54 protein-coding genes (1 of these 54 cut by a window edge) are annotated in these 56,289 nt (G+C 72.5%); 18 read left to right on the plus strand and 36 right to left on the minus strand.

The features are described from left to right. The first annotated feature begins 443 nt into the window (after nt 1–443). The 6 genes from AC27LF_RS16435 to AC27LF_RS16460 are packed head-to-tail and all read left to right on the plus strand — an operon-like array spanning nt 444 to nt 6,534. Nucleotides 444–1,559: an ADP-ribosylglycohydrolase family protein gene (locus AC27LF_RS16435; RefSeq protein WP_479657643.1), complete on the plus strand. Its 1,116-nt coding sequence runs from the start codon at nt 444–446 to the stop codon at nt 1,557–1,559. Between the two features lie 8 nt (nt 1,560–1,567). Then, a complete protein-coding gene (locus tag AC27LF_RS16440; RefSeq protein ID WP_479657644.1) occupies nt 1,568–2,743 on the plus strand; it encodes an ADP-ribosylglycohydrolase family protein in 1,176 nt (391 codons plus the stop codon). Further along, a complete protein-coding gene (locus AC27LF_RS16445; RefSeq protein ID WP_479657645.1) occupies nt 2,731–4,407 on the plus strand; it encodes an ADP-ribosylglycohydrolase family protein in 1,677 nt (558 codons plus the stop codon). Before AC27LF_RS16440 ends, AC27LF_RS16445 begins: the two co-directional genes overlap by 13 nt. Next, on the plus strand, nt 4,404–4,532 hold the full coding sequence (locus AC27LF_RS16450) for a hypothetical protein (RefSeq protein ID WP_479657646.1): 129 nt from the start codon (nt 4,404–4,406) through the stop codon (nt 4,530–4,532). The genes AC27LF_RS16445 and AC27LF_RS16450 overlap by 4 nt, the downstream gene beginning before the upstream one ends. Further along, nucleotides 4,529–5,722, plus strand: coding sequence for a CaiB/BaiF CoA transferase family protein (locus AC27LF_RS16455; protein ID WP_479657647.1), 1,194 nt, complete (start codon nt 4,529–4,531; stop codon nt 5,720–5,722). Before AC27LF_RS16450 ends, AC27LF_RS16455 begins: the two co-directional genes overlap by 4 nt. After that, nucleotides 5,719–6,534 (plus strand): HpcH/HpaI aldolase/citrate lyase family protein, encoded by an 816-nt coding sequence (locus tag AC27LF_RS16460; protein ID WP_479657648.1) that lies wholly within the window; start codon nt 5,719–5,721, stop codon nt 6,532–6,534. The genes AC27LF_RS16455 and AC27LF_RS16460 overlap by 4 nt, the downstream gene beginning before the upstream one ends. A 56-nt stretch (nt 6,535–6,590) precedes the next feature. Here the strand turns inward: AC27LF_RS16460 and lgt are convergent, their stop codons facing one another. The 11 genes from lgt to hisI all read right to left on the minus strand — a co-directional run bounded on the left by lgt (nt 6,591) and on the right by hisI (nt 15,879). Beyond that, nucleotides 6,591–7,628: a prolipoprotein diacylglyceryl transferase gene (lgt, locus tag AC27LF_RS16465; RefSeq protein ID WP_479657649.1), complete on the minus strand. Its 1,038-nt coding sequence runs from the start codon at nt 7,626–7,628 to the stop codon at nt 6,591–6,593. Nucleotides 7,629–7,710: 82 nt separating this feature from the next. Next, nucleotides 7,711–8,487 carry a DsbA family protein gene (locus tag AC27LF_RS16470; RefSeq protein WP_479657650.1) on the minus strand — a complete coding sequence of 259 codons (777 nt, stop codon included), beginning with the start codon at nt 8,485–8,487 and terminating at the stop codon, nt 7,711–7,713. Nucleotides 8,488–8,777: 290 nt separating this feature from the next. Beyond that, on the minus strand, nt 8,778–9,596 hold the full coding sequence (trpA, locus tag AC27LF_RS16475) for a tryptophan synthase subunit alpha (RefSeq protein ID WP_479657651.1): 819 nt from the start codon (nt 9,594–9,596) through the stop codon (nt 8,778–8,780). After that, nucleotides 9,593–10,885 (minus strand): tryptophan synthase subunit beta, encoded by a 1,293-nt coding sequence (trpB, locus tag AC27LF_RS16480; protein WP_479657652.1) that lies wholly within the window; start codon nt 10,883–10,885, stop codon nt 9,593–9,595. The genes trpA and trpB overlap by 4 nt, the downstream gene beginning before the upstream one ends. A 59-nt stretch (nt 10,886–10,944) precedes the next feature. After that, nucleotides 10,945–11,166, minus strand: a complete 222-nt coding sequence (gene trpM, locus AC27LF_RS16485; RefSeq protein WP_479657653.1) for a tryptophan biosynthesis modulator TrpM — start codon at nt 11,164–11,166, stop codon at nt 10,945–10,947. Nucleotides 11,167–11,188: 22 nt separating this feature from the next. Then, nucleotides 11,189–11,998: an indole-3-glycerol phosphate synthase TrpC gene (gene trpC, locus AC27LF_RS16490; protein ID WP_404026340.1), complete on the minus strand. Its 810-nt coding sequence runs from the start codon at nt 11,996–11,998 to the stop codon at nt 11,189–11,191. A 132-nt stretch (nt 11,999–12,130) separates the two neighbouring features. Beyond that, nucleotides 12,131–12,580, minus strand: coding sequence for a DUF2752 domain-containing protein (locus tag AC27LF_RS16495; RefSeq protein ID WP_479657654.1), 450 nt, complete (start codon nt 12,578–12,580; stop codon nt 12,131–12,133). Between the two features lie 101 nt (nt 12,581–12,681). Next, nucleotides 12,682–12,939, minus strand: a complete 258-nt coding sequence (locus AC27LF_RS16500) for an HGxxPAAW family protein (protein WP_479657718.1) — start codon at nt 12,937–12,939, stop codon at nt 12,682–12,684. A 300-nt stretch (nt 12,940–13,239) separates the two neighbouring features. Next, nucleotides 13,240–13,872, minus strand: a complete 633-nt coding sequence (locus tag AC27LF_RS16505) for a TIGR02234 family membrane protein (protein WP_479657655.1) — start codon at nt 13,870–13,872, stop codon at nt 13,240–13,242. A gap of 40 nt (nt 13,873–13,912) precedes the next feature. Next, on the minus strand, nt 13,913–15,430 hold the full coding sequence (locus tag AC27LF_RS16510; protein ID WP_479657656.1) for an anthranilate synthase component I: 1,518 nt from the start codon (nt 15,428–15,430) through the stop codon (nt 13,913–13,915). 11 nt (nt 15,431–15,441) lie between these two features. Next, nucleotides 15,442–15,879 (minus strand): phosphoribosyl-AMP cyclohydrolase, encoded by a 438-nt coding sequence (gene hisI / locus AC27LF_RS16515; protein ID WP_479657657.1) that lies wholly within the window; start codon nt 15,877–15,879, stop codon nt 15,442–15,444. Nucleotides 15,880–15,989: 110 nt separating this feature from the next. Here hisI and AC27LF_RS16520 point away from each other — a divergent pair, with 110 nt between their 5' ends. Further along, nucleotides 15,990–16,625, plus strand: coding sequence for a TIGR03085 family metal-binding protein (locus AC27LF_RS16520; protein WP_479657658.1), 636 nt, complete (start codon nt 15,990–15,992; stop codon nt 16,623–16,625). Nucleotides 16,626–17,082: 457 nt separating this feature from the next. On the opposite strand, the gene AC27LF_RS16525 is transcribed toward AC27LF_RS16520, so the two are convergent. The 10 genes from AC27LF_RS16525 to hisD all read right to left on the minus strand — a co-directional run bounded on the left by AC27LF_RS16525 (nt 17,083) and on the right by hisD (nt 24,687). Continuing rightward, nucleotides 17,083–18,627 (minus strand): MFS transporter, encoded by a 1,545-nt coding sequence (locus AC27LF_RS16525; RefSeq protein WP_479657659.1) that lies wholly within the window; start codon nt 18,625–18,627, stop codon nt 17,083–17,085. Between the two features lie 68 nt (nt 18,628–18,695). Beyond that, nucleotides 18,696–18,932 carry a hypothetical protein gene (locus AC27LF_RS16530; RefSeq protein ID WP_479663589.1) on the minus strand — a complete coding sequence of 79 codons (237 nt, stop codon included), beginning with the start codon at nt 18,930–18,932 and terminating at the stop codon, nt 18,696–18,698. 16 nt (nt 18,933–18,948) lie between these two features. Next, nucleotides 18,949–19,704 (minus strand): imidazole glycerol phosphate synthase subunit HisF, encoded by a 756-nt coding sequence (gene hisF / locus AC27LF_RS16535; protein ID WP_479657660.1) that lies wholly within the window; start codon nt 19,702–19,704, stop codon nt 18,949–18,951. Next, on the minus strand, nt 19,701–20,132 hold the full coding sequence (locus AC27LF_RS16540) for a RidA family protein (protein ID WP_479657661.1): 432 nt from the start codon (nt 20,130–20,132) through the stop codon (nt 19,701–19,703). The genes hisF and AC27LF_RS16540 overlap by 4 nt, the downstream gene beginning before the upstream one ends. Then, on the minus strand, nt 20,129–20,854 hold the full coding sequence (priA, locus tag AC27LF_RS16545) for a bifunctional 1-(5-phosphoribosyl)-5-((5-phosphoribosylamino)methylideneamino)imidazole-4-carboxamide isomerase/phosphoribosylanthranilate isomerase PriA (RefSeq protein WP_479657662.1): 726 nt from the start codon (nt 20,852–20,854) through the stop codon (nt 20,129–20,131). Before priA ends, AC27LF_RS16540 begins: the two co-directional genes overlap by 4 nt. Next, nucleotides 20,851–21,492 carry an imidazole glycerol phosphate synthase subunit HisH gene (gene hisH / locus AC27LF_RS16550; RefSeq protein ID WP_479657663.1) on the minus strand — a complete coding sequence of 214 codons (642 nt, stop codon included), beginning with the start codon at nt 21,490–21,492 and terminating at the stop codon, nt 20,851–20,853. Before hisH ends, priA begins: the two co-directional genes overlap by 4 nt. Next, nucleotides 21,489–21,653 carry a hypothetical protein gene (locus tag AC27LF_RS16555; RefSeq protein ID WP_351735472.1) on the minus strand — a complete coding sequence of 55 codons (165 nt, stop codon included), beginning with the start codon at nt 21,651–21,653 and terminating at the stop codon, nt 21,489–21,491. Before AC27LF_RS16555 ends, hisH begins: the two co-directional genes overlap by 4 nt. 3 nt (nt 21,654–21,656) lie before the next feature. Next, the gene (hisB, locus tag AC27LF_RS16560; protein WP_479657664.1) at nt 21,657–22,259 is read right to left on the minus strand and encodes an imidazoleglycerol-phosphate dehydratase HisB; all 603 of its coding nucleotides are present in this window, start codon (nt 22,257–22,259) and stop codon (nt 21,657–21,659) included. Then, complete coding sequence (locus tag AC27LF_RS16565; protein WP_479657665.1) at nt 22,256–23,365, minus strand: histidinol-phosphate transaminase; 1,110 nt, start codon at nt 23,363–23,365, stop codon at nt 22,256–22,258. The genes hisB and AC27LF_RS16565 overlap by 4 nt, the downstream gene beginning before the upstream one ends. Continuing rightward, on the minus strand, nt 23,362–24,687 hold the full coding sequence (gene hisD, locus AC27LF_RS16570; protein ID WP_479657666.1) for a histidinol dehydrogenase: 1,326 nt from the start codon (nt 24,685–24,687) through the stop codon (nt 23,362–23,364). Before hisD ends, AC27LF_RS16565 begins: the two co-directional genes overlap by 4 nt. 227 nt (nt 24,688–24,914) lie before the next feature. Between hisD and AC27LF_RS16575 the strand changes: the two genes are divergently transcribed. The 4 genes from AC27LF_RS16575 (at nt 24,915) to ybaK (ending at nt 29,218) form a co-directional block, all read left to right on the plus strand. Beyond that, nucleotides 24,915–26,489 carry an oxidoreductase gene (locus AC27LF_RS16575; protein WP_479657667.1) on the plus strand — a complete coding sequence of 525 codons (1,575 nt, stop codon included), beginning with the start codon at nt 24,915–24,917 and terminating at the stop codon, nt 26,487–26,489. A 391-nt stretch (nt 26,490–26,880) separates the two neighbouring features. After that, the gene (locus AC27LF_RS16580; protein ID WP_479657668.1) at nt 26,881–27,903 is read left to right on the plus strand and encodes a hypothetical protein; all 1,023 of its coding nucleotides are present in this window, start codon (nt 26,881–26,883) and stop codon (nt 27,901–27,903) included. Between the two features lie 45 nt (nt 27,904–27,948). Further along, complete coding sequence (locus AC27LF_RS16585; RefSeq protein ID WP_479657669.1) at nt 27,949–28,689, plus strand: LON peptidase substrate-binding domain-containing protein; 741 nt, start codon at nt 27,949–27,951, stop codon at nt 28,687–28,689. A 13-nt stretch (nt 28,690–28,702) separates the two neighbouring features. Then, nucleotides 28,703–29,218: a Cys-tRNA(Pro) deacylase gene (gene ybaK, locus AC27LF_RS16590; RefSeq protein ID WP_479657670.1), complete on the plus strand. Its 516-nt coding sequence runs from the start codon at nt 28,703–28,705 to the stop codon at nt 29,216–29,218. Between the two features lie 221 nt (nt 29,219–29,439). Here ybaK and AC27LF_RS16595 read toward each other — a convergent pair whose 3' ends face one another. The 4 genes from AC27LF_RS16595 to AC27LF_RS16610 all read right to left on the minus strand — a co-directional run bounded on the left by AC27LF_RS16595 (nt 29,440) and on the right by AC27LF_RS16610 (nt 33,388). Further along, nucleotides 29,440–30,108: an AAA family ATPase gene (locus AC27LF_RS16595; RefSeq protein ID WP_479657671.1), complete on the minus strand. Its 669-nt coding sequence runs from the start codon at nt 30,106–30,108 to the stop codon at nt 29,440–29,442. A gap of 34 nt (nt 30,109–30,142) precedes the next feature. Further along, on the minus strand, nt 30,143–30,949 hold the full coding sequence (locus AC27LF_RS16600) for an ABC transporter permease (protein WP_479657719.1): 807 nt from the start codon (nt 30,947–30,949) through the stop codon (nt 30,143–30,145). Between the two features lie 139 nt (nt 30,950–31,088). Next, nucleotides 31,089–32,063 carry an ABC transporter ATP-binding protein gene (locus AC27LF_RS16605; protein WP_479657720.1) on the minus strand — a complete coding sequence of 325 codons (975 nt, stop codon included), beginning with the start codon at nt 32,061–32,063 and terminating at the stop codon, nt 31,089–31,091. Nucleotides 32,064–32,119: 56 nt separating this feature from the next. Continuing rightward, the gene (locus tag AC27LF_RS16610) at nt 32,120–33,388 is read right to left on the minus strand and encodes an NYN domain-containing protein (RefSeq protein ID WP_479657672.1); all 1,269 of its coding nucleotides are present in this window, start codon (nt 33,386–33,388) and stop codon (nt 32,120–32,122) included. Nucleotides 33,389–33,612: 224 nt separating this feature from the next. Here AC27LF_RS16610 and AC27LF_RS16615 point away from each other — a divergent pair, with 224 nt between their 5' ends. After that, a complete protein-coding gene (locus AC27LF_RS16615; RefSeq protein ID WP_479657673.1) occupies nt 33,613–33,792 on the plus strand; it encodes a hypothetical protein in 180 nt (59 codons plus the stop codon). Between the two features lie 138 nt (nt 33,793–33,930). Here the strand turns inward: AC27LF_RS16615 and dnaE are convergent, their stop codons facing one another. After that, complete coding sequence (dnaE, locus tag AC27LF_RS16620; RefSeq protein ID WP_479657674.1) at nt 33,931–37,470, minus strand: DNA polymerase III subunit alpha; 3,540 nt, start codon at nt 37,468–37,470, stop codon at nt 33,931–33,933. A 225-nt stretch (nt 37,471–37,695) separates the two neighbouring features. On the opposite strand from dnaE, the gene AC27LF_RS16625 reads away from it, so the two are divergent. The 4 genes from AC27LF_RS16625 (at nt 37,696) to AC27LF_RS16640 (ending at nt 42,538) form a co-directional block, all read left to right on the plus strand. After that, the gene (locus AC27LF_RS16625) at nt 37,696–39,045 is read left to right on the plus strand and encodes a DUF2252 domain-containing protein (protein ID WP_479657675.1); all 1,350 of its coding nucleotides are present in this window, start codon (nt 37,696–37,698) and stop codon (nt 39,043–39,045) included. Nucleotides 39,046–39,111: 66 nt separating this feature from the next. Then, entirely contained in the window at nt 39,112–39,825 is a 714-nt protein-coding gene (locus tag AC27LF_RS16630; RefSeq protein ID WP_479657676.1) for a hypothetical protein, read from the plus strand. A 108-nt stretch (nt 39,826–39,933) separates the two neighbouring features. Further along, nucleotides 39,934–40,776, plus strand: a complete 843-nt coding sequence (locus tag AC27LF_RS16635) for a thioredoxin domain-containing protein (protein WP_479657677.1) — start codon at nt 39,934–39,936, stop codon at nt 40,774–40,776. A 91-nt stretch (nt 40,777–40,867) separates the two neighbouring features. Then, nucleotides 40,868–42,538, plus strand: coding sequence for an alkaline phosphatase D family protein (locus AC27LF_RS16640; RefSeq protein ID WP_479657678.1), 1,671 nt, complete (start codon nt 40,868–40,870; stop codon nt 42,536–42,538). A 48-nt stretch (nt 42,539–42,586) separates the two neighbouring features. On the opposite strand, the gene AC27LF_RS16645 is transcribed toward AC27LF_RS16640, so the two are convergent. After that, nucleotides 42,587–43,156, minus strand: coding sequence for a dienelactone hydrolase family protein (locus tag AC27LF_RS16645; RefSeq protein ID WP_351735503.1), 570 nt, complete (start codon nt 43,154–43,156; stop codon nt 42,587–42,589). Nucleotides 43,157–43,258: 102 nt separating this feature from the next. Here AC27LF_RS16645 and AC27LF_RS16650 point away from each other — a divergent pair, with 102 nt between their 5' ends. Beyond that, entirely contained in the window at nt 43,259–44,365 is a 1,107-nt protein-coding gene (locus AC27LF_RS16650; RefSeq protein ID WP_479657679.1) for a mechanosensitive ion channel family protein, read from the plus strand. Between the two features lie 30 nt (nt 44,366–44,395). Here AC27LF_RS16650 and AC27LF_RS16655 read toward each other — a convergent pair whose 3' ends face one another. The 6 genes from AC27LF_RS16655 to AC27LF_RS16680 form a co-directional block, all read right to left on the minus strand. After that, nucleotides 44,396–45,136, minus strand: a complete 741-nt coding sequence (locus AC27LF_RS16655) for an SDR family NAD(P)-dependent oxidoreductase (protein ID WP_479657680.1) — start codon at nt 45,134–45,136, stop codon at nt 44,396–44,398. A 211-nt stretch (nt 45,137–45,347) separates the two neighbouring features. Next, nucleotides 45,348–46,934 (minus strand): Na+/H+ antiporter, encoded by a 1,587-nt coding sequence (locus tag AC27LF_RS16660; protein ID WP_479657681.1) that lies wholly within the window; start codon nt 46,932–46,934, stop codon nt 45,348–45,350. Between the two features lie 82 nt (nt 46,935–47,016). After that, entirely contained in the window at nt 47,017–47,484 is a 468-nt protein-coding gene (locus tag AC27LF_RS16665; protein WP_479657682.1) for a GNAT family N-acetyltransferase, read from the minus strand. After that, complete coding sequence (locus AC27LF_RS16670) at nt 47,481–48,425, minus strand: RluA family pseudouridine synthase (RefSeq protein ID WP_479657683.1); 945 nt, start codon at nt 48,423–48,425, stop codon at nt 47,481–47,483. Before AC27LF_RS16670 ends, AC27LF_RS16665 begins: the two co-directional genes overlap by 4 nt. Nucleotides 48,426–48,506: 81 nt before the next feature. Next, complete coding sequence (gene lspA / locus AC27LF_RS16675) at nt 48,507–49,097, minus strand: signal peptidase II (RefSeq protein ID WP_479657684.1); 591 nt, start codon at nt 49,095–49,097, stop codon at nt 48,507–48,509. A gap of 67 nt (nt 49,098–49,164) precedes the next feature. Then, nucleotides 49,165–50,316, minus strand: a complete 1,152-nt coding sequence (locus AC27LF_RS16680; RefSeq protein WP_479657685.1) for a TraR/DksA family transcriptional regulator — start codon at nt 50,314–50,316, stop codon at nt 49,165–49,167. A 605-nt stretch (nt 50,317–50,921) separates the two neighbouring features. Between AC27LF_RS16680 and ileS the strand changes: the two genes are divergently transcribed. Continuing rightward, a complete protein-coding gene (gene ileS / locus AC27LF_RS16685) occupies nt 50,922–54,059 on the plus strand; it encodes an isoleucine--tRNA ligase (protein ID WP_479657686.1) in 3,138 nt (1,045 codons plus the stop codon). Nucleotides 54,060–54,412: 353 nt separating this feature from the next. Here the strand turns inward: ileS and AC27LF_RS16690 are convergent, their stop codons facing one another. The 3 genes in view from AC27LF_RS16690 to AC27LF_RS16700 are tightly spaced (at most 53 nt apart) and all read right to left on the minus strand, a layout consistent with a single transcriptional unit that may run on beyond the window. Beyond that, nucleotides 54,413–55,537 carry a DivIVA domain-containing protein gene (locus tag AC27LF_RS16690; RefSeq protein WP_388720717.1) on the minus strand — a complete coding sequence of 375 codons (1,125 nt, stop codon included), beginning with the start codon at nt 55,535–55,537 and terminating at the stop codon, nt 54,413–54,415. Nucleotides 55,538–55,590: 53 nt separating this feature from the next. Then, a complete protein-coding gene (locus AC27LF_RS16695) occupies nt 55,591–55,875 on the minus strand; it encodes a YggT family protein (protein WP_388720719.1) in 285 nt (94 codons plus the stop codon). Nucleotides 55,876–55,925: 50 nt separating this feature from the next. Further along, nucleotides 55,926–56,289, minus strand: the 3' portion of a protein-coding gene (locus AC27LF_RS16700) for a cell division protein SepF (RefSeq protein WP_479657687.1). The gene runs 278 nt beyond the window's last position; the window shows 364 of its 642 coding nt (coding positions 279–642); its start codon lies beyond the right edge, outside the window — the gene reads right to left on this strand; its stop codon occupies nt 55,926–55,928.

The following is a 56,289-nucleotide window of genomic DNA, read 5'->3' on the forward strand; positions in this document are numbered from 1 at the left end:
CCCTTGGCCGGACAGACACCGGAACTCCCGGTCCTGGACGCATCGGAACTCCTGGTCCAAGACGCACCGAAACCCTTGGTCGGGCAGGCGGCGAAACTCCTCGTCCCGGACGGAACGGGACCCGCGGTCGAGGGCGCATCGGAAGTCCCGGTCGAGGGCGCACCGGAACCCTTGGTCCGGGAAGCACCGGAACCCGCGGCCGAGGGCACAGCGGAGTTCCCGGGCCGGGGGACGGGCGGGCCGGGGGCGGGCGGGCCGGCGCTGCCGCAGGTCCCGCCCGGTGCGCTGCGCGACCTCGTCGCACAGGCCGGGGTACAGGCCGCGGAAGGGCTCGCGGCGGACACCGTACGCGGCGAGGCCCACCCGGCGGCGGTACCGCCCGCCGACACCGCGGCCTGTGTGCCCGCCGCGTGTGCGGCGGTCGAGCAGGGCACGGTGCGGCCGTGAGCCGCAGGATCGAGGGGCTGCTGCTCGGGCTGGCCGCGGGGGACGCCGCCGGATGGCCGGCGGCGCGCCACCGTGCCGCCCGGATGCCCGAGTGGACACGGCGGCTCACCCGCGAGCTGGACACCTTCGCCGAGCAGAACGCGACGACCACGCTGCCCGTGCCGATCGCGCTCAACCAGCCCCCGGAGCCGCTGCGCCTCGGCCCCTCCGACGACGCCGAGTGGGCGGTGTTCGCGGCCGAGGCGGTGCTGCGCGCCGGCGACGACAGCGCGCTCGGGGACCTGAGCCGGGACCGCCGCACCCGGGCCGCCATCGACCTCACCTGGAGCGCCGTCGCCTCCGAGGTCGCCGCCGCGGCCGAGCGCGCCCCGGAGGTCGAGTCCGCGGTGCTGCCGCTGCGCGCCCGGATCTCGGTCCGGGCCGGCCTCGGCAACCTCGCCACCGGGCTGCGCCCGCCCGCCACCGGCCACGACAACCCGCACTACTTCGACGACGCGGCCTGCGTGCGCGCCTGCGTGCTCGCCGTCGCCCACCGCGGCGATGCCCGGCGCGCCGCCGAACTGGCCGAGTTCGACGCCCGCTACACCCAGGACGGCGACGGGGTACACGGCGCCAGGGCGATGGCCGCGGCCCTCGCCCTGGCGCTCGCCGGCGCGGACGTGGACGCCTGTGTGACGGCGGCACTCGGCGAGCTGCCCGCGACCACGGAGATCGGCCGCAACGCCCGCCACGCGCTGGCCCTCGCCCAGGACACCGGGACCGCCTTCGCCCTGATCCCCCTCCTGGAGCACCAGATCGTCGACCACGTCTACAGCTACGGCATCGCCGCCGCCGAGACGGTCCCGGTCGCCCTCGCCCTGGCCAGCGCCGCACGGGGCCGGATCGCCGAGGCCGTGCCCGCCGCGGCCTGCCTGTCCCGGGTCGCCGACTCGGCCCCCGCGCTGGCGGGCGCGCTGACCGGGGCGCTGGGCGGCGGCGCGGCCGTGCCGGGCGCGTGGCGGGACGCCTGCCGCACCCTCTCCGGCTGTGCGCTCCCCCGCCTCACCGGCACCGACCTGGTCGAACTCGCCGGACTCCTGGAAGCCGCGCAACCGGCCGCGCCAGGGGGATGATGCGGGGCATGACGCCCACAGCAGATGAAATCGGCAGCCCCGGTCTGCATGAGCGGATCACCGGGGCGCTCGTCGGCGCCGCCGTCGGAGACGCGCTCGGCGGCCCCGTCGAGGGCTACTCGCCCGACCAGATCCTCGAACGCCACGGTGGCCGTGTGCACGGCGTCGTCGGCCCCTGGCACGGCGACGACTGGCGCACCGCCCGCCCCATCGCGCCGTACCACAAGGGCGACGGGCACGTCACCGACGACACCCTGATGACCCATGCGCTGGTCCGGGTGTACGCGCGGGTCCGGGACCACCTGGACGCCTACGCCGTCGCCGACCACCTGGTCCCGGATCTGATGACCAACCCGCGCTGGATCCCCGAACTGGAGGCGGAGGCGCTGCCGCTGCACCGGATCTTCCTGGCGGAGAAGTGGCTGGTGGCCCGGCTGGCGTACGGCCATGTGGACCCCCGGGAGGCGGGCACCGGCAATATCGTCAACTGCGGGGCGGCGATGTACATGGCCCCCGTCGGCCTGGTCAACGCGGCCAACCCGGCGGGCGCGTACGCCGAGGCGCTGGACGTCGCGGGCGCGCACCAGTCCTCGTACGGCCGTGAGGCGGCCGGGGTCTTCGCCGCGGCGGTGGCGGCGGCCGCGGCACCCGGCGCGAGCCCCCGGTCGGTGGTGGCCACCTGCCTGTCGCTGGCGAAGGACGGCACCCGGGCGGCGATCGAGGAGGTCTGCGCGGTGGCCGGCCGACACCGCGACATCGAGTCGGCGCTGGTCCCGCTGCGGGAGGCGGTGGCACCCTACGACACGGTCGGCCCCGACTACCGGGCCCCGTCGCTCGGCGCCCGCCGCCCGTCCCGGCTGCACTCGATCGAGGAACTTCCGATCGCGCTCGGCATGCTGCTGGTGGCCGACGGCGACTACCGGCAGGCGGTGCTGGGCTCGGTCAACTACGGCCGCGACTGCGACTCGATCGCGACGATGGCGGGCGCGCTGGCCGGCGCCCTCGGCTCGCCCGTGCCGGAGGACTGGTCCAAGACCGTGGCGGAGGCGAGCCGGCTGGACCTGTGGGCGCCGGCCCGGACGCTCACCGAGGTCGCACGGGAGGTCTTCGCGCGGGACGTCGGACGGCGCCGGGCCCACGAGCGGGCGTTCGCCGCACTCGGGGGTCCGGAATGCTCCGGCTGACCTGGGTCCAGCCGGAGGACCTGGTGGCCCACGAGCTTCGCCAGGCGCGGCAGGACGGACGCGAGCCTGCGGCGATCGAGGCGCGGTGGACGGCGGCGGGCGGCGGTGCCGCGCCGGTGCGGGCCGGTGCCTCCCCGCGGCCGGCGTCGCGGTATCTGCGGCTGCTCGCGGAGGACCTGCTGGACGAACTGGCCGACCTGCCCAGCACCTCGGCCGACCGGGAACCGACCGACCTGACCGGGATCAAGACTCTGTGCCCCCACTGGCCGACCGAACCCCTCCCAGCAGCCACCGAGTTGATGGCCCGTCACCCGACGAACCCCGCTGCACGGCACCCCGGATCACCGAGCGCCGGGGCGGCAGGCAGCGGACCGACGGGCGGTGGACCGACGGGTCACCGGTCGCCGGACCGCGGATTCCGGGATCGCAGGTTCGCCGAACACGGCTTCTCGGACAGCGGGTTGCCCGAGGGCGGATTTCCGGCCCACGGGTCCCCCGGCCACGGGCTCCCCGGCCACGGGTCCTCCGGCCACGGGTCCTCCGGCGCCGCAGGCATGCGGGGTCCGGGTGACGGCGGGTCCAGGGGCGGTGGCGTCCGTACGGCCCTGACCCCGCTCCGGTTCGAAGCGGCGTGGTTGGGGCGGGCCGTGGGCTGTCTGCTGGGCAAGCCGGTCGAGAAGGTGTCCCTCGACGGCATCCGCCGGCTCGCCCGGTCCACCGGCAACTGGCCGCTCGCCGGGTACTTCACGGCCCGCGGGGTCCCCGACGACCTCAAGGCGGCCCACCCCTGGAACCGCCGCTCCGCCGGCACCTCGCTCGCCGAGAACATCGACGGCATGCCCGAGGACGACGATCTCAACTACCCGCTGCTGAACCTCCTGTTGCTCCGTCGGCACGGCAGGGCCTTCAGCACCGTCGAACTGGCCGGGCTCTGGCTCGACGAACTCCCCGCCGGCCGCACCTTCACCGCCGAGCGCATCGCCTACCGCAACCTCCTCGCCGGCATCGAACCCCCGCACACGGCCCGCCACCGCAACCCGTTCCGCGAGTGGATCGGCGCCCTCATCCGCGCCGATGTGCACGGCTGGACCAACCCCGGCGACCCGGGCGCCGCCGCGGAACAGGCCCACCGCGACGCCGTGCTCAGCCACACCGCCAACGGCGTCTACGCGGCGATGTTCATCGCGGCCACCATCGCCGCCGCGGCCACCGGAACCCTCGACGTGCACGCCTGCCTGCGCGCCGGCCGCACGGTGGTGCCGCCCGGCTCCCGACTGGCGCAGGCCCTGGACCACGCCGTCCTGCTGGCCGCCGAACACACCGACTTCGACCAGGTCGTGGACGCGTTGCACGCCCGCTGGTCCGCCACCTACCACTGGGTCCACGCCCTTCCCAACACCGCCCTGATCGCCGCCGCCCTCACCCACGCGGACGGCGACTTCACCGGCTCCATCTGCCGCGCCGTGTCGGGCGGCTGGGACACCGACTCCAACGGGGCCACCGCCGGCAGCATCGCCGGCCTCCTCGCCGGCACCCCCGCCGCCCTGCCCGACCGCTGGACGGCCCCCCTCAAGAACCGCCTCGCCACCTCCGTCACCGGTTTCGACGGCACCGGCTTCGACACCCTCGCCCAGCTCACCCACCTGGAGGCGACCCGCCCATGACCCCCACCGCACCCGACAGCGCGACCACCGGCCCCGGCCCGCACGAGGCCCCGACCACCGGCCTCGCCCTGCACAGGGACCCGACCACCGGCCTCGTCCCGTACGAGGCCCCGCACGCCGGATGAACGCCACCCGGCCCCTGGACGGTCTGCGCGTCCTCGATCTCGCCACCCTCTTCGCCGGACCGCTCGCCGCCACCCTGCTCGGTGACTTCGGCGCCGAGGTCATCAAGGTCGAACACCCGGCGAAACCCGACCCGTCGCGCGGCCACGGTCCCGCCAAGGACGGCGTCGGCCTGTGGTGGAAGCTGCTCGGCCGCAACAAGCGCGCCGTCACCCTGGACCTGTCCAAGCCCGGCGGCCGTGCCACTTTGCTGCGGCTGGCCGCCACCGCCGATGTGGTGATCGAGAACTTCCGGCCCGGCACGCTGGAGAAGTGGGACCTGGGCTGGCAGGAGCTGTCCGCCGTCAACCCGCGCCTCGTGCTCACCCGGGTCACCGCCTTCGGCCAGTTCGGGCCGTACGCGCGCCGCCCCGGCTTCGGCACCCTCGCCGAGGCGATGAGCGGCTTCGCCGCGATCACCGGCGAGCCGGACGCGCCCCCGACGCTGCCGCCCTTCGGTCTCGCCGACTCCATCGCCGCCCTGGCCACGGCGTACGCGGTGATGACGGCACTGGCCGCCCGGGAGCACACCGGCGCGGGCCAGGTGGTCGACATGGCCATCATCGAACCGATCCTGACCGTCCTCGGCCCCCAGCCCATCTGGTACGACCAGTTGGGCCACGTCCAGCCGCGCACCGGCAACCGCTCCCAGAACAACGCCCCGCGCAACACCTACCGCACGGCCGACGGCAGCTGGGTCGCCGTCTCCACCTCCGCGCAGTCGGTCGCCGAACGCGTCATGGACCTGGTCGGCCGCCCGGACCTGATCGGCGAGCCCTGGTTCGCGACCGGCGCCGGACGCGCGGCGCACGCCGACGTCCTCGACGCGGCCGTCGGCCGCTGGATCGCCGGCCGCACCCGCGACGAGGTGATCTCCGCCTTCGAGAAGGCGGAGGCCGCGGTGGCGCCGGTCCAGGACGTGCGTGACGTCATGTCCGACCCCCAGTACGCGGCCCTGGGCACCATCGCCACCGTCGACGACCCGGAACTGGGCCCGCTGCGCATGCAGAACGTCCTCTTCCGGCTCTCCGCCACCCCCGGCGCGATCCGCTGGGCTGGCCGCCCGCACGGCGCGGACACGGAGGCCGTCCTGACCGAGCTGGGCCTGACCCCGGCGGAGCTGCGCGCCCTGCGCGAGGAGGGTGCCCTGTGATCCCGTTCCCGCTCACCTGGCTGTATGTCCCGGGCGACCGCCCGCACGTGGTGGCCAAGGCGCTGGCCTGCGGCGCGGACGTGGTGGTGATCGACCTGGAGGACGCGGTCGCCCCGGACCGCAAGGAGTACGCCCGCGCGGCCACCGTCGACCTGCTGTCCGAGCCGCAGCCGGTACGGGTGCACGTCCGGGTCAACGGCACGGAGGGCCCGTGGGCCGCCGCCGATCTGCGGGCGGTGGCCGGGCTGCCGGGCGTGTCCGGGGTACGGCTGCCGAAGGTGACCTCCGCCGACGAGGTGGTGCGCGCCGCCGGCATCACGGGGCACCGGCTGTACGCCCTCCTCGAAACCGCCCTGGGCATCGAGCGCGCCCACGCCATCGCCGCCGCCCACCCGGCCCTGCGGGGCATCTCGCTCGGCGAGGCGGACCTCCGGGCCGACCTGGGCGTACGCGATGACGCGGGCCTCGACTGGTGCCGCTCCCGGGTCGTGGTCGCCGCGCGGGCGGCCGGTCTCGCGCCGCCGCCCCAGTCGGTCCACCCCGACATCCGCGATCTGGACGGGCTCGCCGCCTCCTGCGCCCACGGCCGCGCCCTCGGCTTTCTCGGCCGGGCCGCCATCCACCCGCGCCAGCTGCCCATCATCGAGCGCGCCTATCTGCCCACGGAGGCGGAGCTGGACCAGGCCGAGACGATCGTGAAGGCGGCGACGACGGAGCGCGGCGCCCAGGCGCTGCCGGACGGCCGGTTCATCGACGCGGCCGTGGTGGCGGCGGCCCGGCGGACGCTGTCCCTGGTGGCCCGCAGGCCCTGAGACACGGCGAGGGCGCCCCGCGATCCGGGGCGCCCTCACCGTCGTACGGCCGCGGGTCAGCTCTTCTTGGCCGACTCCGCCTCGTCCTTCGTTTCCGAAGCCTCGGCGCTCCCGGCGATCTCCCCGTTCTCGGCCCGGCCCTCGGGGCCCCCGGCGGCCCCGGCCTCGGCCCGCGCCCCGTCCGGCGCCGGGTCCGGCAGCTCGTCCTTCGCCTTGTCCTTCGCCTCGTCGTCGGACGCGGTCTCGGTCCCGGTGTCCGTGCCGGGGGTCACGCCCTCGGCGGCCGGCTCCACCACGGCCTCCCGGCCGGGCCGCTTCTTCGCCGACACGACGATGTACACCACCGCCAGCACGAAGACGAGCAACGCGGTCCAGTCGTTGAGCCGCAGGCCCAGGACATGGTGGGCGTCGTCTACACGCATGTACTCGATCCAGGCCCGGCCCGCGCAGTACGCGGCGACATACAGGGCGAACACCCGGCCATGGCCCAGCTTGAAGCGCCGGTCGGCCCAGATCACCAGGACGGCGACGCCGATGCACCACAGGGACTCGTACAGGAACGTCGGGTGGTAGTAGCCCGGCACCCGGCCGCCCGAGGAGGAGGTGATGTGCACCGCCCAGGGGAGGTCCGTCTCCCGCCCGTACAGCTCCTGGTTGAACCAGTTGCCCCAGCGGCCGATCGCCTGCGCCAGGGCGATGCCGGGGGCGACGGCGTCGGCGTACGCGGGCATCGGGATGCCCCGGCGCCGGGCGCCGATCCAGGCACCCAGTGCGCCGAGCGCGATCGCGCCCCAGATGCCGAGCCCGCCCTCCCACACCTTGAAGGCGTCCACCCAGTCACGGCCCTCGCTGAAGTACAGCTCGTAGTCCGTGATCACGTGGTAGAGCCGACCGCCGACGAGGCCGAACGGCACCGCCCAGACGGCGATGTCGGCCACCGTGCCCGAACGGCCGCCGCGGGCGATCCAGCGCTTGTTGCCTAGCCAGACGGCAACGAACACGCCGATGATGATGCAGAACGCGTAGCCGCGCAGCGGAATCGGGCCGAGGTGCAGCACCCCGCGCGACGGGCTGGGAATGTAGGCAAGTTCCATGGCAGGGTCGACGCTACCGTGCCGGGTCGGGCACACGGCAGTCGGCCCGGCTACGGGTCCATAACAGGGGCGTGAGAATCACTCACCCCTTGTTGGCAGCCTCCACCATCTGCTTGAGCTTGTCCGGGGTCAGCGTCTGGTCCTGGTAGATGTTCTTGCCGTTCAGCAGGACGGTCGGCGTGCCGGAGAAACCGCCCGCCTGGAATGCCTTGTTGGACTTCGCCACCCAGCTGTTGTGCGTGCCGTCTCTGACACACTTCTGGAACTCGGGCGTGTCCAGGCCGTTCACCTTGCCCGCCAGCTCGATCAGCTTGTCATCGCTGGAGAAGGCGTCGTCCGTCTCCTTGGGCTGGTTCGCGTACAGCACGTCGTGGTACTCGCGGAACTTTCCGGCGTCCTGCGCGCAGGCCGCCGCGTTGGCCGAGCGCCGGGAACCGCTGCCGCCCAGGTTGCCGTCGATGAGCGTGACCAGGTGGTACTCGATTCTGAGCTTGCCGGCGTCGGCCAGTTCATGAAGCGTGGGGCGGTACGCCATCTCGAACGCCTGGCAGGCCGGGCAGCGGAAGTCCTCCCACACCGTGAGCGTGGACTTGGCGCCGTCCTTGCCGACCGGGATGGCGAGGCCGTCCTTGCCCTGCGCGCCGGAGGGCGCCACGACCGGGCCCGCGCCGGCACTGCTCTTGTCCTTGCCGGCGTTCGCGGCGACCACGCCGATCACCGCGGCGAGCCCGAGCACGCAGATCACGGTCGCGCCCACGATCAGCGCGCGGCGTCGCTTCTCCGCGGACTTCTGCTTCTCTCGCTCGACCGCCAGGCGCTCGCGGGCGGTGCGCTTTCCGTCACGATTCTTCTCGCTCACACCCCCAGAACGAACCGGGCAGGCGCTGCGCGCCTGCCGGGTCCGAGGTCCACCCGTTCGAGTGACGGTCGCTCCGCGGGTGGGGCGGGGTACCACGGCCGTCATTTGTCTGCGGCGCCGTTGTGGCTGGTCGCGCCGTTCCCCGCCGGGCGCTCCGCGGCAAAACACCGGCCGACTGTCATCGTTCGGCTGCGGCGCCATTGTGGCTGGGCGCGCAGTTCCCCGCGCCCCTTTCGGGGCGCTGGTGGGGCCCGGGGGCGCCATGTGCTCCCTTTCGGGGCCGCTGGGGTCTAGGGGTGGTTGCGGACGCCGTGGGACAGTTCGGTGGCCAGTTCGCGGACCGACGTGACTGCGGTTGCGGGATCCGGGGCGTCCAGGATGCGTTTGACGAAGGCTGAGCCGACGATCACTCCGTCGGCGAAGCCCGCGACCTGTGCGGCCTGGGTGCTGTCGGAGACGCCGAGGCCGACGCAGACGGGCAGGTCCGTGCCGGTGGCACGGGTGCGCCGCACCAGGTCCTCGGCCTGCGCGCCGACGGACTCGCGGGTGCCGGTGACGCCCATCAGCGAGGCGGCGTAGACGAAGCCGCTGCCGGCCGCGGTGATCTCCGCGAGCCGGGCGTCCTTGCTGCTGGGGGCGACCACGAAGACCGTGGCGAGCCCGTGCTTCGCGGCGTGCTCACGCCACAGCGCCGACTCCTGGACCGGAAGGTCGGGCAGGATGCAGCCCGCGCCGCCCGCCTCCGCCAGTTCGGCGGTGAAGCGCTCCACGCCGTAGCGGTCGATGGGGTTCCAGTAGGTCATGACGAGGACGGGCTTCCCGGTCGCCTCGTGGGCCTCCCGGACCGTGCGCATGACGTCGGCGATCCGGACGCCGCCGCGCAGCGCGATGTCGTCGGCGGTCTGGATGACCGGGCCGTCCAGGACCGGGTCGCTGTGCGGCAGCCCGACCTCGACCACGTCGGCGCCGCCGTCGAAGACGGCCTTGATCGCCTCGATGCCGCCGTCCACGGTGGGGAACCCGGCCGGGAGGTAGGCGATCAGGGCGGCCCGTCCCTCCGCCTTCGCGGCGGTCAGCGTGTCGGTCAGCAGCTGGATGTTCCCGCTCACTTGGCGTCCCCCTCGATCTCGGCGTGCGCGCCGTCCGCGTCCGCGGCGACCTCGGCGTCCGCGTCGCCGTCGTACAGGCCGAAGTAGCGTGCGGCCGTGTCCATGTCCTTGTCGCCGCGGCCGGACAGGTTGACCACGATCAGCCCGTCCGCGCCCAGTTCCCGGCCGACCTCCAGGGCGCCGGCGAGCGCGTGGGCGCTCTCGATCGCCGGGATGATGCCCTCGGTGCGCGACAGCAGGCGCAGCGCCTGCATGGCCGCGTCGTCGGTGATCGCGCGGTATTCGCCGCGGCCGGACTCCTTGAGGTAGGAGTGCTCGGGGCCGACGCCGGGGTAGTCGAGGCCGGCCGAGATCGAGTACGGCTCGGTGATCTGGCCCTCGTCGTCCTGGAGCACGAAGGAGCGGGAGCCGTGCAGGATGCCGGGCTCGCCCGCGGTGAGGGTGGCCGCGTGCTCGCCGGTGGCGACGCCGTGCCCGGCGGGCTCGCAGCCGACGAGGCGGACGGAGGTGTCCGGGATGAAGGCGTGGAAGAGGCCGATGGCGTTGGAGCCGCCGCCGACGCAGGCGACCGCGGCGTCGGGGAGCCGGCCCGCACGCTCCAGGAGCTGGCGGCGCGCCTCCACGCCGATCACGCGGTGGAAGTCGCGCACCATCGCGGGGAACGGGTGGGGGCCGGCCACGGTCCCGAACAGGTAATGGGTGTGGTCGACGTTGGCGACCCAGTCCCGGAACGCCTCGTTGATGGCGTCCTTCAGGGTGCGGCTGCCGGACTTCACGGCGACGACCTCGGCGCCCAGCATGCGCATGCGGGCCACGTTCAGGGCCTGCCGCCGGGTGTCGATCTCGCCCATGTAGATGGTGCAGTCGAGGCCGAACAGCGCGCAGGCGGTGGCGGTGGCGACGCCGTGCTGGCCGGCGCCCGTCTCCGCGGTCACACGGGTCTTGCCCATCCGCCGGGTGAGCAGGGCCTGGCCCAGCACATTGTTGATCTTGTGGGAGCCGGTGTGGTTGAGGTCCTCGCGCTTGAGGAACACCCGGGCGCCGCCGGCGTGCTCGGCGAACCGCGGCACCTCGGTGAGCGCGCTCGGGCGGCCGGTGTAGTCGACCAGGAGGGCGTCTAGTTCGCGGGCGAACTCCGGGTCGTGCTTGGCCTTGTCGTACTCGACGGCGACCTCGTCCACGGCGGCGACAAGCGCCTCCGGGATGAACTTGCCGCCGAACGCGCCGAAGTAGCCCTCGGCACTGGGGATCCGACCCTCCGGGTCGGGGATGAAGAACTCGCTGGGCATGCGCCATCCTCACGGTGAGCTGGTGGAAAGACACTCATCGCCGTGGGGTGCGGGCTCCGTCAGCCGGCCGCGGGACCGTCGTTCCCGGTCACGCAGTTTCCCGCGCCCCTCGCGGGGCGCTGCCATCGACGGCCGTTCACCTGCCCGGGCTCGTCACCGATGACGTAGCGCACCCGGCGCCCGTGCACCCGGCGGGCGGGCGCGCGGCAGCCACGGGGACGGCAGCCACGCGCCAGGCGGGCGTACCGGTCCGTGGTCGGCACGGGGATCGTCGCGGTCATCGGGGCCCACCCTACCGGGAGATCAGCCCCGGCCGTGCCGCAGCGCGGGGTGCTCGCCCGCCGCCACCAGGTCGGCGACCGCCGTCCTGGGGTCGCGCCCGGTCACCAGGGACTCGCCGACCAGGACCGCGTCGGCGCCCGCGTTGGCGTAGGCGATCAGGTCGTGCGGGCCGCGGACTCCGGACTCGGCGACCCTGACCACGCTGTCCGGGATCTCCGGGGCCACCCGCTCGAACGTGCCCCGGTCGACCTCCAGGGTCTTCAGGTTGCGCGCGTTGACGCCGATCACCTTGGCGCCCGCGTCCACCGCGCGGTCCACCTCGTCCTCGTCGTGCACCTCGACGAGCGGGGTGAGTCCGATGGAGACGGCCCGCTCGATCAGCGACTCCAGGGCCGGCTGGTCGAGGGCGGCGACGATCAGCAGCGCGAGGTCGGCGCCGTACGCCCGGGCCTCCCACAGCTGGTACGAGGTGACGATGAAGTCCTTGCGCAGCACCGGGATGTCCACGCGGGCCCGGACGGCCTCCAGGTCGGCGAGCGAGCCGCCGAAGCGGCGCTGCTCGGTGAGGACGGAGATGACGGCCGCGCCGCCCGCCTCGTAGTCGGCGGCGAGCCCGGCCGGATCGGCGATCGCGGCCAGCGCGCCCTTGGACGGGCTGGAGCGCTTGACCTCGCAGATGACCTTGACGCCGTCGCCGCGCAGGGCGGCCGCCCCGTCCTTGGCCGCCGGAGCCTTCGCCGCGCGCTCCTTGAGCTCGTCGAGGCTGACGCGCGCCTGCCGATCCGCCAGGTCGGCACGGACTCCGTCGATGATCTCGTCGAGCACACTCACGCGAGCGGCCCCCTTCCAGCCGGTGGTTCCTGCGGGTCGGAAACCCGTGGTCACTGCGATGGTATCCGCAGGGCGGCGAAGGCCCCGCATCCGGTCGGCGCCGGTCCCACTACCTGGACGCCGCCCAGTTGATCAAGGATGCAGCCAGCCACCGAACGGCAGGTTCCGGACAATGGTGAAGGCCAGCAGTACGGCTCCGAGGCTCCACAGGTGCACCGGCCCGAGCGCGAGCCGCATCGGCCGCCCGCGCACCGCGCGGATCACCCAGACGGTCCACAGGGCGGCGAAGGCCAGGTAGGCGGCGACGGCCGGGGCGTTGGCCTGGAGCGCGGCCGTGAGGTCCCCGTGGATGAAGGCGTGCGCGCTGCGCAGTCCGCCGCAGCCGGGGCAGTACAGGCCGGTGTAGCCGTACAGCGGGCACACCGGGTAGTGGCCGGGTTCGTTCGGGTCCACTGTCGCGACGTACGCGAAGGCCCCGGCGACGGCCGCGAGGAGCCCCGCGGGGACCGCCAGCCGGCCGAGGACGCCCGCGCGGCCCGCGCGCGGCGCAAGGTGCTCACTGTCGGCGTTCACGTCTCGCATTGTCCCCCTTGCGGCCGTGGACGCGCGTGAGGGGCGCCGCGGCGGCCGGTACGGTGCCGTGGCGCCCCTCACGAGGTCGTCGACGAGGCGGTCGCGCCGGGTCAGCTCTCGACGCCGGCGGGCTCGGGCGTCACCGCGGCCCGGGTCTGCGGGACCGCGTGGACGTCTTTGGGCTGACCGAGGCCCAAGGAGCGCATGATGGCGCCGACGACACCGCCGAGCGCCACGATCGCCATGCCAGCCCAGAAACCGATCGGCTGTGCCATCACCATGAAGGCGCCCGCGACGCAGAACCCGATGAAGGCGATGATGACACCGGTCCAGGCGGCCGGGGTGTGACCGTGGCTGCTGCCCGCCATTGCTTGCTCCTCGTTGCTGTATGCGTGTGTGAGCCGGACGCTCATCACCGCCCATTGTCCCGTACGGCCGACCCACCAGTGAGCAGGGGTGGCCCCCACCGAACGTCTACTTCGCCACACCTCCCCACACACCGCCCCAAAGGGGCGCGAGGACGCACCGCACCCCAAGCCCCGAAAGGGGCGCGGGGAACTGCGCGACCAGCCACAACGCACCCGCAGCGAACCACAACGCGTCACGGCCCGAACCCACACCGCACCCGCAGCCGCAGCCGACGTATCACGGCCAACCCAGCGGAGCGCCTACGTTGGGTCTTCGCCGCGGTCCAACGCCTTCCACAGGTCCTCGGGCCGATCGGGGTCGACGGCCGCGGCAGCGCGCCGCGGGCGCGCCGTGCCGCGCTCGTAGCGGCCGGACATGGCGGGCCACAGCCGGCCGTAGCGCAGCGCGAGGAGCCCGGCGAGCAGGAGCAGCACACCGCCCACGGCGGCCACGTAGGGCCAGGCCGTATGGCTGAGGGCGGCGACGCCCGCGGAGGTGTCGCCGGTGGCCTCGGCGGCCTTCTCGTCGAGCGCGGAGCCGTCGGACGCGCCGGTCAGGGCGGCGGCGACCGTGCCGGCGCCGGACAGCGCGAGCAGGGCGGCGACCGCGAGCCGGCCGGCCCTGCGGACGGCGAAGACGGCGACGAGGGCGGCGAGGCCCACTATGGCGAGGGCCGCGGGGACGCCCGTCACGTCGCTGCCCTTCGCGGTGAGCGGGAAGGCGCCGCCGGCCACCGTGGCGGTGCCCTCCGCCCAGCGCTGGCGCGTGGCGAGCAGCGCCACGGCGGCGCCGAGCGCGCCGCACAGCAACGCCACGGCGAGGCTCCGACGGCCCGCCCAGGCGGCTCCCGCGGCTTCGGAACGGGGGTGAGGTACGGCTGTCACGTACTCCACTATCGCCTGAACCCCGGGAGTTACGTCACCCGGGGTTCACTCAGCGCCTTCCGAGACGGTTCGCCGTGTGCACCGCGCGGAGCACCGCCGCCGCCTTGTTGCGGCACTCCTGGTCCTCGGCGACCGGGTCGGAGTCGGCGACGACGCCCGCGCCGGCCTGGACGTAGGCGGTGCCGTCGCGCAGCAGCGCCGTACGGATCGCGATGGCCGTGTCGGAGTCGCCCGCGAAGTCCAGGTAGCCGACGCAGCCGCCGTACAGGCCGCGCCGGGACGGTTCGAGTTCGTCGATGATCTGCAGGGCGCGGGGCTTGGGCGCCCCGGAGAGGGTGCCCGCGGGGAAGCACGCCGTCAGCACGTCGAAGGCGGTGCGGCCTGCGGCGACCCGGCCGGTGACCGTGGAGACGATGTGCATGACGTGCGAGTACCGCTCGATGGACATGAAGTCGACGACCTCGACCGAGCCGGGCTCGCAGACCCGGCCGAGGTCGTTGCGCCCGAGGTCGACGAGCATCAGGTGCTCGGCGCGCTCCTTGGGGTCGGCGAGCAGTTCGTCGGCGAGCGCCTGGTCTTCCTGCGGGGTGGCGCCGCGCGGCCTGGTGCCGGCGATGGGGTGCACCATGGCCCGGCCGTCCTCGACCTTGACCAGCGCCTCGGGCGACGAGCCGACCACGTCGAAGGCGCCCCCGGACCCGTCGGGCAGCCGGAACAGATACATGTACGGGGACGGGTTGGTGGCCCTCAGGACCCGGTAGACGTCCAGCGCGCTCGCCGTGCAGGGCGTCTCGAAGCGCTGTGAGGGGACGACCTGGAATGCCTCGCCGGCCCGGATGCGCTCCTTGACGTCCTCGACGGCCGCCTGGAAGTCGGGGCCGCCCCAGCGCGCGGTGTACGGGGGCAGCTCGGACGGCGGCAGCACCGCGGGGGGCTGGGCGACCGGGCGGCAGAGGTCGGCCTCCATGGCGTCCAGGCGGGCCACGGCGTCGGCGTGGGCCTCGTCGACTCCGGTGTCGAGGTCGTTGTGGTTGATCGCGTTGGCGATCAGCAGGACCGTGCCCTCCCAGTGGTCCATGACGGCCAGGTCGCTGGTGAGCAGCATGGTCAGCTCGGGGAGCTTCAGGTCGTCGCGCTCGCCTGGTCCGATCCGCTCCAGGCGGCGGACGATGTCGTAGCCGAGGTAGCCGACCATGCCTCCGGTGAAGGGCGGCAGGCCCAGGTCGTGGGCGAGGTCCCGGGGCGTGTGCAGGGCCTCGATCGTGGCGCGCAGGGCGGTCAGCGGGTCGCCGTCGGTGGGGACGCCGACGGGCGGGGTGCCGAGCCAGTGGGCCCGTCCGTCCCGCTCGGTCAGGGTCGCGGCCGACCGGACGCCCACGAAGGAGTAGCGGGACCACTGAAACGCGGCGCGGCCGTTCTCCGCGGACTCCAGCAGGAAGGTGCCGGGGCGCTCGGCGGCGAGCTTGCGGTACAGGGCGACCGGGGTGTCGCCGTCGGCGAGGAGCTTGCGGGTGACCGGGATGACCCGCCGGTCGCCGGCCAGCTTGCGGAACGTCTCAAGATCCATGGCGGCCGACCCTACTGGCCCGCGCTGTTCGAGCGCGCCCGCGGGGAGCCGGACTCCGTGGGCGACGCGCCGGGGGCGGGGTCCTTGAGGAGCACGTCGGCGTCGAAGCAGGTGCGGGCGCCGGTGTGGCAGGCGGCGCCCACCTGGTCGACCTTGACCAGCACGGTGTCGGCGTCGCAGTCGAGGGAGACCGACTTCACCCACTGGACGTGCCCCGATGTGTCGCCCTTGACCCAGTACTCGCGGCGGCTGCGGGACCAGTAGGTGCAGCGGCCGGTGGTCAGCGTGCGATGCAGCGCCTCGTCGTCCATCCAGCCCAGCATCAGCACCTCTCCGGTGTCGTACTGCTGGGCGATGGCGGGCAGGAGCCCGTCGGCGCTGCGCTTGAGGCGCGCCGCGATCTCCGGATCGAGGCTGCTGGGCTGGGGCGAGCTGGTCATGGATGCCATTGTGCCGCGCGGCACCGACAGCGCCGCGAGTTGTCCAGTGGGTGGGCGCGCGGGGGTGGTGCGGTGGGCGACGGGTGGGCGGAGCCGGATCCTGGTCGTAGGCTGACGGTATGTCGACCTTCGCCAAGCGTGAACGGCTTCTGCTCGCCGACCTCTTGGAAACCACCGGCCCCGAGGCGCCGACCCTCTGCGAGGGCTGGCAGACCCGTGATCTGGCCGCGCACGTGGTGGTGCGCGAGCGCCGCCCGGACGCCGCCGGGGGTGCGCTGGTCAAGCAGCTCGCGGCGCGCCTGCAGAAGGTGATGGACGAGTACGCGGCGAAGCCGTACGAGGAGCTGATCCGGCTGATCCGTACCGGCCCGCCGCGCTTTTCCCCCTTCCAGCTCAAGCAGATCGACGAGGCCGCCAACACCGTCGAGTTCTACGTCCACACGGAGGACGTCCGCCGGGCCCAGCCGGACTGGACGCCGCGCGAGTTGGACCCCGTCTTCCAGGAGGCCCTGTGGTCCCGGCTGGAGCGCACCGCCCGGCTGCTGGGCCGGGGCGTGCCGACCGGCCTCGTGCTGCGCCGCCCCGACGGCCAGACGGCGGTCGCCCACCGGGGCGCGCCGGTGGTGACGGCGACGGGCGAGCCCTCCGAGCTGCTGCTGTTCGCGTTCGGCCGGCAGAGCGCGGCGAAGGTGGACCTCACAGGCGACGAGAACGCGATCGCCAAGCTCCGGGAGTCCAAGCAACTGGGCATCTGAGCCACGCCGGCGCCCCTCCGCCGGAAGGTCGTCAACGGGACGCCCGCAGCGTGCCAGGCACCCCTCCGCAGAGGACGCCGACGCACCATTTGGGCCGCCGGGAGCCGTCAAGGGGACGTCACGGCGCACCCGGGCTCTCCAGGGGACGCCGACGCACTCCCTGGAGCGCGCCAGGCGCCACCTACAGAAGTCGCGGAGGGGGGCGGGTCTTGGGGGGTACGCCAAGCGCTTCCCGTAAGGGCTTCTGCGGGGCGTCCGGGGTGTGGCGGGGCTTGGCGGGTGGTGGCTGAGGGGTCTACAAAGGGTGCTGGTTTCGGTCGCGCCGGTGTCGTCGGGCGTCCCCGATGTCGTGGAGGCGGCGGATGTCCCCGTGGGGCGGTCGAGGCATGCTGGGCCTCCCCTCTCCCGGCACGGTGCGTCGGTGTCAGGCGTGCGGCTGGGTGGGCGGTCCGGGATGTCAGCCGGGGAGTTGCGCCCGGCGTAGGCCCGGTACGGACAGGGCGACGACGCCGCCGAGCCCGCAGACCGTGGCGCTGACGACGAACACCGGGCCGGGGCCCCACGCTCCGATCGCGGCCGCCGCGACCGGCATGCTCAGCGGGGCGAGGCCGAGGCTGACCAGGCCGGCGACCGCGGTGACGCGACCCAGGTAGGCGGGGTCGGTCTGGGTCTGCAGCAGGGCGCCGCACAGGGCGCCGCTGAGCCCTGCGAACAGCCCGACGAGCAGGGCCACGCCGACGGCGGCGACGAGGTGCGGGACATAGGCGAGGGCGCCGATCGCGACGGAGCCCGCGAGGATGGCGTACCCGGCGACCAGGCCGGCCCGTGGCAGTCGGCCCCGGACGGCCAGCAGCAGCGACACGGCGGCCGCGCCGGTGCCGAAGCCGGCGAGCACCCAGCCCATCCCGGACGCGCCCCAGCCGCGCCGGTCGGCCAGCAGGGTCAGGCCGATGTTGAGCGGGCCGACGAAGCCGAAGTCGCCGAGCGCGATGGCCGCCATCAGCGGGGCCAGCACCCGGTGCCCGCGGATGTAGCGCAGCCCGGCCACCAGGTCTCCCCAGGCCCGCGACCGGGCGGCGGGCCCGTCGGCCCGCTCGGCGGCTCGCGACTCGGCGGCAAGCGGCTCGGCAGAACGCCCTTCAACGACATGTGGCTCAACGACATGGGCCTCAGCGACATGGGCCTCGGCGACATGGGCTTCGCCCACAGGCTGCGGCGCGGCGCCAGGTGGCGCGGCGGCATATGTGTTCCCGCCATGTGGCGCAGCACCATGTGGCTCGGCGACGGGCGGCTCGGCGCCATGTGGCTCGGCCGGGCGCGGTTCCGAGGCACGCGGCTCGGGTATCGGTGCGGCGCCCCGGCCGGGGCTCGTTTCGTCGCTCGGCAGGGGGCGGAACCGTACCGAGATCAGCAGCGGTACCGACACGGCGATGAGCAGGCCCGCGAGGCCGAACGCGGCCGCCGCGCCGCCGAGCGCCACGCCGAGGCCGCCGAGCGGGGCGCCGACGACGCTCGCGAAGCGAATGGACAGCCCGCGCATGCCCTGCACCCGGGCCAGTTGGTCCTTGCCGGTGATCCGGGCCGGGAGGGCGCCCACGGCGGGCATGAACACGGCGTCGACGGTGCCGAAGACCAGGGCGAGCAGGGCCAGCGGCCAGAGTCCCGGACTGGTGAGCAGGAGCAGCGCGGCCACCGCGACGACGGCCGCGCAGCGCACCGCGTCGCTGCCGATGACGACCCGGCGCGGCCCGAACCGGTCGGCGACGACGCCGCCCACCAGCATCAGCAGGGCCCGCGGCAGGGCGCTGGCCGAGGTGACGAGGCCCGCCTGGGCGGGCGTCCCGGCCTGGACGGCGGCCCAGGACAGCGCGAGGTAGTAGATGTTGTCGCCGAGCATGGAGCAGGTGTAGGCGCCCAGCCAGCGCAGGACGTTGGGGTCGCGGTGGGCGGGGCGTGCCGCGCCGGTGCCGGGCGCGGCGGGCAGGCCGGTGACGGTGGACAAGGCGGCGGCCTCTCTGGGGCGCGGAGACTAGGACGGCAACTCGGACGCGGACTGTCGGACGCGGAACGTCAGACGCGGAACGGGAACCCGTACACGTGCAGCGCGACGTTCTCGCGCCCCGCGGTGTCACCGGCGGCTTCGGCGGACCGGCTCTTCTCCTCGTACCGGCGCGGCAGTGCCATCAACTCCGCGCCCGGTTGCTCACGTTCGGCAGCGCTGAGCCTGACAAGCACCTCGCTGTCCGGCGCGGCGGCATTCCACTCAGCACTCCAGCCGGCCCGCTCGGCGAGGCAGCGCCGGTACATCTCGCCCGGCGGAGCGTCAGCGGACTGGGTGGCCTGCTTTTTGGAGGGCTTGTTTGACCTGGGCGATGCGGAGGTCGCCGAAGTGGAAGACGGAGGCCGCGAGGACCGCGTCGGCGCCGGAGGCGACGGCCGGCGCGAAGTCCGCCAGCTTGCCCGCGCCGCCGGAGGCGATGACCGGCACGGTGACGTGCTTGCGTACGGCCGCGATCATCTCCAGGTCGTAGCCGTCCTTCGTGCCGTCCGCGTCCATGGAGTTGAGCAGGATCTCCCCCGCGCCCAGCTCGGCGGCCCGGTGCGCCCATTCGACGGCGTCGATGCCGGTGCCGCGGCGCCCGCCGTGGGTGGTGACCTCGAAGCCGCCCGCCGGGGCGCGGCGCGCGTCGACGGAGAGGACCAGCACCTGGCGCCCGAACCGCTCGGCGATCTCGCGGATCAGCTCGGGGCGCGCGATCGCCGCGGTGTTCACGCCCACCTTGTCGGCGCCCGCCCGCAGCAGCTTGTCCACGTCCTCGGCGGTGCGCACGCCGCCGCCGACCGTGAGCGGGATGAACACCTGCTCGGCGGTGCGGCGCACCACGTCGTGCGTCGTCTCCCGGTTGCCCGAGGAGGCGGTGATGTCCAGGAAGGTCAGCTCGTCGGCGCCCTCGGCGTCGTACACCTTGGCCATCTCGACGGGGTCGCCCGCGTCGCGCAGGTTCTGGAAGTTGACGCCCTTGACGACCCGGCCGTTGTCCACGTCCAGGCAGGGGATGACTCGGACCGCCAGGGTCATGAATCCACGGCTCCTCTTGCTGCTTGTTGCCCATGGTGGCCCCGGAAAGCCTCCAGTTCCACTTCGACCAGGATGCGCGGGTCGACGAAGCCCGCCACGACCAGCAGGGTCGAGGCCGGGCGCACGGAGTCGAACAGTTCCTTGTGGGCGCGGCCCACCTCGTCGACGTCGCGCGAATGGGTGAGGTACATCCGGGTCCTGATCACCGAGGCGGGCCCAAGACCGAACTCGGCGATCGCCTCCAGCGCGCTGGTGAAGGCCACCTTCGCCTGCTCGTAGGGGTCGCCCTCCCCGTGCAGCACCGGGCCCTTGAAGGCCGTGGTGCCCGCCACCAGCACGCGGTCGCCCGCCGCGACGGCGCGTGCGAAGCCGAAGCTCTCTTCCCAGGGACTTCCGCTCTGTGCGCGCCGCACGGCTTCGGACGTCATGACGACACAGCCTCCAGGGCCTCTTCGAGGGTGAACGCCTTCGCGTACAGGGCCTTCCCGACGATGGCGCCCTCGACACCGAGGGGCACCAGCTGGGCGATGGCCCGCAGGTCGTCCAGCGAGGACACGCCTCCGGAGGCCACGACCGGGCGGTCGGTGGCCGCGCAGACGTTCTTCAGCAGTTCCAGGTTCGGGCCCTGCAGCGTGCCGTCCTTGGCGATGTCGGTGACGACGTAGCGGGCGCAGCCCTCCTTGTCGAGGCGTGCCAGCGTCTCGTAGAGGTCGCCGCCGTCCCGGGTCCAGCCGCGCCCGCGCAGCGTGGTGCCGCGGACGTCCAGGCCGACCGCGATCCGGTCGCCGTGCTCGGCGATCACCCCGGCGACCCATGCGGGGCTCTCCAGGGCGGCGGTGCCGAGGTTCACCCGGGTGCAGCCGGTGGCGAGGGCGGCGGCGAGGGTGGCGTCGTCCCGGATGCCGCCGGACAGTTCCACCTTGATGTCCATGGCGCCCGCGACCTCGGCGATCAGCGCACGGTTGTCACCGGTGCCGAACGCGGCGTCCAGGTCGACCAGGTGCAGCCACTCGGCGCCCGAGCGCTGCCAGGCGAGGGCGGCCTCCAGCGGGGAGCCGTACGAGGTCTCGGTCCCTGACTCGCCGTGCACGAGGCGGACCGCCTGGCCGTCCCGGACGTCGACGGCGGGAAGGAGTTCGAGCTTGCTCACAGTGTTCCGATCCAGTTGGTGAGGAGCTGGGCTCCGGCGTCGCCGGACTTCTCGGGGTGGAACTGCGTCGCCCACAGGGCGCCGTTCTCGACGGCCGCAACGAACGGCTTGCCGTGCGCCGACCAGGTCACCTTGGGGGCGTGCAGCCGGGTGTCGCGCGTCTGCAGGGTCCACTCGTGGACGGCGTAGGAGTGCACGAAGTAGAAGCGGGCGTCCGCGTCCAGGCCGGCGAACAGCTCGGAGCCGGGCGGCACGGTCACGGTGTTCCAGCCCATGTGCGGCACGACCTCCGCCTGAAGCGGCTCGACGGAGCCGGGCCACTCGTCAAGGCCCTCGGTCTCCACGCCGTGCTCGATGCCGCGCGCGAACAGGATCTGCATGCCGACGCAGATGCCCAGCACCGGGCGCCCGCCGGACAGCCTGCGGTCGATCACCCAGTCGCCGCGGGCGGCGCGCAGCCCCCGCATGCAGGCGGCGAAGGCGCCGACGCCGGGCACCAGCAGGCCGTCCGCGTTCATCGCCCTGTCGAAGTCACGGGTGATCTCGACGTCGGCTCCCGCGCGGGCGAGGGCGCGCTCGGCGGAGCGCACGTTGCCGAAGCCGTAGTCGAAGACGACGACCTTGCGGGCTGCGCTCAATTCCACACCTCCAGCCGCAGCACGCCGGCGACCAGGCACATCGCGGCGCCGATGGACACCAGCACGATCAGGCTGGCGGGCATCTTCTGCTTGACGAAGGAGATGATGCCGCCGACGAGGAACAGGCCGACGACGATCAGCAGGGTGGACAGTCCGTTCATGGTCTACAGGGCACCCTTCGTGGACGGGAGGATGCCGGCGGCGCGCGGATCCCGCTCGCTCGCGTAGCGCAGGGCCCGTGCCAGCGCCTTGAACTGGCACTCCACGATGTGGTGCGCGTTGCGCCCGTAGGGCACGTGCACGTGCAGCGCGATCTGCGCCTGGGCGACGAAGGACTCCAGGATGTGCCGGGTCATCGTGGTGTCGTACTCGCCGATCATCGGCGCCATGTTCTCGGGCTCGGTGTGCACCAGGTAGGGGCGGCCGGAGAGGTCGACGGTGACCTGGGCGAGGGATTCGTCCAGCGGGACCGTGCAGTTGCCGAAGCGGTAGATGCCCACCTTGTCGCCGAGCGCCCGCTTGAACGCGGCGCCGAGCGCGAGGGCGGTGTCCTCGATGGTGTGGTGGGAGTCGATGTGCAGGTCGCCGTCGGTCTTCACGGTCAGGTCGAACAGTCCGTGCCGTCCGAGCTGGTCGAGCATGTGGTCGTAGAAGCCGACGCCGGTGGCGATGTCGGTGCGCCCGGTGCCGTCGAGACCGATCTCGACCAGGACCGAGGTCTCCTTGGTGGTGCGTTCGACGCGTCCGACGCGCCCTTCGCGGTTCATGAACTCTGCTCCTTCTTCAACTCACGTACCGCGTCGAGGAACGCGTCGTTCTCCTGAGGGGTTCCGGCGGACACCCGCAGCCATCCCGGTACGCCGTTGTCCCGGACCAGGACGCCCCGGTCGAGGATCCGCTGCCAGGCCATGTGCGCGTCGGAGAACCGCCCGAACTGCACGAAGTTCGCGTCGGACTCCGTGACGGCGTAGCCGATGGCGCGCAGTTCGCGCACCAGCCGGTCCCGCTCGTCCTTCAGCCGCTCGACGTACTTCAGCAGCGTGTCGGTGTGTTCCAGGGCGGCCAGCGCGGTCGCCTGGGTGATCGCCGACAGGTGGTACGGCAGCCGGACGAGTTGGACGGCGTCCACCACCGCCGGGTGCGCGGCCAGGTAGCCGAGCCGCAGCCCGGCCGCGCCGAACGCCTTGGACATGGTCCGCGAGACGACCAGGTGCGGCCGGCCCGCGAGCAGCGGCAGCAGCGAGTCGCCGTGGCTGAACTCGATGTACGCCTCGTCCACGATCACCATGGACGGCTTGGCCGCCTGCGCCGCGTCGTACAGCGCGCGGACCGTCTCGGGCGGAACCGCGTTGCCGGTGGGGTTGTTGGGGGTGGTGATGAAGACGACGTCCGGGCGGTGCTCGGCGATCGCCCGCTCGGCGGCGGTGAGGTCGATCGTGAAGTCCTCGGTGCGGGGGCCGGAGATCCAGCCCGTGCCGGTGCCGCGTGCGATGAGCGAGTGCATCGAGTAGGACGGCTCGAAGCCGATCGCCGTGCGCCCGGGGCCGCCGAAGGTCTGCAACAGCTGCTGGATGACCTCGTTGGAGCCGTTGGCCGCCCAGACGTTCTCGATGCCGAGCGGGTATCCACCGGTCCGCGTCAGGTACTTGGCCAGCTCCGTGCGCAGTTGGACCGCGTCCCGGTCGGGGTAGCGGTTCAGGTCGCGGGCCGCGGCGCGCACCCGCTCGGCGATCCGCTCGACCAGCGGCTCGGGCAGCGGGTATGGGTTCTCGTTCGTGTTCAGCCGTACGGGGACGTCCAACTGGGGCGCGCCATAGGGGGACTTGCCGCGCAGCTCGTCCCGTACGGGGAGATCGTCGATTCCGGGGTTCACTTGCTCGTCGGTACCTTCCAGCCGAACCTCGCCTTGACGGCCGCGCCGTGCGCGGGCAGGTCCTCCGCCTCCGCCAGGGTGACCACGTGGTGTGCGACCTCGGCCAGCGCGTCCCTGGTGTAGTCGACGATGTGGATGCCGCGCAGGAAGGACTGGACGGACAGGCCGGAGGAGTGGCAGGCGCAGCCTCCGGTCGGCAGGACGTGGTTGGATCCGGCCGCGTAGTCGCCCAGGGACACCGGCGCCCAGGGGCCGATGAAGATCGCGCCGGCGTTCTTGACCCGGTCGGCGACGGCGGCGGCGTCGGCAGTCTGGATCTCCAGGTGCTCGGCGCCGTACGCGTCGACCACCCGAAGGCCCTCCTCGACGCCGTCGACCAGCACGATCGCGGACTGCTTGCCGCCGAGCGCCGGGGCGATCCGGTCGTCGACGTGCTTGGTGGCCGCGACCTGCGGCGCCAGTTCCTTGTCCACGGCGTCGGCCAGCTCGACCGAGTCGGTGACCAGCACGGCCGCGGCCAGCGGGTCGTGCTCGGCCTGGCTGATCAGGTCCGCCGCCACGTGCACCGGGTCGGCGGTGTCGTCCGCGAGGATCGCGATCTCGGTGGGCCCGGCCTCGGCGTCGATGCCGATCCGGCCGGTGAAGAACCGCTTGGCGGCGGCGACCCAGATGTTGCCGGGGCCGGTGACCATGTTCACGGGGGCGCAGGACTCGGTGCCGTAGGCGAACATCGCGACCGCGGTCGCGCCGCCCGCCGCGTACACCTCGTCGACGCCGAGCAGCGCGCAGGCGGCCAGGATCGTCGGGTGCGGCAGCCCGCCGAACTCCGCCTGGGCCGGGGAGGCGAGGGCGATCGAGGCGACGCCCGCCTCCTGCGCGGGCACCGCGTTCATGATCACGGAGGACGGGTAGACCGAGCGTCCGCCCGGCGCGTACAGCCCGACCCGTTCGACCGGCACCCACTTCTCGGTCACCGACCCGCCGGGCACGACCTGGGTCGTGTGCGTCGTACGGCGCTGCTCACGGTGGACGAGGCGGGCGCGGCGGATCGACTCCTGAAGGGCCGCGCGGACCGCCGGGTCGAGGGCCGCGAGCGCGTCCGCGAGGGCCGTGGCCGGCACGCGGACGGATTCCAGCCGTACCCCGTCGAACCGCTCCGCGAAGTCGATCAGCGCCGCGTCCCCGCGATGATGCACGGCTTCGCAGATCGGGCGCACCTTCTCCAGTGCGGCCTGAACGTCGAAGTCGGCTCGGGGCAGCAGGTCGCGCAGGGCGGGGCCCTCGGGAAGGGCGTCGCCGCGCAGATCGATTCGGGAGATCACAGGCTCAATTCTCGCAGACCGGGGTGACGGGTGGTGCGCGCGTATCAATGGCTGATACAGAACTCGCCCGGAAGCCGGAAGATCCTCTTCACCTACGGCGTTCGGCGCGTCACACAGCGGGCATGACCGGTGGTACACGGCGGGGTGGACCCGCGCGTGACCGCGAACACGACCGCGGACATGATCGTGAGCATGACCGTAAATCCGTAAAGGAGGAGGGAACAGCGGTGAGCGAGGGGACCGGCCTGCGCGCCGGGGACGTGCCCGACGAGCTGACCGCCGCCGAGGCCGGGATGTGGCAGGCGTTCCGCAACGGCAGCGTCTACGACCTGAGCAGCGGGGACGGCGTCGTCGACGATCCGCACGGCGGGCACCCCTGGGGGCCCGAGCGCAGCGTGCGGGCCCGCATCATCGCCTGGCTGCTGCTCGACGGGCCGCCCGCGCTGGCGGGCCGGGTGTCGTCCCTGAAGCTGGCCGGGCTGCGGATCATCGGCACCCTGGACCTGGCGGGCGGCACGGTCACGCCGTACGTCGAGATGAAGGGCTGCCGGTTCGAGCGGGACGTGCTGCTGCCGGAGGCCCGGTTCACGACCGTACGGCTGGTGGACTGCTCGGTGCCGCGCCTGGAGGCGGCCCGCGTGCACACGGAGGGCGATCTGCATCTGCCGCGCTGCCGGTTCCACAACGGGGTCCGGCTGACCGACGCGCACATCGGCACGGACCTGCTGCTCAACCAGGCCGTCGTCTACCGGGACCGGACGGGCCGCTCGATCGCCGCGGACGGCCTGACCGTCGGGCAGGACCTCCAGGCGGAGTTGCTTGAGTCGCACGGCGAGCTGCGGCTGCGCAGCGCCCAGGTCGGCGTGTCGCTGAGCCTGCGCGGCGCGCGGCTGGCCAACCCGTACACCCGCCTCGCCCTGAACGCGCCCCAGCTGACCGTGGAACGCACCCTGTACCTGACCCCGGCCGGCCTGGGCAACCCGCTGCTGAGCGGCACCACGCCCGCCCGTGGCACCCGGATCCAGCGGTTCGAGTGCCAGGGCGGGGTACGGCTCGACGACGGGCGGTTCGGGGACGCGGTCGACCTGGAAGGGGCCCGGTTCGTCTTCACCGACGAGCAGGAGCTGTCGCTGCGCCGGGTGCAGACGCCCGAGCTGCGCTTCCTCGGGGAGCGGCCGGAGCACGGCAAGGTGGTGCTGTCCGGTGCGCGGGTGGTCACCCTGGTGGACCGGGCGGGCAGCTGGCCGGGGCCGGGCAATCTGCACATGGGCGGCTTCGGCTACGAGACCCTGGTGCCGCGGGGCCCGTTCCCGCTGACCCGGCGGCTGGAGTGGGTGGCGGCGGCGACCGCCGAGTACAACCCGGAGCCGTACGAGCGGCTGGCCGCGGTGCTGCGCGGCGCCGGCGAGGACGAGGACGCGCGCGAGGTGCTGCTCGCCAAGCAGCGCAGGCGCCGGGAGACGCTGCCGCTGGCCGGCAAGCTGTGGGGGTACGCCCAGGACTGGACGGTCGCCTACGGGTACCGGCCGGGCCGGGCCGCCGTGTGGATGGCGGTGCTGTGGGCGGCGGGCGCGTTCGCCTTCGCGCACACCACCCTGGAGCCGATGAACTCGGGGCATCCCGGCTGGAGCCCGGCCCTGTTCGCCCTGGACCTGCTGCTGCCGGTGATCGACCTGGGGCAGGCGAGCCAGTGGCAGCTGCGCGGCGGCTGGCAGTGGCTGGCCGCGGCGATGGTCCTGCTGGGCTGGATCCTGGCGACCACGGTGGCGGCGGGGGCTACGCGGCTGCTCCGCCGGGGGTAGCGGGTAGCTCCGCTGGTTGGGCCGTTGTAGGTCGTGAGTTGGCTGCGGGTAGCTCCGCTGGCTGGGCCGTGGGGGTCGTGTGTTGGCTGCGGGTGTGTGGGGGCTGGGCGCGCAGTTCCCCGCGCCCCTGCGGGGCGCAGGTCGTGGGGCGGCTGCGGGTGCGTAGGGGCTGGGCCGTGGGGGTCGTGAGTTGGCTGCGGGTGCGTGGGGGCTGGGCGCGCAGTTCCCCGCGCCCCTGCGGGGGGCTGGTCGCGCTGCGTTCGGGGGGCTGTGTCAGAAGGGGGCAAGCGTTGCCTTTTACCCTCACTTGACCCGGGGGCGTACAACTTTCCGTGGGTTGTGTGAAGCCCCTGGCGCCGCCTCGACCTGCGGACTTTCAATGGTCGACACCATGGCTCTGCTGCGCGCGCTGCTCCGTTCCGCACGGAGGTCCCGAACCGCCTCGCGCCACGGCGACGCACCGTCGGCCGACGACGAGGTGCTGCTCGACGCGCCCGACGAGCGGCTGGCCCCCGCGCTGGTCGCGGCCGGCCGGGGCGAGTACGAGCCCGCGGCGAAGCTGCTCGCCACCACCCGCGACGCCGCCGAGTGGGAGGACCGCGACCGCTACGTACGGCGCCTGGCCGCCTTCGCCCGCTCCCGCCCCGAGTGGGCCGAGCAGTGGCACGCCGGCGCCCCCGGCGACCCGGACGCCCTGCTGCTGCGCGCCCAGCTCGCGGTGGACCGGTGCTGGGACTCCCCCGCACGGGCCGAACTGCTGCACGGGGTGTGCCCGCTGGTCGCCGCCGCCACCGAGGCCGATCCCGGCGACCCGGTGCCGTGGCGGATCGCGCTGGACCACGCGCGCGGCGCCCGCGCCGGTCACACCGGTTTCGAGCGCCTGTGGACGGAGGCGGTCCGCCGCTCCCCGCACCACTACGGCTGCCACGTGGCCGCCCTGCGCTACCTCGCCGCCACCTGGCACGGCTCGCACGGGGAATGCCTCGACTTCGCCGAGTCGGCCGCCCAGGACGCGCCGCCCGGCGCGCTCGTCCAGGCACTCCCGGCGCACGCGGCCCTCGTCTGCCTCGGCCCGGGCGCCGGAGTGCCCCCGGAGCGTCTGGACGCCGCCGCGGACCGGGCGATCGCGCTCTCCGCCCGGTATCCGGCGGCCGACCCGTGGCCGGCCGAGGTGCGCAATCTCCTGGCGTACGTCCTGGTGTGCCTGGACCGCGGGGCGGACGCCCTGGACCAGTTCCGCCTGATCGGCCCGTACGTCACGTCCTTCCCCTGGGACCGGGTGTCGGACGACCCGCTGGGGCTGTTCCTGCGGCTGCGTGAGGAGCTTCCCGCGGGGGCCGGCCAGCCCACCCGGGACGGCCTGATCCCCTCTCCCCGGCGGCCTCGCAGCGGGTCCCCGACGACCACGGAGTGAGCACGGCGGACATGCCGCCTCCGGTGACCATTAGGCTGTGACGCCGTGACCACCGTCCGTCTCCCCCTCTTCCCGCTGAACTCGGTACTGTTCCCGGGGCTCGTGCTGCCCCTGAACATCTTCGAGGAGCGCTATCGCGCCATGATGCGCGAGCTGCTGAAGACCGCCGAGGACGAGCCGCGCCGGTTCGCCGTCGTGGCGATCCGCGACGGCCACGAGGTGGCGCCCAGCGCACCGGGCATGCCGGACCCCACGGCGGTGCCCGAGCGCGGCCCGGCCGCCGGTTTCGGCGCCGACCCGGTCCGGGCCTTCCACGGCGTGGGCTGTGTGGCGGACGCCGCGACGATCCGGGAACGCTCGGGGGGCACCTTCGAAGTGCTGGCGACCGGGACGCGGCGGGTGCGGCTGCTGTCGGTGGACGCGTCGGGGCCGTTCCTGACCGCCGAGCTGGAGGAGCTGCCCGAGGTGCCGGGCGACGGCGCGGGCGCCCTGGCGGAGGGAGTGCTGCGGGCGTTCCGGCAGTACCAGAAGCGGCTGGCGGGGGCCCGGGAGCGGTCCTTGTCGACGGGCTCCGACCTGCCCGACGAGCCGTCGGTGGTCTCCTATCTCGTGGCGGCGGCGATGATGCTGGACACCCCGACGAAGCAGCGTCTGCTCCAGGCCCCGGACACCGCCTCCCGGCTGCGGGACGAGCTGAAACTCCTTCGCGCGGAGACGGCCATCATCCGTAATCTGCCGTCCTTGCCGGCGTCGGACCTGACGCGCGGCCCGACCAGCCTGAACTGAGACCCACAAGCCGATGGCGAAGACGCCGAAGAAGCAGCAGAAGCAGAAGAAGCAGCAGGGCGGCACCCCGGCGACGGTGGCGCTCACCGCCGCGGGCGTGGCCTTCACGGTCCACTCCTACGAGCACGACCCGGCCCATCCCTCCTACGGCGAGGAGGCGGCCGAGGCGATGGGCGTCTGCCCCGACCGCGTCTTCAAGACCCTGGTCGCGGACGTCGACGGCGCGCTGACCGTGGCGGTCGTCCCGGTGGCGGGCTCCCTCGACCTCAAGGAGCTGGCGTCGGCGGTGGGCGGCAAGCGCGCGGTGATGGCCGATCCGGCGCTGGCCGAACGCACCACGGGCTACGTCCGCGGCGGCATCTCCCCGCTCGGCCAGCGCAAGCAGCTCCGTACGGTCCTCGACGAGTCGGCGTCCGCCCACGCCACGATCTGTGTCTCGGCGGGCCGCCGCGGCCTGGAGGTCGAGCTGTCCCCCGACGATCTGGCCGCGCTCACCGACGCGGTCCGCGCGCCCATCGGGCGTGCGTGACCCCTCGACGGGCGCCGTCTCCTCGGTTAAGCAGAGGAGACATGTCGAAGAAGACCAGAAAACGCAGGTGGCGCACCAAGAAGCGGCGCGCCAACCACGGAAGCCGCCCGGCATAGCCCGCCCACACACCACACAACCCGGCCGGCACACACAGCCCCGCCTCCGGCCACCCGCCCCGACCCGGCCCAGGACCCGGGTCACATGCCCGGTGCGGGGCGTGTCTAGGCCGGGGGTGCCGTGTACGGGGCGTGGCGGGGGTCCGGGCTCTGCTGGTAGGGGTCGGGGTCGCGGGGGCCGAAGAGGGCTGTCAGGCCGAGGTGTATCACCAGCGCGGCGACCGGCCAGGCGAGCAGCACTCCCAGCGCGCCCAGCTTCAGCGGGGCCGGGAAGGTCACGCCCTTGCCGACGGACTTCGCGTGGGCGATCACGTCCTGGGTGGGCCCGAGCCACACCCCGAGCCGCCACGCCAGCAGCGATCCGAGCAGTCCGCCGACGGCCAGCCCCACCACGAGCGGTATTCCGCCGCGCCGTCGCGCCAGGAAGACGACGACCGCGCTGACCACGCCGAAGGCCAGGGCCAGCAGCGTGAACGTGCCGTCGACGCCGATCGCCTGCTCCCCCTCGCTGTCCTTCAGGTAGACCACCCAGTTCTTGCCCACCTGGTCCCCGACCAGCGGCACATGCGGGGCCAGCCACCACCACAGCAGGCCGAGCAGCACCCCGCAGAGCGCCACGGCGACGGTGACCACCACGGCCTCGCGCACTTCGGACTTCATTCCGGGACCGTCCTGTTCGTACGCGCCGCCCACCGCACCGTCGGGCGGCGCCTGCCAGACCTGGTGCGGGGACTGGTCGGGGGGCGGCGGAGGCGGAGTCAGCGGTGCGGTCACCCTGACATCGTGCCAGGCCGGCCTGTGCGGCGCGTCATCGGACGGCGGCCCGGCGGTACGCCCAGGTCGCCACGGCCAGTGACATCACCCCGACCCCGGCGCACACGCCCAGGTCAGCGAGGACGAGGGCCCAGTCGGGGCGGTCCCCGAAGGTCCGCGCATACGCTTCGACGCCGTAGGTGGACGGCAGCAGATCGCGGGCCAGCCGGACGATCTCCGGCATCCGGTCCGGCGGCAGCACGCCCAGCAGCAGAGCCGCCGACATGCCCAACTGTCCGAGCAGGGTGGCCAGTTCGGGGCGCGGCGCGAGCAGTCCGCAGGCCGCGCCGAGCCCGGCGAGCGCGGCTCCGGCGAGCGGGATCACCGCGAGCAGGATCCACAGGTTCGTCAGCGGCAGCCCGAACAGCAGGCAGCCGAACACGGCGGTCACCAGGGTCCCCGGCACGGTGAAGGACGCGTACGCGGCCGCCGCGCCCAGTACCACCGCCGCGGGCGGCACCGGCAGCGTGGCGTAGTGGTCGAGCCCACCGCTGGCCCGTAGCTGCCCGAAGTACTGGGCGAGCAGGTTGAGCGCCACATAGGCGACGACCACGATCGACGAACCGGCCACCACGGACTGCGCCTCGCCGCGGGTGTCCACCACCCCCCGCATCATGATCATGATGCCGACCGACTGGAAGGTCGCGACGAACAGCAGCGGGATCCGCGCCACCCGGGCCCGGGACAGCTGGGCCCGGTAGACGGCCATCAGCGACGGCCACAGCCGCGCGCGCGGTCCGAGCCGGGCCGGGCCGCCGGCCGTGTCCGCCACGGTCGGGGCCCTGCCCGCCGGCACCTTCACGGGTGTGACGCTCACGTCGTACTGCTCCTCTTCCCTGCGACGCCCGGTTCCCCCACGGCGGCCGGGCCGTCCCACGGGGACGGTACGGACGCGACGGCCCCGGCGCTCATCGTGCGCGCCACGCTCCTCGGGGTCCCGGTCATGCCTTCACCAGCCCCTGCCGCGCGGCGCCGCCCAGCGCCAGGTAGACGTCCTCCAGGCTGGGCGTGGCGAGGGTGAAGTCGTCCAGGGCGGCGAAGGCGGCCCCGCCGGTGACCGTGGCGACGACCGCCCTGGCCTCCTCGGGCCCCAGGCGCAGCGTCCAGCGGCGGCCGGACTCCACGGCCTGGTCCCGCAGCACGGCGACCTCGGGCACCTCCAGCGGCGCCCGCTCCCGCCACACCAGCTCCACCCGCACCTCGCCTGCCACCCGCTCCTTGAGTCCGGCGGGGGTGTCGCAGGCGATGACCCGGCCCCGGTCGAGGACGGCGACCCGGTCGAGGACGGTCTCGGCCTCGATGACGTTGTGGGTGACCAGCAGCACGGTCGTGCCGTGCTCGGCGCGCCGCCGGTCGACGGCCGCCCACACCGCGCGCCGGGCCACCGGGTCCATGCCGGTGGTCGGCTCGTCGAGGACGAGCAGCGGGCGCTCGCCGACCAGCGCGGCGGCGAAGCAGGCGAGCCGCCGCTGCCCGCCGGACAGCTTCTTCAGGGCCCGCCCGGCGATCGGGGCGAGCCCCAGTTCGTCCAGTACGGCGTCCCGCTCGGCGCGGGCCTGGCGTACGTCGAGGCCGCGCAGCCGCCCGGTGGTCTCGGCGGCCAGGGACACGGTCAGCTCGTCGAGGGCGGTGGACTCCTGGCCGAGGTAGGCGAGGATGCGGGCGGCCCGCTCGGGGTGGCGCACGATGTCATGGCCCAGGATCTCGACGCCGCCGTGATCCGGCCTGAGCAGCCCGGTCACCTGCCGCACCAGGGTGGACTTGCCGGCCCCGTTCGGCCCGAGCAGTCCGAAGATCTCGCCGCGCCGGACGTCCAGGTCCACCGCGTCGGTGGCGCGCACCTCGGGCGTGCCGGCGGCGCCGCGCCGTCCGCGCACCGCCGGATAGGTCTTGGTCAGTCCGCGCACCGCGCACACGACGTCATCCCGGTGCCGAGGTGCCTGTGCCGCGCGCGTCATCACAAGGGACGAGCCTAAGGGGTGCGCGGCGCCCGCTCTGCGTTGGGGGCCGTCGGCTCGGCCCGCTCCGCGCCGGGGCCGTGCTCGGCGGCGGTGCGGACGTCGATCTCCCGCCAGAACCCCGCCCGGATGGCGTAACGGTCGTGCTCGTCGATCTGGTCGTCCTTGTGGGCGAGGAGCCCGAAGCGGGCGGCGTACCTCAGCAGCTCGCCGTCGATGCGGTGCGGGACCCGCGGGTACATGCCGGACAGCTTCTGCAGATGGCCGGTGTCACCGAGGCGGGACATCCAGCGCCGGGCGAAGACCTGCCCGACCTCGTAGGGGTCGCCGCCGACCGTGGTGATGTCCTCCTCCCGGTCGGCCCAGCGCTGCTCGGCCGTGGTCAGCTGCGCCAGCGTCGGCATGGAGGCGGCGTCGGGGGACTCGGCCGGGAGGCCGGGCCGGTCCACCCAGCCCTTGTCGGAGGACCAGCGCAGGGTCGCGGTCGCGGGGTGCTGGACGGCCTGGGCGCCGGGGGCGCGCAGCGCGGCGAGGTCCTTGGGGGTGGGTACGCCCTTGGGCGCGGGCACCCGTTCCTGCGCGCCGTCCTGCGCCGACCCGGCCGCCGGCGCACGCTCGGCGTCCTCGGCGGCGGGCGGTTCGGCGGCGGTCAGCGCCGACTCGGGCAGCGGCGCGGAGAGGATCGCGGCGATCTCGGGCCGGGGCGCGGGCGGCGGTGCGCAGATGCCGGTGAGTTCCTTGGCGCGTACGGCCTTGGTGATCCACGTACGGTCCAGGACGCGCCGCTCGTCGGCCTCGGCGACCAGGTCCTCGGACTGGTTGTAGTCGCCGTCGGCGGCCTGTACGGCCCACAGGTGGACGGCGACGCCGTGCTCCTTGGCGGCCATCATGCCCGGCAGCAGGTCGCCGTCGCCGGTGACCAGGACGACGTCGGAGCAGGCGCGGTTGCGGGCCAGTTCGGTCAGCTCGGCGTGCATGGCCGCGTCCACGCCCTTCTGCGCCCAGCGTCCGTCGCTGCGGGTCAGGGCGCCGAGCCGGACGGTGACGCGGGGCATCACGCGCAGCCGGCGGTGTTCGGGCTGCGGGACCCGGTCGGGGGCGCCGTCGAACCAGTAGATGCGCAGCAACGGCCGTTCCGTGTCGGCCTCGGCGCGTTCGCGCAGCGCCTGGATGAGCGCGGCGTGGTCGACGGTGATGCGGGAGCGGGAGGGCTCACCGGCGAGGAGACTGGCGGCGGCCCCCAGCAGATACCCAGCGTCCACCAGGACGATGCAGCGGTCCACGCGACTCACCCTCTTCCCGGGAGGTTTGCTTCAGGCTGTGCTTCGAGTCTGCCCGACCACGCGAGGGTTAACGGCTCGAACTCGATCTTCGGCGTGGCGTATCCGGGTTGTTTGTCCCGACCTGCCCTGTCACGCACGGTAATTATCCGAAATGCGACTGTTGTCAGCCTATGTGAATCTGATGGCGGCCCTGACCCCTAGTTCCCCACAGGAGGCAGATCACCATGGCCAAGAACAAGAACCGCAAGCAGGCCGCCCCGCAGAACCGCGCCGCGCAGACCGAGCAGGCCCGGCAGCAGTCGCCGCGGACGACGACGGAGTCCCACGAGGCGTCGATGGCGCACGCCCAGGGCGGCCCGGCGGATGGTGCCCGTAAGCAGAAGAAGAGCTTCGGCCACAACTGACGCGCGCCGGCTCGGACTCGCGACGGCCCGACGGGGCCTTCGCGACCCAGGCACACGAGGGGCGCACCCTGCACGGGTGCGCCCCTCGTCGGCGGTACGGGCCGCCGGGCCCGCCGCGCGGTCGGCCGCGGCGGGAGGTCAGCCGGCCAGGCAGGACGGGCCGAGCAGCACCTTCAAGTCGCCGAACAGCGCCGGATCCGGCTTCACCCGGTGCCGGTCGAGCCGCAGCACCGTCGTCTTGCGCGGGCCCTGGAGCCTGATCCGGACCTCGCTGTCGCCCCTGTGGTGGCTCAGGATCTCGCCGAGGCGGCTGACCATCGGCGGGGTCACCTTGAGCGCCGGGATGGTGAGCACCACGGGCGCGTTGGTGCCCGCGTTGGACAGGTCCGGGACCATCAGCTCCATCGCGACGAGCCGCGGCACGTCCTCGCGCTTGTCGAGCCGGCCCTTGACGAACACCACGGCGTCCTCGACGAGTTGGGTCGACACCAGTTGGTACGTGGCCGGGAAGAACATGCACTCGATGGAGCCCGCCAGATCCTCCACCGTGGCGATCGCCCAGGCGTTGCCCTGCTTGGTCATCTTGCGCTGCAGGCCCGAGATGATGCCGCCGATGGTGACGACCGCGCCGTCCGCGTGCTCGCCCCCGGTGAGCTGGGCGATGCCCGCGTCGGCCTTGTCGGACAGCACGTGCTCCAGGCCGAAGAGCGGGTGGTCGGATACGTACAGACCCAGCATCTCCCGCTCCTGGGCGAGCAGATAGGTCTTCTCCCACTCCTCGGTGGTGAACTCCACGTCGAGGCCGAAGCCGGGCTCGCTCCCGGTGTCCTCGCCCATCCCGCCGAAGAGGTCGAACTGGCCCTCGGCCTCCTTGCGCTTGACCGCGACCACATTGTCGATCATCGGCTCGTACTGCGCGGTGAGGCCCTTGCGGGTGTGGCCCATCGTGTCGAAGGCGCCCGCCTTGATGAGCGATTCCGTGGTGCGCTTGTTGCACACCACCGCGTCGACCTTGTCGAGGTAGTCGGGGAAGGAGGCGTACTTCCCCTTCGCCTTGCGGCACTTGATGATCGACTCGACCACGTTCGTGCCGACGTTGCGCACCGCGGAGAGGCCGAAGAGGATCACGTCGTCGCCCTGCGCGGCGAAGTTCGACTCGGACTCGTTGACGTTCGGCGGGAGCACCTTGATGCCCATGCGGCGGCACTCGTTGAGGTAGACCGCCGACTTGTCCTTGTCGTCCTTGACGGAGGTCAGCAGCGCGGCCATGTACTCGGCCGGATAGTTCGCCTTGAGGTACGCGGTCCAGTACGACACCAGTCCGTACGCGGCCGAGTGCGCCTTGTTGAACGCGTAGCCGGCGAACGGGACCAGCACGTCCCACAGGGCCTGGATGGCCTCGTCGCTGTAGTCGTTCTTGCGGGCGCCGGCCTGGAAGATGGTGAAGTTCTTCGCCAGTTCCTCGGGCTTCTTCTTGCCCATGACACGGCGGAGGATGTCGGCCTCGCCGAGCGAGTAGCCCGCGATGATCTGGGCGGCCTTCTGCACCTGCTCCTGGTAGACGATCAGGCCGTAGGTGACGTCCAGGACCTCCTTGAGGGGTTCCTCAAGCTCCGGGTGGATCGGCGTGATCTCCTGCTGGCCGTTCTTGCGCAGCGCGTAGTTGGTGTGCGAGTTCATGCCCATCGGGCCCGGCCGGTACAGGGCGGACACGGCGGAGATGTCTTCGAAGTTGTCCGGCTTCATCAGGCGCAGCAGCGAGCGCATCGGGCCGCCGTCGAACTGGAAGACGCCGAGGGTGTCGCCGCGCTGGAGCAGGTCGAAGGTCGTCGGGTCGTCGAGCGGGAGGCCGAGGAGGTCGATGTCGACGCCCTTGTTGGCCTTCACCATCTTGACCGCGTCGTCCATGATCGTGAGGTTGCGCAGGCCCAGGAAGTCCATCTTCAGCAGGCCCAGCGACTCACAGCTCGGGTAGTCCCACTGCGTGATGGTCACACCGTCCGTGTGCCGCACCCACACCGGGACGTGCTCGGTGATGGTCTCGCTGGACATGATCACGCCGGCGGCGTGCACGCCCATCTGCCGCACCAGGCCCTCCACACCGCGCGCGGTGTCGATGACCTTCTTCACGTCCGGCTCGTTCTCGTACATCCCGCGGACCTCGCCGGCCTCCGAGTAGCGGGGGTGCTGCGGGTCGGTGATGCCGGACAGCGGGATGCCCTTGCCGAGGACGTCGGCGGGCATGGCCTTGGTGATCCGGTCGCCCATCGCGTACGGGTAGCCGAGCACGCGCGCGGAGTCCTTGATCGCGTTCTTGGCCTTGATGGTGCCGTAGGTGCCGATCATGGCGACCTTGTCGGCGCCGTACTTCTCCGTCACGTACCTGATCACCTCGACGCGCCGACGCTCGTCGAAGTCGATGTCGACGTCGGGCATCGAGATGCGCTCGGGGTTGAGGAACCGCTCGAAGATCAGGCCGTGCGGGATCGGGTCGAGGTCGGTGATGCCGAGGGCGTACGCGACGATGGAACCGGCCGCCGAGCCGCGGCCGGGGCCGACCGCGATGTCGTTGTTCTTGGCCCACATGATGAAGTCGGCGACCACGAGGAAGTAGCCCGGGAACCCCATCTGGATGATGACGTCCATCTCGTACTCGGCCTGCTTCTGGCGGTCCTCGGGGACGCCGCCGGGGAAGCGGCGCGCCATGCCGCGGCGGACCTCCTCCTGGAACCAGGTGACCTCGGTGTAGCCCTCGGGGATGTCGAATTTGGGCATGAGGTCGCGCTTTTCGAACATGCCCGTGGTGTCGATCTGCTCGGCCACCAGCAGCGTGTTGCGGCAGCCCTCCTGCCAGGCGTCCGAGGAGTCGATGGCGTACATCTCGTCCGTGGACTTCAGGTAGTAGCCGGTGCCGTCGAACTTGAAGCGGTCGGGGTCGGAGAGGTTCTTGCCGGTCTGGATGCACAGCAGCGCGTCGTGGGCGGTCGCCTCGTGCGCGTACGTGTAGTGCGAGTCGTTGGTGACCAGCGGGGGGATGCCGAGCTTCTTGCCGATCTCCAGGAGGCCGTCGCGGACCCGGCGCTCGATGTCGATGCCGTGGTCCATCAGCTCCAGGAAGTAGCGGTCCTTGCCGAAGATCTCCTGGTACTCGGCGGCCGACTTCAGCGCCTCGTCGTACTGGCCGAGGCGCAGCCGGGTCTGGAGTTCGCCGGACGGACAGCCGGTGGAGGCGATCAGGCCCTCCGACCACTGGGCGATGGTCTCCTTGTCCATGCGGGGCCACTTCTGCAGCCAGCCCTCCGCGTACGCGTCCGAGGAGAGCCGGAAGAGGTTGTGCAGGCCCGTCTTGTTCGCCGCCCAGATCGTCTTGTGGGTGTAACCGCCGGAACCGGAGACGTCGTCCCGCTTCTGGTGCGGCTGACCCCACTGGATCTTGCGCTTGTTGCGCCGTGACTCCGGGGCGACGTACGCCTCGATGCCGATGATCGGGGTGACCCCGGCCTTCTTCGCGGAGTGGAAGAAGTCGTACGCCCCGTGGAGGTTGCCGTGGTCGGACATGGCGATGTGGGTCATGCCCATCTCATTGCAGGCGTTGAACATGTCCTTGAGCCGCGCGGCACCGTCCAGCAGCGAGTACTGGGTGTGGACGTGCAGGTGCGTGAAGGGCGGCTTCGACACGGTTTCGGCCTCCAAAGGAAACAATCGTCGACGATCTTCCGATCGGCTGCGGACGGTCCGGGGGGACAGCGTCGAAGTCTATGCCTCGGCACTGACACCCGGCGGGCTGCCCCGCGTACCTTCATCCCGAGAGCACGGGCACTCCCCCGACCCGTCGCACGTTGCCGGGAGGGAGGAAGATCCGCCCCCATGTCACGCACCATCCGCACCAGGAGGCACCCAGCGATGTCGGTCCCCCAGCTCAACGACGAGCAGCGCGGCGAGGAGATCCTCGCCGTCTTCGACACCGCCTTCGGCGAGCTGCTGGCCGCCGACCCGGCCGCGTTCCGCGTGAAGTTCCGGAAGATGGCGGCCTCGGCGTTCGCGTTCTACCGGGGCACGGCGTGCCTCTTCTACCACGACCTCGACGCCGAGTACGCCGAGCGGGGTGCCGGACGGATACTCGCCGGGCCGTACCTGGACGAGCGCACCTCGCGCGTGTGGATCCACGGCGACCTGCACGCGGAGAACTTCGGCACCTACATGGACTCCAACGGCCGCCTGGTCTTCAACGTCAACGACTTCGACGAGGCGTACGTCGGCCCATTCACCTGGGACCTGAAGCGCTTCTCCGCCTCCATCGCCCTCATCGGGTACGCGAAGGCGCTGAGCGACGAGCAGATCACCGACCTGGTCGCCGTGTACGCGTCCGCCTACCGCGAGCGCGTCCACGCCCTGGCCACCGGCGCCAAGCGCGACGAGGTGCCGCCCTTCACGCTGGACACGGCGCAGGGTCCGCTGCTGGACGCGCTGCGTGACGCGCGCTCGCTGACCCGCTTCGGACTGCTGGACTCGATGACCGAGATCCGCGACTTCGAGCGCCGCTTCGCGCCCGGCGGCGGATCCATCGAACTGGACGCGGCGACCCGTTACAAGGTGCTCGCCGCCTTCGACGGCTATCTGGAGACGCTGCCGGAGTCCTCGCTGGAGCGCCCGGACTCCTACCGCGTGAAGGACGTCGTGGGGCGGCGCGGCATCGGCATCGGCTCGGCCGGGCTGCCGTCGTACAACATCCTCCTGGAGGGCAACAGCGACGCCCTGGAGAACGACGTCGTGATCTACATCAAGCAGGCCCAGACCCCGGCCGTCTCCCGGCATGTCACCGACCCGGCGATCCGCGACTACTTCCAGCACGAGGGCCACCGCACGGTCATCTCCCAGCGTGCGCTGCAGGCGCACGCCGATCCGTGGCTGGGCTGGACCGAGCTGGACGGCGCGGGCCAGCTGGTCGCCGAGGTCTCGCCGTACGCCGTGGACCTGGACTGGGGCGACATCGACGACCTGGAGGAGATCGCCTCCGTCGTCGCCGACCTGGGCCGGGCCACCGCGACGATGCACGCCGCGGCGGACGACACCTCCGGCGAGTCCCTGGTGCCGTTCTCCACGGAGCGGGCCATCGACGCGGCGATCGCCGCCGACGAGGACGGCTTCTCCGCGCTGCTGACCGACTTCGCCCACCGCTACGGCGCACGCGCGCGTGCCGACCACCAGATCTTCGTCGACCTGTTCCGCAACGGCCGGATCCCGGGGCTGTGACCAGCCGAACTCACAGGCACCCTTTAGGGGTCTCTTACATGAGGACGTGACAGACTCTCCAGCGCTATGGACATATCCGGGACCCAGCTCAGAGCCGTGCGCGCGGCGCTGTTCACGGCCTTCGTCGTGACGCTCAGCACCGCCTCGCACGTGCTGCTGTCACGGGCCCCGCTGCCCCTGCCGACGGTGGCCGCGGTCGCCGCCGGCGTCTTCGTCACCGCGTACGCGCTCGCGGGCCGAGAACGCGGTTTCGGCCATATCGCGGCCCTGCTGATTCCGCTGGAGCTGGCCGCCGACACGGTGTTCACCACCGGCCAGCACGCCTGCTACGGGCGGGCCGGCGGCCCGGTGGCCGGCCCGCTGCGCGCGGTGGGCCTTGACGTGCTGTGCCAGGGCGGCACCGTGGGCGCCCCGCTGGCCCAGGTGACCGGCGGCCCCGGCCGCGCCTCCGCGCTGCTCGCGCACGCCGACCCGGCCGCCGCCTGGCTGCTGCTCGCCGCGCATGTCGGCGTGGGGCTCCTCGCGGCCTGCTGGCTGCGCCGCGGCGAGCGGGCGCTGGCGCAGCTGCTGCGCGCGGTGGCCGCCACCACGTTCCGGCCGCTGCTGCTGGCGGTGGCCGCGGTGGCGGTGACGGTGCGGCTCGTTCCGGCGCGCCGGCTGCCGCGTCCCGCGCCGCGGGCGGCCGCCGCCCGCGACCGGCTCCTCGTGCACTCCCTGGGACGGCGTGGACCGCCGTGCTCGTGCCCTCCGGCCCCGTCGGGCTCTTCGGCCCTCGCCTGAGCGAGGCCGCCGGCCCGTCGCGGCGGGCCGGACACAGCTGAGCACCAGAAGTCCCCTCACACGTATCCCGCGTACGACATGTGCGCGTCCCACATGGAGATCACCAATATGAGCAAGCGGAACAGCCAGGCGGCGAAGACGGCGGCCCGGGAGCGGCTGCGCGAGGAACGCGAGCGGCAGGCCAAGCGCGCCAAGATCAGGCGGCAGCTCGTCGTGGCCTGTTCGGTGGTGGGTGTGCTCGCCGCCGCGGGCGGCATAGGCTTCGCCGTCGTCCAGGCCAACAAGCCCAGCTACTGGGAGGCCCAGAAGGACGACAAGGTCGTCGCCCCGGCCAACACCACCGGCACCGACGGCACCACCGTGGAGATCGGCAAGAGCAGCGCCAAGAAGACCCTCAAGGTGTTCGAGGACCCGCGCTGCCCGGTCTGCGCCCAGTTCGAGCAGACCGTCGGTCCGACCCTGAAGAAGGACATCGACGACGGCAAGTTCAAGATCCAGTACATCGGCGGCACCTTCCTCGACGGCGACTCGCTGGGCAAGGGCAAGGTCGGCAGCAACGGCGAGGGCTCCAAGAACGCGATGAGCGCCATGGGCGCCGCGCTGAACGTCAGCCCGGAGGCGTTCCTCGACTACAAGGCGGCCCTCTACTCGGCGAAGTGGCACCCGCAGGAGACCGACGACAAGTTCAAGAGCGACGACTACCTCATCGAGGTCGCGGACACCGTGCCGGCGCTGAAGGGCAACACCAAGTTCCAGGACGCGGTGAAGAACGGCACCTACGACGCCTGGGCCCTCGCCATGTCGAAGACCTTCGACACCAACAAGGACGGCGTGACGGGCACCCCGAGCTTCGTCATGGACGGCAAGACGCTCACCGCCGACAGCCAGGGCAATCCGCCCATGACGGTGGACGACTTCAACCGGGTCGTGGACGCCGCCCTCAAGGGCTGACGCCCGGCCGGACCGGGCCCCCGGATGAAGAGCGGGCGAACTTCCCCCGTTCGCCCGCTCTCGTTCATACCGATCAGTAACCTGATCGGTCGTGACCAGTCGATACAGAGCATCCGAGGGCACCAACTCCCCCTCGCCACGCCGCCGTACGGTCGTCAAGGCCGCCGCGGCCACCGCCGGCGCGGCCATAGCCGCCGCCCCACTCGCCGCCGCGCTGCCCGCCCGGGCCGCCGCCCAGGCCCCCGCCTTCCTGCACGGCGTCGCCTCCGGCGACCCTCTGCCCGACGGCATCCTGCTGTGGACCCGGGTGACCCCGGGCGCCGATGCCGTCCCCGGCTCCGGCATCGGCCCGGACACCGAGGTCAGCTGGGTCGTCGCCCGCGACAAGGCCCTGCTGGACGTCGTCGCCCGGGGCTCCGTGACCGCGACGGCGGCGGCCGACCACACCGTCAAGGCCGACATCCGCGGCCTGAGGCCGGGCACCGACTACTGGTTCCGCTTCTCGGCCGGCGGCACCGACTCCCCGGTGGCGCGCACCCGCACCGCGCCGGCGGCGGACGCGACCGTCACGGGCCTGCGCTTCGGCGTGGTCTCCTGCGCCAACTGGGAGGCCGGCCACTTCGCCGCGTACCGCCATCTCGCGGCGCGCGGCGACCTGGACGCCTGGCTGCACCTCGGCGACTACATCTACGAGTACGGGTCCGGCGACTACGGGACCCGCGGCCGGGTCGTCCGCCCGCACACCCCCACGCACGAGATCACCACGCTCGCCGACTACCGCGCCCGGCACGGCGCGTACAAGACCGACCCCGATCTGCGGGCCCTGCACCAGCAGGCGCCCGTCATCGCGATCTGGGACGACCACGAGTTCGCCAACGACGCCTGGTCCGGCGGCGCCGAGAACCACACCGAGGGCGCCGAGGGCACCTGGAGCGCCCGCCAGGCCGCCGCCCGGCATGCCTATTTCGAGTGGATGCCGGTGCGCCCGGCCACGGAGGGCACCACCTACCGCCGGCTGCGCTTCGGCAGGCTCGCCGACCTGTCCCTGCTCGATCTGCGCTCCTTTCGCTCGCAGCAGGTCTCCACGGGCAGCGGCGCGGTGGACGACCCGGACCGCACGATCACCGGCCGCGCTCAACTCGACTGGCTGAAGGCCGGGTTGAAGGCGTCCGACACCACCTGGCGGCTGGTCGGCAACTCGGTGATGATCGCGCCGTTCGCGGTCGGCTCGCTGACCGCCGATCTGCTCAAGCCGCTCGCCAAGCTGCTCGGCCTTCCCCAGGAAGGGCTCGCCCTCAACACCGACCAGTGGGACGGCTACACCGACGACCGCCGCGAACTCCTCGCCCATCTGCGCTCGAACGCCATCCGCAACACGGTCTTCCTCACCGGCGACATCCATATGGCCTGGGCCAACGATGTGCCCGTGGACGCCGGGACCTACCCGCTGTCGCCGTCGGCCGCCACCGAGTTCGTGGTCACCTCGGTCACCTCCGACAACCTCGACGACATCGTGAAGGTCCCCGAGGGCACCGTCTCGGCGGTCGCCGCGCCGATCATCCGCGCCGCCAACCGGCACGTCCACTGGGTCGACACCGACCGCCACGGCTACGGCGTCCTCGACCTCACCGCCGACCGCGCGCAGATGGACTACTACACCCTGTCCGACCGCACCGCCGCGGACGCGACCTCCTCCTGGGCGCGCTCGTACCGCACACGCACCGGCACCCAGAAGGTCGAGCGCGCCTACGACCCGGTGTAGCCGGGACCGACCCGGTGCAGCCAGGGGCCGCCTTGGCGCAGCCGGGGACTACAGAGCGTCGAGGAAGCCGAGCGCCACCCGCCAGGTGGCCTCGGCCGCCTCCTCGTCGTAGTCCGGCAGCCCGGGGTCGGTGTACAGATGGCCGGCCCCGGCGTACCGGTACACCTCGACGTCCGCGCCTGCCCTGCCCATCTGCAGATACCAGGCGCTCAGCCAGTCGTCCGTCTCGAACGGGTCCGGCTCGGCCACATGCAGCTGGACCGGCAGGCCGTCCACCGAGACGCCCGGCGCGAGGTCCGACGTGCCGTGCAGGAGCAGCAGGCCGCGCGCCTTCTCGTCACCGAGGGCCAGGGTCTGCGCGAGGGAGGCGCCGAGCGAGAACCCGGCGTACACCAGCCCGCGCTCCGAGTAGGGGGCCGCCGCCAGCACGGCCCGCTTCAGCAGCTCCTCCTTGCCGATCTCGTCCTTGCAGGCCATGCCCTCCTCGACCGTCTCGAACGTGCGCCCCGCGAAGAGGTCCGGCGTCCACACCTCGTGCCCGGCGGCCCGCAACCGGTCGGCCGCGGCGCGCACCGCCGGTCTGAGGCCGTAGGCCGAGTGAAAGAGCATGATGTTCATGCCGCCATCGTGCCAGCCGGGTACGACAACGCCGCACGGCCCCATCCCTCCCGTCACCGATCCGCAGGTTCAGGGCCGCCGGAGCCGGTTACGTTCTCAGGCATGGAAAACGTGCTCCGCCCCCTCGTCGTGGTCGGTGGCTGTGTCGTTCTGACCCTGCTCATCGGCTGGGCCACGGACCTGCTGCTGCGCAAGGCCGACACACGGCACCACGAGACCCCGCTGTGGGGCCTGCTGCGGCGCGGCCGGATCCCCTACCAGCTGGTGCTGTCGTCGGCCCTGCTCCGGGGCTCCTACGAGTCGGCGCGCCTGCTGCCGGACCACAGGGTCGCCGTGGGCAGGACGCTGACCCTGGTGCTGATCGGGTCGGCGGCCTGGCTGGTGGTGCGGATCGCGGCGGCGATCGTCGAGACCTCCTACTCCCGCTACGCCCGCGCGCACCGCGATCCGGCGCGGGTCCGCCGGGTGCGCACCCAGGTGTCGCTGATCATGCGTGTGGTGGCCGCCGTGGTCGGCGTGATGGCAGCGGCGGCGATGCTGCTGACCTTCCCGGCGATGCGCGCGGCCGGCGCCTCGCTGCTGGCCTCGGCCGGCATCCTCGGCATCGTCGCCGGTGTCGCCGCCCAGTCCACGCTGGCCAATCTGTTCGCGGGGCTGCAGATCGCGTTCGGCGACATGGTGCGGCTCGGCGACGTGGTGGTCGTGGACGGCGAGTGGGGCACGGTCGAGGAGATCACGCTGACCTTCCTGACCGTGCGGACCTGGGACGAGCGCCGTATCACCATGCCGGTGTCGTACTTCACCTCCAAACCGTTCGAGAACTGGTCGCGCGGCACCCCGCAGATGACCGGCATCGTCTACTGGCACCTGGACCACTCGGCGCCGCTGGAGGCGATGCGGGAGAAGCTGCGCGACATCCTGCGCGAGTGCCCGGCCTGGGACGGCCGCGCCTGCAACCTCGCGGTCACCGACGCGACGCCGAACACCATCCAGGTCCGTGCCCTGGTGACCGCCAAGGACTCGGACGACGTGTGGACGGTCCGGGTCACGGTGCGCGAGCAGATGATCCGCTGGCTGGGCGCGGAGCACCCGTACGCGCTGCCCCGGGTGAACACCGCGGACGCGGTGCAGCCGCCGGGCGGCATCCCCGCCCAGGACGGCCCTGCCTCGCGGCGGGCGCACGAGCCGCCACGGACGGACCGCGGGTGACCTCGCCGGCCGGCCCTCGCGCCGGCTCGGTCAGTGGCCGCGTTCCGCACCTCCGTTGACCTGGACGATCTGGGACGTGATGTGGGCTGCGCCCGGTGAGGCCAGCCAGTGCAGGGTGGCCGCGACGTCCCCCGGGGTGCCGGCCCGGCCGGTGGACGTCTCGGCGACCAGCCGCTCCCGTCTCGCCTCCTCGATCCCCTGGCCGAAGAACTCGGTGTCCTCCACATAGCCGGGCGCGACCACGTTCACGGTGATGCCGCGCGGGCCCAACTGCCGGGCCAGATCATGGGCGTACGGATGCAGGGCGGCCTTGGCCGCCGCGTACGCCCCGGTTCCGGAGCCGCGGTAGGCGGCGATGGAGCTGAGGAACAGCACCCGCCCGCCGGGCTCGGCGAGCCGTTCCTTCAGTGCCTCCGTGAGGAGCACGGCGGTCAGGGTGTTGATGCGGAAGTTGACCGACCAGGTGTGCGCAACGGCGTCGAGGGGGTCCTCGACGGGCGCCTCGGCCTCCCGGCCCCCGTTGCCGCCTGCGCTGTGCACGAGCACGTCCACGGTGCCGAACTCCTCGGCGACGAACCGCGCCACACCGCGCACGGCCGCCGGGTCGCGAAGGTCGGCGGCGTACGTCAGCGCCCCCGGCACTTCCGCCTGCTCCAGCACCCCGCCGCGGCGGCCGAGCAGCAGCACCCGGTCCCCGTCCGCCGCGAAGACGTGGGCCGCCGCGAGGCCGATCCCCGTCCCACCACCACTGATCACAATGTTGCGAGCCATGATCCGAGAGTACGAGCGGGGCGCCGCCTGGGCCTCCGGATATCCACAGCCCCCATGTGCTCATATGACCACTCGCGGACCGGCGGACCGGCATCCACAGACCGGCGCCCGGACCGGTACTCCAGGCCGGCACCCCGACCCGACCGCCGTCCCGCACCCGGCTGAGCCGACCAAGCCGACCGAACCGGCCGGACCAGCCGAACCGATCGCCTCAGCGCAGGCTGCGCACGTCCAGATGCCGCAGCACCCGGTCCACGATCTCCGGATCCGCCCCCGGCTCGCTCCGCGCCGCCAGCACCTCGTGCCGTGCCGCGCTCAGCAGCTCCGCCTGGATCCGTCGCAGCCGCTTGACCCGCCGCACCCGCTTGTCATGCGCCTCGCGGCGCTCCTCCTCGCCGATGTCGGGACTGATCCGCACGCCGATGTCGAAGGCCCGCCGCAGCATCTGCTCGGACAGCTCCTCCGGCAGGTCCTCGACCTCCTCGATCTCCCGCAGCCTCCGCTTGGCCGCCCGCGCCGCCCGCACCGCCAGCTCCTTCTCGAACTCCTTCTCCCGCTCCGTGTCGGCCCGCACGCCGAGCCGCTTCACCAGCCACGGCAGGGTCAGCCCCTGGAGCACCAGCGTCGCCATGATCACCCCGAACGCGATGAACACGATCTCGTCCCGGTCGGGGAACGGTGAACCGTTCTCGGTCTTCAGCGGGATGGCCAGCGCCAGGGCCACCGAGGCCACCCCGCGCATCCCCGACCACCACATGACGACGGTCTCGCGCAGGCTCATCGGGATGTCCTCGTCGAAGTCCCGCTTCGCGTGCAGCCGTTTGGTGAGCCAGGTGGCGGGCAGCAGCCACAGCAGCCGCACCAACACCACGACGCCCACCACGGCGGCGGCCCAGCCGAGCATCTGGGCCCAGTGACCGGCGGCGGTCCGGATCGCGTTGTGCAGTTCGAGCCCGATCAGGCCGAACGCGACCCCGGTGACGAGCGTGTCGACGATGTCCCAGAAGGTGTGCCCGGCGAGCCGGGTCATCACGTCGTCGGCGTCGGTGGCGTACTCGGAGATGAACAGCGCGGTGGTGAGCACGGCCAGCACGCCGGAGCCGTGCAGCTCCTCGGCGAGCACATAGGACACATACGGCACGAGCAGGGTCAGCCCGATCTGCAGCGTCGCGTCCCCGAGCACGTCCATCAGCTTGTTCGCGCCCCAGCCAAGGGCGAGTCCCACGGCGACGGCGACCACGGCGGACAGCACCAGGTCGAGCCCGGCCCGCCAGGGCGAGAAGGCGCCGCTGACGGCGGCGGCGATCGCCACGTGGTACAGCACGATCGCGGTGACGTCGTTGAACAGCCCCTCGCCCTCCAGGATCGACACCAGCCGGCGTGGCAGTCCCAGCTGCCCGGCGACGGCGGTGGCGGCGACCGGGTCGGGCGGGGCGACCAGCGCGCCCAGCGCCACCGCGGCGGCGATCGGCAGTCCGGGCACGATCGCGTTGGCCACGACGGCCACGCAGACGGTCGTGACGAACACCAGGGCGACGGCCAGCAGGAAGATCGGCCGTTTGTTGGCCGCGAACTGCCGCCAGGACGTGCGCCGCACCGCCGCGTACAGCAGGGGCGGCAGCAGCGCGGGCAGGATCAGCTCGGGCGGGATGTTCACGTTCGGCACGAAGTCGAGCACCGCGAGGACGATGCCGAGCAGGGTCACCAGGATCGGCGCCGGCAGCCCGAGCCGGTCCCCCACCGGGACGCTGACCAGGGCCCCGAGCAGCAACACGAACAACAGGGCCAACTGATCCACGGCCAGCGCTCCGGGAGTCGACGATCACACAACAGTGTTCAAGCCTGCCATGTCCCGCTTTGCGCCCGCCCGGCACCGACGGCTACAGGGCCCGCCGCATCGCCCGATGGGCTATCCCCGCCTCCGGGTACTCCGGCCCGTACGGCACATAGCCCAGCCGCTCGTAGAAGCCGAGAGCGTGTGTCTGGGCGTGCAGGTCGACCGCCGTCAGGCCACGCGCGCGTGCCGCCTCCTCGATGGCCCGCACCAGGGCCACGCCGACGCCGAGCCCGCGCGCCTCCCGGCGGACCGCGAGCCGCCCCAGCGAGCCGAGCGACGGGTCGCCGCCGGTCTTCTCGGCGGCCTGCGCGCCGTACAGCAGCCGGCCGGCGCCGAGCGGCTCCCCGTCCTCGCGCACCGCGAGGACATGCACGGCGACGGCGTCGTACGCGTCGTACTCGATGTCCTGCGGGACCCCCTGCTCGACGACGAAGACCTCCTTGCGCACCGCGAAGCACGCCTCGCGGTCGGCGCTGTCCTCGGCGACGCGCACCGCGTACGACGGGGTCACGCGTAGGTCTCCTCACGGACCCGGTCCAGCGCCTGCCGCAGGTCCTCGGGGTAGTCGCTGGCGAACTCGACCCAGGTGCCGTCCCCGGGGTGCTCGAAGCCGAGGCGCACGGCGTGCAGCCACTGGCGGCCGAGGCGCAGCCGCTTGGCGAGCGTGGGGTCGGCGCCGTAGGTGAGGTCGCCGACGCAGGGGTGGCGGTGGGCCGCCATGTGGACCCGGATCTGGTGGGTGCGGCCGGTCTCCAGCTTCACGTCGAGCAGGGAGGCCGCGCGGAACGCCTCGATCAGGTCGTAGTGCGTGACGGAGGGCTTTCCGTCGGCGGTGACCGCCCACTTGTAGTCGTGCTGGGGATGGCGGCCGATGGGCGCGTCGATGGTGCCGCTGGTCGGGTCAGGGTGGCCCTGGACCAGCGTGTGGTAGCGCTTGTCGACCGTGCGCTCCTTGAACTGGCGCTTGAGCGACGTGTACGCGTACTCCGACTTGGCGACCACCATCAGGCCCGACGTGCCGACGTCGAGGCGGTGCACGATGCCCTGGCGCTCGGCCGCGCCGGAGGTGGAGATCCGGTAGCCGGCGGCGGCGAGCCCGCCGATGACCGTCGGACCGCTCCAGCCCGGCGACGGATGGGCCGCGACGCCGACCGGCTTGACGATCACCACGACGTCCTCGTCGTCATGCACGATCTCCATGCCCTCGACCGGCTCGGCGACCACCTGCACCGGACTGGGCGCCTGCGGCATCTCGACCTCCAGCCAGGCCCCGCCGCGCACCCGCTCCGACTTGCCGACCACCGCCCCGTCGACCTGCACCTTGCCCGCCGCGGCCAGCTCCGCCGCCTTCGTCCGGGAGAAGCCGAACATGCGGGAGATGGCGGCGTCGACGCGCTCGCCCTCCAGGCCGTCCGGCACGGGCAGGGTACGGATCTCGGGAATCGTGCTCACCCGTCGAGTATGCCGGACGGGACCGGCACTCCCGTACGAGAGTCCCGCGGCCCGGTGGGCCGGATCCGGGGTCCGCCGCGGTCAGTCCCGGTGGACGGTGCCGTCCGGGTCGAGGCCGCGGAACGACAGCAGCACGATCAGGATGCCGCCGCAGACGATCGCCGAGTCGGCCAGGTTGAACACCGCGAAGCCCTTGGGGGCGATGAAGTCGACGACCTCGCCCTCGAAGACGCCCGGGGAACGGAAGATCCGGTCGGTCAGGTTGCCGAGCGCGCCGCCGAGCAGCAGCCCGAGCGCGATCGCCCAGGGCAGGCTGTAGAGCTTGCGGGCCAGACGGATGATCACCACGATCACGGCCGCCGCGATCACGGTGAAGATGATCGTGAATGCCTGTCCCACCCCGAAGGCGGCGCCGGGGTTGCGGATGGCGTTGAACTCCAGCCAGTCCCCGACGACCTCGATCGGCGCATGGTGCTCCAGCTTCGCGACCACGATCATCTTGCTGACCAGGTCGAGGGCGTACGCGAAGACGGCCACCGCGAAGAGCACGGCGATCCGGCGCCTGCCCCGGGGCCGCTCGGCCGGGATGTCCTGTTGGTCCGCTCCGGCCGTCCGCTCGTCGCTTTCGTCCGGGGTGTCCGGCGTACCGATGATGCGCTCCGCCTCTGCCACGTGAGTCCCTCAACCTAGGTACCTGACTGAGGATGAGACTACGGCACGCCCGGGACGGCCCACGCGTTCAGTAGCGGCGTTCCTGCTTCTGCTTGCACTCGACGCACAGGGTGGCCCTCGGGAACGCCTGCATCCGGGCCTTGCCGATGGGGTTGCCGCAGTTCTCGCACAGGCCGTACGTGCCCGTGTCCAGCCGTTGCAGGGCGCGTTCGGTCTGGAGGAGCATCTCGCGCGCGTTGGCGGCCAGCGCCATCTCGTGCTCGCGGGTGATGTTCTTGGTGCCGGTGTCCGCCTGGTCGTCGCCCGCGCCGTCCCCGGAGTCCCGCATCAGGCCCACGAGCGACGCCTCGGAGGAGCTGATCTCGGTGCGCAGCCGTGTCTCCTCGGACAGCAGTTCCGCGCGGGCCTCCTCGACCTCCTCCGGCGTCCAGGGGTCCTCGCCGGGGCGGACGGCGAGCTCGCCGGGTTCCGCCGCCGCGGCGATGCGTGCCTTGGGGACGGCGGTGCCGGCCGCCGTGGCCGTGCCAGGAGTCTTCTTCGCAACCACTGTCGTGGCTCCCGTCTGCTTCGCGGCCTGCGCCGCGTCCGCTTTCTTGGCCGTGCTCTTCCTGCCCGCGCCCTTGGCGGCGTCCTTCGGGGAGCCGCCCTCCTGCGCCACCGTCCGCTCGGCGGCCGCCGACCCCTTGGCCGCCTTCTTGGCGACCGTCTTCTTCTGGGCGGCCTTCTTCTGGACCGTCTTCTTCCGCGCCGTCTCCTCAGCGGCCGGCTTCTCGGCCGCCGCCGTCTTCTTCGCAGCCGGCTTCTTCGCGGCCGTCTCCTTCGTAGTCGTCTTTTTCGCTGCCGTCTCCCGCACGGCCTGCTTCTTCGCGGCCGGCCTCTTCGGCTGCGGCTCCTCGGCGGCCGGCCCCTTCAGGGCGGTCTCCTCGGCGGGCTTCGGTGCCGTCTGCTTGCCCATGGCCTTCTCGGCCGTCTTCTTCCGCGGGGCGGCCTTCCGGGGAGTCGCCGTCGCGGCGGTCTCCTTGGCCCGACCCTTCTCCCCCGCCGTCCCGGCCGCCTTCTTCGAGGGCGCCCGCTTCGACGCGGGCGTCGTCTTCGCGGCCCGTGCCTGCGTGCTCTTCTTGCCTCCCGAGCCCTTGGCCGGGCCGCCGGAGGCACCCGCGGCAGCGGCCCGGGACCTGCCCGATGCCGACTGCTGTACGGCGGTCTTCTTCACCACCATGGCCGCGGCCCCTTCACATATTGTGATCTTGCTCGCGAATCGTGCTGGGACGATAAATCGACTTGAGTCCCGCGGCAACGGGGCACGCCGCCCGATCCGCCCGCCCCGCGACCCCCGCGCGGCAAGCCTTCAAGCGTTGTGCCCAGCTGCCCGCCGGGTAATCCGCCGAGCCGGGCATCCCAGGATACGAACACCCGTACCTCTCCATTCGGGTCATCTCACCACCTGCGGGGATCCCCCGCCACCGGTGCCGGAAACCGGTTCGGCCGCTGTCGCCGGGGCGCCGTACACTGGGCGGAGCGAAAAGCGTGGATGGGGACGAGTAGCGGCGTACGCAGCCCAGAGCGACCCGGGGACGGTGGAAGCCCGGGGGCGAGCGCGATGTGAAGATCACCCCGGAGCCGCCGGAAGAACGCCGTGGAGGACCCACCACGGCCAGTAGAACCGGCATCGCGCCTCAATGAGGGGGCTCACCGGCGTCTGCGACGCACCGGGGGGCCAAGGAGGGTGGTACCGCGGGAGCGCGCCGCACACGGCGTCGACAGGCCAGAAGGCTCTCGTCCCTCCGACGGAAGGCAGCACTCTCCGTTGGAGGAAGCCCGCAGATGACAGCGCCGACGTACCGCCAGGTGCCCGCCCAGGTGGACCTGCCCGCCCTGGAACACGGGGTGCTCGACTTCTGGCGCGAGCAGAAGATCTTCGCCAAGACCCTGGAGCAGTCCGAGGGCCGCCCCGAGTGGGTGTTCTACGAGGGCCCGCCCACCGCCAACGGCATGCCCGGCGCCCATCACATCGAGGCCCGCGTCTTCAAGGACGTCTTCCCCCGCTTCCGCACCATGCGCGGCTACCACGTGGGCCGCAAGGCGGGCTGGGACTGCCACGGCCTGCCGGTGGAGCTGGCGGTCGAGAAGGAGCTGGGCTTCTCCGGCAAGCAGGACATCGAGGCGTACGGCATCGCCGAGTTCAACGCCAAGTGCCGCGAGTCCGTCCTGCGCCACACCGACGCCTTCTCCGAGCTGACGACCCGCATGGGCTACTGGGTCGACCTCGACGACGCCTACGTCACGATGGACCCGGAGTACATCGAATCGGTCTGGTGGTCGCTGAAGGAGATCTTCGACAAGGGCCTGCTGGTCCAGGACCACCGGGTCGCCCCCTGGTGCCCGCGGTGCGGCACGGGCCTGTCGGACCACGAGCTGGCCCAGGGCTACGAGACGGTCGTCGACCCCTCCGTCTACGTCCGCTTCCCGCTCACCTCCGGACCCCTCGCGGGCGAGGCCGCGCTCCTGGTGTGGACGACCACCCCGTGGACCCTGGTGTCCAACACGGCGGTCGCGGCACACCCCGAGGTCACCTATGTCGTCGCGACCGACGGCAAGGAGCGGCTGGTCGTCGCCGAGCCGCTGGTCGCCAAGGCGCTCGGCGAGGGCTGGGAGACCACCGGGCAGACGTTCACCGGCGCCGAGATGGAGCGCTGGACCTACCGGCGCCCGTTCGAGCTGGTGGAGTTCCCCGAGCCGGCCCACTACGTGGTCAACGCCGAGTACGTGACGACCGAGGACGGTACGGGCCTGGTCCACCAGTCCCCCGCCTTCGGCGAGGACGACCTCAAGGTCTGCCGCGCCTACGGCCTGCCGGTCGTCAACCCGGTCCGCCCGGACGGCACCTTCGAGGAGGACGTCCCGCTGGTGGGCGGCGTCTTCTTCAAGAAGGCCGACGAAAAGCTCACCGCGGACCTCGCCGCGCGCGGCCTGCTCCTGCGGCACGTGCCGTACGAGCACAGCTACCCGCACTGCTGGCGCTGCCACACGGCGCTGCTCTACTACGCGCAGCCGTCCTGGTACATCCGTACCACGGCGATCAAGGACCGGCTGCTGGCGGAGAACGAGAAGACCAACTGGTTCCCGGAGACCGTCAAGCACGGCCGGTACGGGGACTGGCTGACCAACAACATCGACTGGGCGCTGTCCCGCAACCGCTACTGGGGCACTCCGCTGCCGATCTGGCGCTGCGAGGACGGCCACCTCACCTGCGTCGGCTCCCGCGCCGAACTCACCGAGCTGACCGGCACCGACCAGTCCGGCCTCGACCCGCACCGCCCGTTCATCGACGAGGTCACCTTCGCCTGCCCCGAGTGCGCCAAGCAGGCCACGCGCGTCCCGGAGGTCATCGACGCCTGGTACGACTCGGGCTCGATGCCGTTCGCGCAGTGGGGCTACCCGTACAAGAACAAGGAGCTGTTCGAGAGCCGGTACCCGGCGCAGTTCATCTCCGAGGCCATCGACCAGACCCGCGGCTGGTTCTACACGCTGATGGCGGTCGGCACCCTGGTCTTCGACAGGTCGTCGTACGAGAACGTCGTCTGCCTGGGCCACATCCTCGCCGAGGACGGCCGCAAGATGTCCAAGCACCTGGGCAACATCCTCCAGCCGATCCCCCTCATGGACCGGCACGGCGCGGACGCGGTGCGCTGGTTCATGGCGGCGGGCGGCTCACCCTGGGCGGCCCGCCGCGTGGGGCACGGCACCATCCAGGAGGTCGTCCGCAAGACGCTCCTGACCTACTGGAACACGGTCGCCTTCCAGGCCCTGTACGCGCGTACGTCGCAGTGGGCCCCGTCCGCGGCGGATCCGGCACCGGCCGACCGCCCGCTGCTGGACCGCTGGCTGCTCTCCGAACTGCACGCGCTCACCGACCAGGTGACGCAGTCCCTGGAGGCGTACGACACCCAGCGCGCCGGCAAGCTGCTGTCCGCGTTCGTCGACGACCTCTCGAACTGGTACGTCCGCCGCTCGCGCCGCCGCTTCTGGCAGGGCGACAAGGCCGCGCTGCGCACCCTGCACGAGGTCGTCGAGACGGTGACGAAGCTGATGGCCCCGCTGACCCCGTTCATCACGGAGCGCGTCTGGCAGGACCTGATCGTGCCGGTCACCCCGGGCGCGCCCGAGTCGGTGCACCTGGCGTCCTGGCCGGAGGCGGAGCTGTCCACGATCGACCCGGAGCTGTCGCGGCAGATGGTCCTGGTCCGCCGGCTGGTGGAGCTGGGCCGCGCCACGCGCGCGGAGTCGGGCGTGAAGACCCGGCAGCCGCTGTCCCGGGCGCTGGTCGCGGTCGCGGGCTTCGAGTCCCTCCACCCCGAGCTGCACGCGCAGATCACCGACGAGCTGAACGTCAGTTCCCTGGCCTCGCTCTCGGAGGTGGGCGGCTCGCTCGTCGACACGACGGCCAAGGCGAACTTCCGCGCGCTGGGCAAGCGGTTCGGCAAGCGCGTCCAGGACGTCGCCAGGGCCATCGCGGACGCCGACGCGGCGGCGCTGTCCCTGGCGCTGCGCGAGGGCACGGCGTCCGTGGAGGTCGACGGCGAGACGGTCACCCTCGCCCCGGACGAGGTGATCATCACCGAGACCCCGCGCGAGGGCTGGTCGGTGGCCTCGGACTCGGGCGCCACCGTGGCCCTCGACCTGGAAATCACCGAGGAGTTGCGGCAGGCGGGACTCGCCCGTGACGCGATCCGGCTGATCCAGGAGGCCCGCAAGAACAGCGGCCTCGACGTGGCGGACCGGATCGCGCTGCGCTGGACCGCCACGGACCCGGCGGTCATCGCGGCGCTGTCCGAGCATGCGGGCCTGATCGCCGAGGAGGTCCTGGCCACGGACTTCGCCCAGGGTGAGGCGGACGACTCCTATGGGACCCCGTTCACCGACGAGGGGCTGTCGCTGACCTTCCGCCTGCGCAAGGCGTAGCCCGACGGAACCGGAGAGGGCCGGCCGCCGGGGGTTCCCAGGCGGCCGGCCCTCCGGCATCGCACCCACACACGTGTCGGCGTCGCACCAACACACATGTTCCACAGAGCACTTCTGCCCCACATGCCGCACAAGGCACGTCCGGCACACGGGCGCCTCAGGCACACGGGCACCTCAGGCACACGACACCGAACCGGCGTCGGTGTCCGCCTCAACACGCCTCAACGCGCCGCAGCCGCCGCGGACGCCGTGAACGCGCGGAGCACAAGGGCGGGGCCCCGGATCGAGATCCGGGGCCCCGCCCTGTGAACGCTGCCGACGCCTACGGCGTACTACTTACCGTCCGGCGGCCCTCAGTTGTCGTCCTCGTCGATGAGGAATCCACGCATCGGCGAGGGGGCCTGGCCCATCGGGGACGGACCCTGCGGACGGACGGGAGCCATCGGCTGGGTCATCGCCGGGGACATCTGCTGCTGACCGCCGTAGGACGGGGCGGGCGGCGCGGGCGGACCACCCATCGTCTGGTTGCCGCCGTACGACGGGGCGCCGGCGCCGGCCGGGGCCATGGAAGGCGCCGGGGACGGCGGCAGGGAGGCGGCGGCCGGGGTACGCGGCGGGGCCAGCGAGTCGTCGGCCTGGGTCTCCAGCTGACGCAGCTGCGACTCCAGGTACGACTTCAGGCGCGTGCGGTACTCGCGTTCGAAGCCGCGCAGGTCCTCGACCTTGCGCTCCAGCGTGGCGCGCGCGGACTCCAGGGAGCCCATGGCGACACGGTGCTTCTCCTGCGCGTCCCGCTCCAGGGCGTCGGCCTTGGCACGGGCGTCACGCTCCAGACCCTCGGCGCGGCTGCGGGCCTCGCCGACGATCTTGTTGGCCTCGGAGCGGGCCTCGGCGATCGCCTGGTCGGCGGTCTGCTGGGCCAGCGAGAGGACACGGGCGGCGCTGTCGCCACCGGGGCCCTGACCGGGGCCGCCCATCGGACCGCCCATGGGGGGGCCGCCCATCGGACCGCCCATCTGCTGCTGCATGGGGGGCTGACCACCCATCGGGCCCTGGCCCATAGGACCTTGACCCATAGGACCCTGACCCATCGGGCCGGGACCCTGCGAACCGCCCTGACCACCGGGACCGGCGGGCAGCTGCGGGGCACCGCTCGGCAGCTGGGGCGGCCCACCCATGGGGCCACCCATCTGCTGCTGCGGCGGGCCCGATATGCCGGCGGGCACCGGAGCGCCCGGACCTCGCATGCCCTGTTGCTGATCCTGTTCCGGGGGCTTGCGCATGTTCTGCTGGTTCTGCGCGGCGGCCCGCGTGGCGGCCGCCAGCTTGGCGCGCAGGTCCTCGTTCTCACGGAGCAGACGGGTCAGCTCGGCTTCGACCTCGTCGAGGAAGGCATCGACCTCGTCCTCGTCATAGCCTTCTCGGAGGCGGACGGTCGTGAACTGCTTGTTCCGCACGTCCTCGGGGGTCAACGGCATCTCTTCACCTCAACGTAGTCGTCGGCATTCGGCAAGACGGTAGTTCACATCGCTCACAGCCGACTCACGATCGCGATCAGGATGTAGACGATGATCATCAGTACGAAGAAGGACAGATCGAGCGCCACGCCCCCGAGACGCAGCGGCGGGATGAACCGCCGCAGGAGCTTGAGCGGTGGATCGGTGACAGTGTAGGTGGCCTCCAGAACGACCACCATCGCCTTGCCGGGTTGCCATGAGCGGGCGAACTGGAAGACGTAGTCCATGACCAACCGGAAGATGAGCACGATGAGGAAGCACATCAGCGCGATGTAGACCACGTCCAGGAACACGCTCATGATCCGTGCTTCCCTCTCCCCTGTTTCCGTGCGCTGTCCGGTGTTGCGTCTCAGCTCTGGTTGAAGAACCCGCCCTCTGCGATGCGGGCCTTGTCCTCCGCCGTGACATCGACGTTAGCAGGCGACAACAGAAACACCTTCTGCGTCACCCGCTCGATGCTGCCATGAAGACCAAACACCAAACCGGCCGCAAAGTCGACAAGTCGCTTCGCGTCTGTGTCATCCATCTCAGTCAGATTCATGATCACCGGAGTGCCCTCACGGAAGTGTTCCCCGATGGTACGGGCCTCGTTGTAGGTCCGGGGGTGAAGCGTGGTGATCCGGTAAGGCTCTCGTTCGGACACGACCTTGGGCATGATCACCGGTGCGCTCTTCTCCAGGGACTGACGTTCTTGTGTGATGGATGCCACGGGC

Source organism: Streptomyces diversicolor (assembly GCF_057537855.1).

Excerpts from the sequence above, each read along its gene's own strand:
- AC27LF_RS16440 (WP_479657644.1), top strand. The coding sequence starts at position 1,568 with ATGACGCCCACAGCAGATGAAATCGGCAGCCCCGGTCTGCATGAGCGG.
- AC27LF_RS16445 (WP_479657645.1), top strand. The coding sequence starts at position 2,731 with ATGCTCCGGCTGACCTGGGTCCAGCCGGAGGACCTGGTGGCCCACGAG.
- AC27LF_RS16450 (WP_479657646.1), top strand. The coding sequence starts at position 4,404 with ATGACCCCCACCGCACCCGACAGCGCGACCACCGGCCCCGGCCCGCAC.
- AC27LF_RS16455 (WP_479657647.1), top strand. The coding sequence starts at position 4,529 with ATGAACGCCACCCGGCCCCTGGACGGTCTGCGCGTCCTCGATCTCGCC.
- lgt (WP_479657649.1), bottom strand. The coding sequence starts at position 7,628 with ATGGAACTTGCCTACATTCCCAGCCCGTCGCGCGGGGTGCTGCACCTC.
- trpB (WP_479657652.1), bottom strand. The coding sequence starts at position 10,885 with ATGCCCAGCGAGTTCTTCATCCCCGACCCGGAGGGTCGGATCCCCAGT.
- trpM (WP_479657653.1), bottom strand. The coding sequence starts at position 11,166 with ATGACCGCGACGATCCCCGTGCCGACCACGGACCGGTACGCCCGCCTG.
- AC27LF_RS16495 (WP_479657654.1), bottom strand. The coding sequence starts at position 12,580 with ATGCGAGACGTGAACGCCGACAGTGAGCACCTTGCGCCGCGCGCGGGC.
- AC27LF_RS16500 (WP_479657718.1), bottom strand. The coding sequence starts at position 12,939 with ATGGCGGGCAGCAGCCACGGTCACACCCCGGCCGCCTGGACCGGTGTC.
- AC27LF_RS16510 (WP_479657656.1), bottom strand. The coding sequence starts at position 15,430 with ATGGATCTTGAGACGTTCCGCAAGCTGGCCGGCGACCGGCGGGTCATC.
- hisI (WP_479657657.1), bottom strand. The coding sequence starts at position 15,879 with ATGGCATCCATGACCAGCTCGCCCCAGCCCAGCAGCCTCGATCCGGAG.
- AC27LF_RS16520 (WP_479657658.1), top strand. The coding sequence starts at position 15,990 with ATGTCGACCTTCGCCAAGCGTGAACGGCTTCTGCTCGCCGACCTCTTG.
- AC27LF_RS16530 (WP_479663589.1), bottom strand. The coding sequence starts at position 18,932 with ATGTACCGGCGCTGCCTCGCCGAGCGGGCCGGCTGGAGTGCTGAGTGG.
- hisF (WP_479657660.1), bottom strand. The coding sequence starts at position 19,704 with ATGACCCTGGCGGTCCGAGTCATCCCCTGCCTGGACGTGGACAACGGC.
- AC27LF_RS16540 (WP_479657661.1), bottom strand. The coding sequence starts at position 20,132 with ATGACGTCCGAAGCCGTGCGGCGCGCACAGAGCGGAAGTCCCTGGGAA.
- AC27LF_RS16555 (WP_351735472.1), bottom strand. The coding sequence starts at position 21,653 with ATGAACGGACTGTCCACCCTGCTGATCGTCGTCGGCCTGTTCCTCGTC.
- hisB (WP_479657664.1), bottom strand. The coding sequence starts at position 22,259 with ATGAACCGCGAAGGGCGCGTCGGACGCGTCGAACGCACCACCAAGGAG.
- AC27LF_RS16580 (WP_479657668.1), top strand. The coding sequence starts at position 26,881 with ATGGCTCTGCTGCGCGCGCTGCTCCGTTCCGCACGGAGGTCCCGAACC.
- ybaK (WP_479657670.1), top strand. The coding sequence starts at position 28,703 with ATGGCGAAGACGCCGAAGAAGCAGCAGAAGCAGAAGAAGCAGCAGGGC.
- AC27LF_RS16615 (WP_479657673.1), top strand. The coding sequence starts at position 33,613 with ATGGCCAAGAACAAGAACCGCAAGCAGGCCGCCCCGCAGAACCGCGCC.
- AC27LF_RS16625 (WP_479657675.1), top strand. The coding sequence starts at position 37,696 with ATGTCGGTCCCCCAGCTCAACGACGAGCAGCGCGGCGAGGAGATCCTC.
- AC27LF_RS16630 (WP_479657676.1), top strand. The coding sequence starts at position 39,112 with ATGGACATATCCGGGACCCAGCTCAGAGCCGTGCGCGCGGCGCTGTTC.
- AC27LF_RS16635 (WP_479657677.1), top strand. The coding sequence starts at position 39,934 with ATGAGCAAGCGGAACAGCCAGGCGGCGAAGACGGCGGCCCGGGAGCGG.
- AC27LF_RS16645 (WP_351735503.1), bottom strand. The coding sequence starts at position 43,156 with ATGAACATCATGCTCTTTCACTCGGCCTACGGCCTCAGACCGGCGGTG.
- AC27LF_RS16650 (WP_479657679.1), top strand. The coding sequence starts at position 43,259 with ATGGAAAACGTGCTCCGCCCCCTCGTCGTGGTCGGTGGCTGTGTCGTT.
- AC27LF_RS16655 (WP_479657680.1), bottom strand. The coding sequence starts at position 45,136 with ATGGCTCGCAACATTGTGATCAGTGGTGGTGGGACGGGGATCGGCCTC.
- AC27LF_RS16680 (WP_479657685.1), bottom strand. The coding sequence starts at position 50,316 with ATGGTGGTGAAGAAGACCGCCGTACAGCAGTCGGCATCGGGCAGGTCC.
- ileS (WP_479657686.1), top strand. The coding sequence starts at position 50,922 with ATGACAGCGCCGACGTACCGCCAGGTGCCCGCCCAGGTGGACCTGCCC.
- AC27LF_RS16690 (WP_388720717.1), bottom strand. The coding sequence starts at position 55,537 with ATGCCGTTGACCCCCGAGGACGTGCGGAACAAGCAGTTCACGACCGTC.
- AC27LF_RS16695 (WP_388720719.1), bottom strand. The coding sequence starts at position 55,875 with ATGAGCGTGTTCCTGGACGTGGTCTACATCGCGCTGATGTGCTTCCTC.